Origin of the sequence: Rheinheimera sediminis (assembly GCF_004005375.1) — a bacterium.
Taxonomy (GTDB): domain Bacteria; phylum Pseudomonadota; class Gammaproteobacteria; order Enterobacterales; family Alteromonadaceae; genus Pararheinheimera.
The window spans coordinates 57672-115342 of record NZ_RZUF01000002.1; the positions used below are offsets into that span (position 1 = coordinate 57672).

Sequence of the window (57671 nt, forward strand, 5' to 3'; positions counted from 1 at the left end):
GCTGCTTCGGCGAGTTCAGGTGTCTGAAACACCGAGATCTGATCGCCAGGATGCAAAGCGTACAAATGCGAAGCGTGGCGGTGCTTGCTGCTTTTATCGTCTATGTCCTGCTGCCATTCCTGCAATTGTCCCCAGGAACCAACACGTAATCCCGGATCCAGCTTCGCTAACACCTGCTGGATCCGCTGCTGATTGGCCTGATCACCCAGCAGTTCGGCTACCTTGCTGGTGCTGTGCAACAAATCAAAGACGATTTGCTGCGACATGGCCGCTCCTGCTGTGAACTGACCATGTTCGGGCGAATAGCTGGGGCTCACCAGATAGTTGCCTTGCTGGTTTTTTTGCAGTGCATCCAGCCAGAATTCAGTGGCACCCAGCATCAGCGGGTAAGCGCGCTGTTTTAAAAACTGCAGGTCCTGATTAAACAAATAATGTTCGTAGTAGTGCCGCGCCATCCAGGCAGCAGCCTCGGGTTGCCAGAAAGCAGTGGGCCAGGCTATTAAGCCGGTAAAACCCCAGATATTGGTGTTGAGCAGCAGTGTCCAGCCATCGGCATTAAACAGCGTTTTGGCGCTGCGCTGGCCAGGCGCCACTAAGCTGTCGACAAAGTCGAATAAGGGCGGCAAAGTTTCGGTTAAATTGGTCGACTCAGCCAACCAATAATTCATTTGCAGATTGATATTAACGTGATAGTCCGACATCCAGGGCGCTACATCGTATTTATTCCACACGCCCTGCAGGTTGGCCGGCAAGGAGCCTGGTCTGGATGAGCTGATCAGTAAATAGCGGCCATAGTGAAAATATAAAGCTTCCAGCGCTCTGTCCTGCGCCTTGCTATTGCTGCTGCCGTAACCTTTTAACAAGGCCGGAGTGTCCAGGTTGCCAGCCTGACCTTGCACGTCAAAACTGACTCGGGCAAACAGCTTTTGGTAGTCCTGCAGATGCTGTTCCAGCAGCTGTGGGTAGCTGCTGGTGCTGAGCGCCGACAGCCTTTTGTCAACTTGAGGCAGCGCAGCCTCGCCTCTGTAATCCGGGTAATGCTGGCGATAATTGGTGCTGGCGGCTACCACAAACCAGACTTCATCTGCGGCTGTAATAACCAGACTATGGGCTGTTTGGCGCAAGCTGCCATTGCTGTGCCGAACTTGCAAAGCAGTGGCGTACTGCAGGCCATTATCTTTTAAAGCACCACTTAAGCTGATTCGATTGTCTTGCAGACTCAGCACTTTACTGCGGTTTTCTGCTGTGGTCAGGCTCAGTTCTACATAAATTTTTGCCTTCTGATCGGCGTGCAAGCGGGTCACTATCACCTGATCCGGATAACTGACAAAATAGTCGCGCTGATAGCGCACGCCTTGTTCGATATAACTGACAGTGGCCACAGCCCGCTTTAAGTCCAAAGTGCGCTGATACTCTTTGATATCTTCAGCCTTATGGGCAAAGCGCATTTGTACCGTCGCGAAATTCTGATAACTGCCGTAACCGCTGTAGTCTCTGCCCAGGCTTTTTGCCACAAGCTCCGGCGTCAGTTGTCCCGCTGTGGTTAATTGCTGCTGTACTGCCGCCAGTTGTTTTGGATAGGCGCCGTTGTCGGCGGGTAAACCAAAATCGTAACCTTCTTTGCCTGCTTTACCTTCTTTGCTGCCAGGCCCGCCAGTCCAGAGTGTTTTTTCGGCAAACTGCAGCTCATCTGTCTCAATAGCTCCCATCACATTAGCGCCTAAAGCGCCATTGCCAATGGGCAAAGATTCGCTCTCCCAATCCTGAGCTGGCGTTCTAAAAACTATAGATAAGTCCTGTGCCTGAGTGCAAAGGGGCAGCAAAGTACAAAGCAACAGCAGAGCCAGGATCCAGACATCAGGCTTTAACTTCAATGGCTGCACCAAAGCTGTTAAGGCGCAGTGGTTCATTGGCGACATCTCATTCTCCGCAGGACAAAATCTTTATGTTGTTGAAGCTGCAGCTATGCCACTGGGCACTATGCACCTTGATCCCTGATGAAGGGGGAAACTGGCACTGACTTTGGCAAAGAGCTGGTTCAACCGCCGCTCAGGCGCTCAATAGCCACTTTTTTTAATGAACCAAAGCTGCAATGAGATGTTGCTCAAGATCACGAAAATTGGTCGTGAAGGTCAGTTTTTTCAGTGAGTTAGATATCACAATCTCTTCAGAGATAAAGCCTGAGGCAGATCATTGCGCTATCAGACTAGCAGCGAGTCGCCGGATTAGGTTTTTATAAAATATGATAGAGGTGTTCAGTTTTTTCATTATCTGTGATGTAACCGAATGTCTTTTAGGGTTTTTAATAAGTAACTTATTTTAAATCAGTTACTTATCTTTTATCTTTTGAGTTTTTTATTTCAGACGTTTCGGGTTTTGTGTAACCGGATAGCAGGGGCGATAACCCCAGCCAGACGCGAGCTGACTGGGTGACACAGGAAGGAGTACAGTATCTAGCCTTTTTTATGAATCTCAAATTGAGTTTTACACTGAATTAGCTCCCCACTACTTGGCCATCTTTACGATTGATCACCACCACTGCAGGGCGTGGTGGCATTTTAGTGTCGAAGTCTGGCCAGCGGGTGGATGGGGCTTCAAAGCTGCTGCCTTGAGCCGGATGTTGTACCGAGCAGAAAAAGTGTTTGTCGTCAGGTGTAAAAAACGGACCGCAGATTTCAGAGCCAAGCGGCGCCCTTAAAAAGCGCTTCATTAACGCTCTGGATGCACCGCTGACATCACAAGCCCAAACACCCTCGGCTATATCAAAGTCTTCAGCGCCATCTGAGGTGACCCATAACCTGCCTTTGCTGTCAAAAGCGCAGTTATCAGGGCACGCCAGCCAGCTGTTTACTGCGGTCGCCGGGTGGTAGCTGGTACTTGGATCGTCGCGACGACCCGCCAGTAAAAACATATCCCAAGCAAAACTGGATGAACTGTGATCACCTTTAGGCGGCACCAGTTCAACAATCTGGCCCGCTTTATTTTCAGCGCGCGGATTGGCTGGATTACGCTGTTCTGCTGTGCGATCGGCGTTTTTGGTCAGCATCACGTAAACCGCGCCATTGGCTGGATTGACTTCAACATCTTCCGGCCTGTCCATTGGCGTTGCGCCCAGTAAATCTGCTGCTTTGCGTACATCGATGACCACATCGGCCTGACTGTGAAAACCATTGGCTGCGGTCAATGGGCCTTGGCCAAACACCAGCGGTAACCAGTCTACTGTGCCGTCGGCATCAAAGCGGGCACAATACAAAGTGCCTTGATCTAATAAATCCAGATTGGCGGCTCTGTTGTCGGCTTGATAGCGATTTGTTGAGATGAATTTATACAGGTACTCAAATTTCTGATCATCGCCCATATAGGCCACCACACGGCCATCCTGATTGATATAGACATTGGCACCTTCGTGTTTAAAGCGACCGAGGGCGGTACGTTTTTTTGGCACTGAAGTGGGATCGTAAGGGTCTATTTCGACTATCCAGCCCATATGGAAGCTTTCATTCGGCTCTTGGGCTAAATCCCAGCGAGGGTAGTGTTTAGCCCAGCTTTTTTGCGCTTTTTCCTCCATACCAAAACGTGTCAGGCTGGCCTGTTCTTTGCTCTGGCTAAAATCACCGGCAAACATCGAATCAATGTTTTCTTCCCCCGTCAGCACTGTACCCCAAGGTGTGACGCCACCAGCGCAGTTGCCGTAGGTGCCAAGGGTATGAACGCCATCTTTTGAAATTGCTGTTTTTAAACGGTCACTGCCTGCCGCCGGGCCATTGATCGTCATTGGGGTCAGTGGTGTGATGCGTCTGGTGTAAACGGAGTTTTTTTTCTGTTGCCATTGGCCGTTTTGATAATTAATTTCAACCACAGACAAACCATGGGCGGCAATGTCAGTATCTGTTTGCGCTTTATCCAACGCTGTATCTGCAGGAGAACCTGGCCACATAATTTCCGGTACAGTGTATTCGTGGTTCACCACCAAAAGACCATGGTTTGAATTGGTGCTGCCCAGAGGTAAAGATAAAAAGCCAATAAAGTCGTTATTAAAACCAAACTGTTGCTGCTGTTTTTCTGCTGTTTGTGCAGCTGGATCAAAAGCCGGGCCATTGCTAAATAAAGGCTCGCCCCATTTCAACAACACTTGTGCCTGATAACCTGCCGGTACTTCGAGGTTGGGTGTCATTTGATGGCTTTGTTCGCTGAAGGTTAAGCTCGATTGCACAGCTTGCGTCTGGTTTGGTGTTAAGGCAAAAGCTGGCAGACTGCTGGTCAGTGCTAAAGCGCTGCTGGCTTTTAAAAAATCACGCCGCGACAAAGCGCCTGCCAGTACTTCTGAAAAGTGTTTAGACATGATGAACTCCGGTGACAGTTTGTCCGCTAGAACAAAACTAGCAAAATTGCGGATAGAAAACATGTGATAGTATCACGTTGAATAAGACATAAATGTGACAGCCTCTACTCCTTGGCACTTAGCAGAAAAATATTTTCCGTTTGCTTGTCGGTTTGCTTATGGTTGAATTGTCATCAAGGTGAAGTACTTAGTTATTGAATCACCCAAGGAGCAACAGATGCGTTATTCACTTTTACTCAACTGTTACGAAGCTGAACCAGGAGCTATCGATCCTGAAATGGCAAAGCAATTTATGGCAGCTTTTGATTTATATGCCAAAGATCTGGAAAAAGCCGGAGTGCTGGTCGCAGCAGAGGTGCTGCAACCCTCGGCACATTCCACCACTTTGACCTTACGTCATGGCCATTTACAAATTCAGGATGGGCCTTTTGCTGATACCAAGGAGCAATTGGCAGGCATTTTTGTGATTGATGTGGCCGACATGGATCAGGCACTGAAATGGGCAGAACAATGTCCTGGCGCTCAGTATGGTGTGATGGAAATTCGCCCTGCAGCAACGGCTTACATTGCCGGACAATGGCAGTCCTTCCTTTAATGCCTCATGTCAGTATTGAGCTGATAGCCCGCCACAGCCATGGCAGGCTGTTGGCTCTGCTGCTGAGTAAAAATGCCGACATTATGGCCGCTGAAGATGCGCTGGCTGAGGCCTTTGCTCAGGCTGTCCGCTGTTGGCCAGAGCAGGGCACGCCAACCAAGCCTGAAGCCTGGCTATACAGAGTGGCCAGCAACTGGCTGATCAATCAATACCGCTCAGGACATAGCCACTACACTGAAACCACAGCCGATCTGTCTGAACTTGCTGATGCCGCTATGACCGAGTCAGAGCAGTTATCTACGCCTTTTCCAGACAGGCGCTTAGCACTGCTGTTCGTCTGCGCTCATCCGGCCATAGACCCTGCAGTGCGTACACCCCTGATGTTGCAAACCATATTGGGTTTGAATGCCAGTCGTATAGCTTTGGCGTATTCAGTACCTGAGACCAGCATGACGCAGCGTTTGGTCAGGGCCAAAAGGCGTATCCGCGATTTGCTGATCCCTTTTATTCTGCCGGAAAAACCGCAATTATCTGAACGGCTCTCAGACGTATTGGAAGCCATTTATGGTGCTTACGCTATTGATTGGCTGGAGCCTGGTGAGGACGATTCTGCTGTTTCTTTGGCGGACGAGGCCTTGTATTTAGCAGGTTTAATGACAGAACTGCTGGCGGAGCAAGCTGAAGTATGGGGTTTGCTGTCGCTCTTGTGTTTTTCTATGGCAAGACAGCCCGGTCGTTTGACAAGCACTATGGAATTTGTACCGCTGGATCAACAAAACTGTCGGATGTGGGATCACAAGCTGGTCGCTCAGGCGGAGGGTTTTTTACGTAAAGCTCATAGCCTCGGGCCCATGGGGCGTTTTCAATTGGAAGCCGCTATTCAATCGGCTCATTCTGTGGTGCTGTATCAGCAAAAAGTGGACTGGCAGGTGCTACGAACTTTGTACTTGGGACTGTTGAAGATAGCCCCTTCTTTAGGCGCGAAAGTCGCGTTAGCCGTCAGTATTTATCAGCTTGAAGGCACAAAAGAGGCGTTAATTTATCTGGACTCCATCAAGGATCCGCAGATGGCCTGCTTTCAGCCCTGGTGGGCAACCCAAGCCTTTTTACTCAGCGAAGACGGACAAAAAGAGCAAGCAAAATTGGCTTATGCTCAGGCTATTCAACTGACAAAACAGCCTGGTTTAAGTCAGTATTTACAGGCAAAAGCTGCAGCGCTTGAGCTCTAAAACGGACAAGGGCAGCAGATTTTCATTGCTTGCCCTGTGAATGGATGCTCAAACTCCAGCTCTGACGCATGCAGCAATAGTCGTGAAGCCATAGCCTGAGTATCAAGATTGCCGTATAAATCACAGCCCAGCATAGGGTGGCCGATAAACTGGCTATGAATACGTAGCTGATGAGTGCGACCTGTTTCTGGCGTAAATAGCAATCGGGTTCGGTCTGGATTGCTCAGGCGTTCCAGTACCTGAAAATGGCTGATGGCTTTTTGCCCTTGTTCAAAACAGACTTTTAAGCGGGGAAATAAGGCTTTGTCCTTACTGATAGGCGCTGCAATGATGCCGCTATCTTGTTCTATATGACCTGCCACTATGCTTTGGTAGCCTTTGATCACAGTGCGCTGTTGAAACTGCTGGCTCAACAAGGCGTTGCTGGCTTTATCAAGGGCCAGCAGCATAATGCCTGAAGTACCAAAGTCGAGTCTGTGTATTAAAGTGATTTGCGGATAAATTTGGGCTAAACGATGGTGCACCGAGTCCAGGTTCAGCGGATTTTTGCCGGACAAACTTAATAAACCGCTGGGTTTATTAATCAGCAGAATATGTTCGTCCTGATACAGAGTCTCTATCTGCTGATGACAGGCAGGGGCTATAAAATTATCTATCACTGTCATCTTCAATATCCCTGCTTCATCTGGCGCAGAGTGTACTTGAAATCAAAGCTTGCTGCCTTGCTTTAACTTGGCGAAAATAGCGGTTTTTAGCCAGCAAGGGCTGTTATATGGATTTAGATGAAGCAGAAGATTGGGCCTGGTGTGATGCACAGTTCGCCGCTATTGAAGCTTATGTAAAAACGCAGAATATTCCGCACGGCGTGATTTGCGACTGGCCAGAATGGTATGCCGCACCTTATGTAGGCCTGTGGGCAGTGGAAGATCCGGCTGATCCTGGTTTTGTTGGTCACTGGATTTTAGCTGGCGATACCACTGGCATTCAGCCCCAGCCTGTGGCCTTTGATTTTTTGCCCGCAGAAGATTGTGCTGAACCTCGTGAAGCTCTGGCTGCTTTTGCCAAAAAATGGGCCGCTTTAGCGGCAGCTGCTGCTAAAGGCACAGCCTGGAGCGGCAGCCCGCTATTAACAGGTGAGTTGGCGCAACAAGCAGCGCAGTTAGCACGACAGGCAGAGCTATTAAAGCTCTGGGCCGGTGATGATGATATGTGGGAGCAGGACTAGTGTTTACCGCCCCCTTGCGTTAGGTTAGCCTGCTTGGTTAACGGCATAAGGTACAGCAGTCCAGATTGTTTAACCTGATGGGATGGTCTGCTCCCACCTCGGCATAGATGTGCCATGATTGAATTGCAATCAATCAAAAATTAGCGGCTCAGCTCTTTTCTACCTCTGCGCTGAGCTAAAGCGCTCAGACTATAGCTCTATACCTGCGGCTTTCAGCTGCTGCAATAAAGGCTCCAGCATAGGCTGATACTTCTGCCAGCGGCCGACAGATTTTGTATTGACAGGCTCACGCACCTGAACTTTAGAGGCGGTAGAGACTGGGGCCTGATTCAGCTCGCTCTGTAAACAGGCTTGTTGCCAGTCCAGATCACAAAATTCAAGTAATTCAGCAATCTGTTGCTCTGGGTTTTGCACCAGCGCCTCATAACTTTGCAGTCGAAAATTCGGCAGATTTTGCTGTTGCCAGAATAGAGCCAGTTGGTGGAAAGCGGTATAAAAGTGTGCTGTGTGTTTTAGATTAAAGGCATATCGGTAATAAGGACTGCCGAGGGAAAACAATGCTCTGTAGTTGCCAAGGCAAGTGTCCATCGGGTGACGCATCATGCAGATAATTTTGGCATTGGGCAGAGCACGGCGTATCAAATCGATATAAAAAAAGTTAAACGGCAGTTTGTCGATAAAACGTGGCTTGCCGCCAGTCACCACTCTGCTGCGTTCAAGATAGCGTTCGCCTAAAGCGCTAAAATCCAGCGCATAAGCAGCACTTAAGGTCTCAGGATCCAGCACTTTAGCACTGGGTGTTGCTGTTAATTCTTTGACCGCTACACCAAAATCCTGCAGTTCACCTGCCGATAAGACATCGCTGTGGCTGCTTAAAATACGTTCCACTAAGGTCGTGCCTGAGCGGGGCATACCGAGAATAAAAATGGGCTCGCGGCTTGGACAGCCAGTAACGCTGAGTACAGAACTGACCGCATGCGGAGTGGCTGCAGCAAACAAGCTTAAATCTTCTTCGACCTGATAATTCAGAGTCTGAGCTTTGTGCTGTTTGGCCTGTGCCAGCTCTGCCATAGCGGCCGGATAGTTGTGTATGGCTTCGTATTCTTTGGCCAATGCATGGCCTATATGCAATAAAGCATCAGGCGAATGCAGCTTGGTTTTAACCTGGTGTAACTCATTGATCCTGGCCTGTGGATCTGAGGTCATGGCTAAATCACTGATAGCATAATGAGCCTGATAATAAGTGGGTTCGAGCTGTGAAGCCTGTTCAAAAGCGGCTTTGGCGGAAGGAAAGTCACCAACAAACTTCAATGACACGCCAAGGTTGTAAAAGTAGCTGGCTTTGTTTTGTTGCAATCGAACCGCATGCTGAAAATAGCTTAACGCCAGTTGATGTAAACCCACCCTGCTTAAGGCTACGCCTAAGGTATCTAAAGTTAAAGCCTGTTGAATTTGCTCTGCAGGCAAGGCTTGGGCTATGGCTTTGGCTTGTTCTAAAGCACCTGTCAGGCTATAGCCTTTGGCCAAATGAGCCAGATACTCATCTTTTGCATGCAGGCTGACGGCTTTTTCCATCAGACGAATAGATTTCTGTACCTGACCATATTCCAGATTAATCACACCCAGTAAAAAGTAACTATCCGCATGATCTGGCTGATGTTGCAGCAATTGGGCTAAGCAGGCATGCGCTTCTTTATAGCGGCGTTGCTGCAGCAGTTGCATGGCGTGCTGGTGTTGTTGGCGTAAGGCTGGATCGAGTTGAACAGTCATAGTATTCCGCAAAATATAAGGGCACTGGTTAGTGCCCTTCAAACTAGAGTTTTACCTCAACTGAACTTAGATCTCAAATTGATAGTTAAACTTCATACCGACTGTCATTGGCGTCAAAATAAAATGCCCGTAGTTACGTTGCAGTGCCGGGTCGTTTACATTTCGCTCTGGATAAGTCGCCAAACCAATATCGCCTTTATCACGACGCACTGAAGTAAAGGCATATTTATCAAACAGGTTATCGACATAGAAGGTAACAGACCAACTGTCGTCAGCCAGTTTGGCGGCTACGTTGCTGAGGCTATAGGCTGGCAAGGTTTCACCGTCCGCTCTTAAGCCTACTTTGGAAATCACATCACTTTGGTAGGTTAAACCGTAGGTCAGATCCAACTGTTTGCCATCCAGAATCTCAGTTTCGTAGTTCAGGCCCAAAGAGAACTGATGTTCAGGTGATCCCGGCAGTCTGTCGCCATCTTTACCGTCATAAAAGTCCTGCAATTCAGTACCCTGGTCGTCCACTACCGCAAACAGGAATGGCGCATCGCTGGTCAGTTCTGCCTTGGTGTAAGCGTAGGTAGCATAAGTGCTGATACCATTGGGTAAAATAGCCCGGGTTGAAATTTCCAGTCCTTTTGCATTGGCTGAACCAGCATTAGCAATAATAGGCAACTGACCATTCACAGTAGTGCTTGAGATCTGCGCATCTTCCCAGTCGACGTTAAATAAAGCGGCGTTAAAGTGCAGTTTGTTTTTAAACCAGGTGGTTTTTAAGCCTAACTCATAGTTGGTGGTTGTGTCTGGGTTGAACAATCGCTCGTTTGGTAAAGCACACAGCTGTTGCGTATCGACAGGCAATGGATCCTCACAAAGCGCCACGCCATTGGTGCCACCAATACGAAAGCCTTCACTCACAGTAAAGTAAGCCATCACGTCCGAAGTAAACTTGTAATTCGTATTAAATTTCAGCAAGTTACCGCTATCCTCAGCTTGAACTGCGGATTTTGTAAAGTCTAAAGTAATAGCATCCGATGCGGCACCTTCAAACACAGTGAAATACAAAGGTGTGTCGTAAGCTGATTTAGAGTCTACTTTGTAGTCATAAAAACGAGCGCCCAGAGTAAAAGCCAGCTGTTCTGTCATCTGATAACCCAATTCCCCAAAAATGGCTTTTTCAGTGATAGTAGTGTCATCGACAGAAATATACTCCAAAGCGTCAGGACGTGGGTTACCGCCAGTTTTCCATTCAGTCAGAGCATATTGATCAAAACCAGGGGTAAATTCTCTGCTATAGCCTTCAAATTCAGACTTGTTATAAAAAGCGCCCACAATCCAGTTCCAGTCGCTGTCACCAGTGGAGACTAAGCGCAGTTCCTGAGTGAATACGTCCTGCTCCTGATCTTCACGGGTAAAAGCGGAGAAGGCCGGAAATTCTTCATAGCCGAAATTCAAACGGATCAGTAAGTCGGTTTGATCGCGTTGGCCGTGCTCTTCTGCTTTAGCTAAACCCGTAGCAGAGACCAGCTCGGCAAAACCTAAATCGGCTGTGACTTCCAGGCTTAACAGTGAGTTATCAATATCGTTTGGTTCTTCATAGCGGTAGGCTGATTCATATTTGCCAACCAAGGGTTTCAGCGGATTAGCTGCACCTAAGGCGTCGTAGTGAGTAATACCACGGCCTTCAATTTTTTCGTTCTGAAAGTAGTAATTTAAGGTGCTGTCTAACCAGTCATTTGGTGTCCAGCGCAAAGCTATACGGCCAGTGGTGGTTTGTTCACCATTGGCATCGGCTTTACGGTAGATGTTTGCTGCGACTTCAGCGCTGTCACTCCAATCCGGGTCGGTCAGTGATACCCCTGGTTCACGCACCAGATAGTTGTAATCTATGTAACCAGGGTCGTTCAGATAATTCAGAGAAGCACGTAAGGCTAATGTATCGTTAATCAACGGCAGGTTGACAATAAAACCACCTTGTTTGCCTAAGCTGTCACTTTCTTTCGTCGAGGATAAATCGCCAAAGATGCTGGCGCTGGTGACGTCAGTTTCTGGTTTATTCAGAATATAACGAATAGCGCCGCCCAAAGTACCAGCGCCATACAAAGTGCCCTGAGGGCCAATTAATACTTCAACCCGTTCCACATCAACCAGTTTCAGATCTACAGCAGCAGGCAGTTCACCAATATAAGTAGAGACTGTGCCACCGTCAGAACCCGGGCCTGACGAGTTGGTATTTAAACCACGCACAATAATAGGGGAGGCTTCACGGCCGCCCTGATCCGTAATGGTTAAGCCTGGTACCCAGCGGGCAATATCTGCTAGTTCACTAATGTTTTGCTGTGCTATGACATCATTGTCCAGCGCTGTAATATTCAGAGGTGCTTCCTGCACTGTGCCGCTGCGGCGGGTTGCGGTGACATTAATCACCTCAATTTCTTGCTCTTGCGCTGCTAACTCTTCTGCTTTTACAGCATGGACAGGTGCTGCTAAAACAGAAGCTATGGTCAGCGATAACAGGCTGGGCTTAAACTGCATGGAAATTACCTCTATTGGTCGTATTTTTTAGGTGTTTCATCCGATAAAAGCATATAAAAATTCATAAAACAATAGCTCTCTAAACTGTGTGGTGAATTAATATTCATTAATTAACAAATTAAATTCATTTGATTGTTTTTGTTTAACTTTTGATGCAGCCTTTTAATTTGCAGTGTTGGGCTGTTTATTTCTGTTGATCTGCGTGAGCTGTAAATTAATCGAATTTCATATTTATGCATATTAGTTATGGGTGATTTATTTTTGGTCGATAAGTGAGGTTTTTTCATGCACAGTTTCGTTTTGGATTTTTCTTTTTGTGTGTAGAGCCTTTATCGGCAGATAAGCTGGTTCTGCCGGACTTGACAGTCGGCCTATGCTGTCGGATAACAAGACTTATGTAAGTGCTTTCATGGTAGGTGTATGCAGTTTCTTGCGCGTAAGCTATTCATTGTTTTAGTTGTTGCTACCATGCTGGTTATGGCACCCGCCTCTGCGCAACAGAAACTCGCCTTGTGCCAGGCTAGTGCCAACAGTATCCATCTTCTGGACAAGAAGCTCTATGCCGACAAGGTGCATGGGTTCTGGTTGGGGTTGAGTATAGCGAACTGGACTGGCCTGGTGACCGAGATGGATAAAATTGGTGGCGAGGGGCCGGCAGGGCAGTTTTATACCCGCAAAGACTGGCAAAGCAAAGATCAGCCTAGTATCTGGGGCCAGGGTATTCCCAGCAATTTATCAGACACTATTGATTGGGTAGTGGCTGGTAAAGATGAAGTCTGGGGTTCAGATGATGACAGCGACATTGAATACATTTATCTACAATTGATGTTCGACAGCAAACAGCCACTGCTTAGTGCAGAACAAATCCGTGATGGCTGGCTGGCGCATATTTACAAAGATTCAGAAACTCCATTTAAAACGGCCAACGGTAAAGCTGAAAACTTTTTATGGGTTTCGAATCAGCAAGCTTTTGATTTAATGCAGCACAATATTCTACCGCCCTTTACTGGTATGCCAGCGAATAACCCACACTACGATATGATTGATGCCCAGCTGACCACTGAGTTATTTGGTATTCTTGCACCCTTTCGCCCTGATATAGCCTCACAGCTCGCTTATTTACCTATACGCACCACGGCTTATGCGGAAGCTGCGGATATCGCCAATTTTTATGTGGTGATGCATGCGCTGGCCGCAGGTGTAGATCCTGCCAAAGCCATAGAGCCACAAGTGCTGCGAATTGCTCAGCAAGCCCGCGCTGAGCTGCCATCAAACCAGTATCCGGCCAAGATGTTTGATTTTGTCTGGTCTTTGTATCAGTCCGGAATACCCTGGGAAAAAGCCAGAGACAAGCTGTATCAGCGTTATCAGCTAGAAGCCAAAGATGGCTATGAAATTACCAACAAGAAACTGTATTGCAATGGCTGTTTTGCAGCTGGTATTAACTTTGCTGCCAGTTTGGTTAGCTTGTTTTATGGCGAAGGCGATATGCAGCAGACCATAAAAATAGCGGTATTAGCAGGTTGGGATTCAGATAATCCGGCTGCAACCTGGGGTGGCCTTTATGGTTTTATACTGGGAAAAACCGGGGTGGAACAGGCTTTTGGGCGCAGCTTCTCCGACAAATTTAATATTCACCGTACCCGTAAAGGTTTTGCCAATAACGGCATAGATAACTTTGGGCAGATGGCGTTGAGGGCAACAGCTATTGTCGACCAGGTCGTAGCTCAGCATATGCCAGCAATAACAGCAGCAAAAACAGCTGCTGGTGCAGAGTGTTGGCATATTCCGGCTTTTGTCGCCCCGGCTGTTAGCCCTTTATAACTGAATTGAAAAAGACAGTCTGTAGCTCAGGCTGTCTTTTTATAGAGCAATACCTTCAGTTTTTAAGTGCATCAGCCACAGCCGCTTTTAATGACAAGGTTGCTTTACCTGTCAATTGGCTTAGTTGGCAGCTCTGATCAAACAAATCGCCTCTTGACGCTGCTGTATCTGAGTCTGCCAGAATATGGGCCAAACCATCAGGCAAACCTGCTTGTTGTAACATGACGTAGTAATCTGCTTCCGCCATGTCCTGATAGACCACTGTTGTTCCGGATTGCAGACTAATTTCGGCCGCCAGTTCAGTCAAGGTATAAGCTGTATCACCAGCCAGTTCATACACCAGCCCGGCTTGATCCTCTTTGGTTAACACTGCAGCAGCTGCTGCGGCATAGTCCGCCCTGCTTGCTGAAGCAATTCGCCCTTCCTTAGCACAACCTGCCAATACTCCATATTTGAGCGCGACCGGAATGGCGGCTAAGTAGTTTTCGCTATACCAGCCGTTTCTCAGCAGCGTATAAGGCAAGCCGGAATCCGCCAATAACTGTTCTGTCGCCAGATGTTCAGCGGCCAGAGCCAGGGTGGAGCGGTCGGCGTGCAGCAGGCTGGTGTAAGCCAGTAGTTTTACACCTGCATGTTTGGCGGCTTCAATCACAGCTTTATGTTGAGGTACACGCCAGCCTACTTCGCTGGAGGAAATCAGCAACACTTTGTCCACCCCTTGAAAAGCACTGTGAAGAGAGCTGGGTTGGTCGTAGTCGGCCTGGCGTAGTTGCACGCCTAAGGTTGCTAAATCCTTTGCACTTTCGAGGTTACGCACTGCTGCAATAATCTGTGAAGCGGGCACTGTATTCAGCAGTTGTTGAATAACAAGACGACCGAGCTGACCATTGGCACCTGTAATTGCAATCATCATAATATTTACCTTGTGAGTTAAGTTCGTAGCGCATACTATCAATCACAATTTCATTTAGTAAGTACGCACAAAAAGGTAAGTATCTGATGTCTGCTCCAGAACATGAGTTCAATAGTTCTACCCCCGGATTGGCTTCTTTATTACAGATCCCTGGTATGGTGTTTTCGCCGGATTGTCCTGCCCGCCAGGTGCTACAAACCGTCACCAGTCGCTGGGCTGTGCTGGTTCTGGTCGCTTTGCTGGCTGGTACCCACAGATTCAGCGAGTTAAGACGAAAAATAGGTGGTGTAAGCGAAAAAATGCTGGCGCAGACGCTACAAGCGCTGGAGCAGGATGGTTTTGTATCTCGAAAATCCTTCCCTGTTGTTCCGCCTCATGTCGAATACAGTCTGACACCTATGGGCAAAGAAATCGCTGGGCAAGTCGAGACTTTGACGGATTGGATCAATCAGAATTTGTATCGTATTCTGCAGCACAAGCAGAGGTCGGAATGTGACATAACCGAATAAAGTTCGGTTAAGGTCAGCCTGTAAGTAAACAGGGCTGAATCTGCTGTTTGCGATCTGCAGCCCTGTCTGCTTTTCGGAGTAAAAAGAACTAATGCTGCTTCGACGCGCAGACTGAATCACTGTACTTGCTGATTTGATCCGGATCTCCTACCTTGTGCTCAGTTTGATTGACTCAGTTTAATAGGCGAAGATCCCGCTATGTCCAATCCTTTTGTTTCACAACTTCAGCAGCATAGCCTTTGGTTTGCTGCCTTATCCGTGACTCAACAGCAGCAGCTTGTAGCTCAGGCCAGGCTGGTGCAACTCGGTGCAGGGCAACGATTATTCAGTCGCGGTGATGAGTTTGATGGTATCTATGTGCTGTTATCCGGTGCTTTGCTGATAGCAGGTGTGCATAGTTCTGGCCGTGAGGCCTTGCTGACTATAGTGGAAGCGGGGGATTGGATAGGCGAGATTGCTTTGTTTGACCGCAAAGTCCGCACTCATGATGCGACCGCCAGCTTGGCTTGTCAGTTGTTACATTTGAACAACTCAGCTTTGCAGCTACTAGTGCAGCAAGACCCCTTGTGGTGGCAACGATTTGGTCAGTTGCTTACTGAAAAAATGCGGATGGTGTTTCAGGCGCTGGAAGACATCAGCTTGTTGCCTGCCTCAGTGCGGCTTGCCAGGCGTTTATTGCTGTTATGCCGTTTGCATCAACAGGATGAGCGCTATCTGATCCCAGTGCAGCAGGAGCAGTTGGGGCAGTTAGTGTCCTTGTCACGCCAAACCATTAACCAATTACTGCAACAGCTGGTGGCTGCAGGCGCGCTGCGGACCAGTTATGGTCATATTGAAGTGCTGGATTTAACACTGTTAAAACAAGCCGCACAGCTGGATCCTGACTGAGTTTTTTACACAAGATCCGCACAACAGCAAAATTGTCGGCTGCCCGACAGTGTTCACCGTTGTTTTATCTTAGAGTAGAATTTTTACAAAGGAGAACTCTATGAAAACCTTGTCAGAGCATTTAATTCAATACGCCCATTACCACAGGGATCAGCGCAATATTTATACCCACTTTGTTGGTATTCCGTTTATTGTTATCGCTTTGTTTAGCTTATTGTCTTTTGAAATAGCTGCAGGTTTTACAGCAACTCACTTGTTACTGATAGGCTCTTTGGCATTTTATTTTCGCTTAAGTCTGAGTATGGGGCTGGTGATGCTGCTGTTTAGCGCCAGCTGTTATGCAGCTGCATTACCATTGGTTGCGCTCGAAAGTACGGCAGTCTGGTTGGGGGCGTCAGCCGCAGTCTTTGTATTTGGCTGGGTGCTGCAATTTATCGGGCATTATTTTGAAGGCAAAAAACCTGCTTTTGTTGATGATTTGGTCGGTTTATTGATTGGACCTTTGTTTGTCATGGCGGAGCTGCTGTTTTTGTTAGGTTTTGCTAAATCGCTGCAACAGCAAATTGATCAAAGCGCCGGGCCTGTGCACAAATAATGGCTTTTGTTTATCTCTATGCTGACTGAGCCAATGGGCTTACACTAGCCGTATTAGCTGTAAGATTTTTTTGGGAAGTTGTGATAGTGGATTTAATACCGGGCCGCGCTGATTTGTGGTTTTTACCTTTGGGTGGCACAGGCGAAATTGGCATGAACCTGAATTTATATGGTCATGCCGGTTTCTGGCTGATGGTGGATTGTGGTGTGACTTTTAATAGTCCGTTGCAAGCCGGCAGTCTGCAAAAAGCTGATGTAGTGGCTGCAGATCCAGCTTTTATCGCCAGACAGCCTGAGAATCTGGCTGGTATTGTGATTACTCATGCTCATGAAGATCATATAGGGGCTTTGCCAGCACTTTGGCCGCGTTTTAAATGCCCTGTTTATGCCACAGCTTTTACGGCTGAAATTCTGCGTCGTAAGCTCGCGGAGGTTGGGCTTTTGGATAAAGTGCCGATCATTGAAGTGAAAACCGGCGACACAAAAAATATAGGCCCTTTTGCAGTACAATTTCTCTCTATTACTCATTCCATTCCTGAGCCGCATTGTTTGATGATCCGCACTAACGCCGGGTCTGTGTTTCATACGGCCGACTGGAAAATAGATGCAACACCCATGACGGGTAAAGCCTTTAAACCCCGCGTTTTTCAGCGTTTAGCGCAAGAAAATGTTACAGCTATGGTCTGTGATTCGACCAATGCGCTGCGTGAAGGCTTTTCCGTATCTGAAACCGACTGCTACAACGCCTTATTGCAGGTGATAAGTCAGGCTCAGGCTAGGGTTGTGGTCAGTGGTTTTAGCAGTAATGTCGGGCGTTTAATAGCGCTGGGCCGAGTGGCGAATAAGACAGGCCGCTATATGGCGCTGCTTGGCCGCTCATTACAAAATATGGTGGGTGCCGCCCGCGCAACAGGCCACTGGCCTGATGATATTCATCTGATAGACGCTAATGATTTAGGCTATTTACCTAAAGAAGAGGTGTTAGTCGTAGCGACAGGCAGTCAGGGCGAACCCAAGGCCACGTTAAGCCGTTTGGCCGCTGATATGCAGCGTGAGCTGTCGCTCGAGAGTGGCGATTTAGTTATCTTCAGCTCCATTATTATTCCGGGCAACGAAGGCTTTATCGAAAAGCTGGTGCAGCAATTTCAGCAACGCGATATTCAGACGTTACAAAGTCACAACACGGACCTGCCTATTCATGTTTCTGGCCACCCATGCCGGGGTGAGCTGGAGTTATTGTACAGCTGGGTCAAACCTCAGATTGCGCTGCCTGTGCATGGCGAAGCTGCGCATATAGAGGCCAATGCTGATGTGGCACGACAAAGTCAGGTGCCTATTCAATTGACTGGTCTAAATGGTGATTTGTATGTGCTCGCCCCAGAGCCGCGTATTTATAAACAAGTGGTCAAAACTGGCCGCATCGCCCTGGTAAGGTCCTGATATGCAGCTGCAGTGGCTTGATTCAATGAGTAAAGTCAAAGCAGCGGACTGGAATGCCTTATTTCCCGCTGACTATCCTTTTAGCCGTTATGAGTTTTTACAGGCGCTGGAATTGGGTGGCAGTGTGGGCAGCAGTTCGGCTAGAGACACAGGCTGGCTGGTGCGGCATTTTGTGGTATGGCAAGACGAAAAACTAATCGCCGCTATCCCTGCTTATATCAAATTGCACTCCTATGGCGAATACCTGTTTGATTGGTCTTTTGCAGAGGCCTATCAAAGTTATGGTCTGGACTATTACCCTAAGCTCTTACTGGCTATTCCATTTACACCAGCAGAAGGACCACGTTTAGGTCTGGCTGCCGGGCTGGATAAAACTCAGTTGCTGCAGTGGTTACAGCAGGGTGTGCATCAACTGCAGCAAGCAATACCGCTGAGCCATCTCCAGTGCCTTTATGCCGCGCCGGACGATCGGCAAGCGTTTCGCAACTCAGGTTTTATCGAACGTTTTGACGTGCAGTTTTTATGGTCGAATCAGGGCTTTCAACATTTTGATGATTTCCTTGCTGTGCTGACGGCACGCAAACGTAAACAAATTCGTAAAGAACGATCTGCTGTGACAGAGCAGGGCGTGCAGCTCAGAACTTTAACTGGCGCTGAGTTGGATGCTGCTTTTTGGCAGCAGTTTTACAGTTTTTACTGCGACACCTACCAAAAACGTTCCCGCCATAATGGTTATTTGACTGCGGACACCTTCAAGCGTTGGGGCCAGTCTATGGCAAATCAAATAGTTATATTTGCTGCTTTTGTCGATGAGAAAATGGTGGCTGCTTCATTGTGTTTTCAATCAGAAAGCACCTTATACGGCCGTTATTGGGGCTCTGAACAAGACTTTAACTTCCTGCACTTTGAATGCTGTTATTACAGCGGTATAGACTACTGCATTAAACAGGGGCTGCAGTTTTTTGATGCCGGAGCTCAGGGCGAACACAAGCTGCAACGGGGTTTTGCACCAGTACTGCGGCATGGTTTTTACAGTTTTACGGAAAGAGCACAGCATAAAGCCATCAATGAGGCGATAGCCCGATACTGCTTGCAAGAGCAAAAGGCTATTGAGCAGTATCGGCAAGAGGCAGAACTCAGTCTGCCTTTTGCACATCGCTCCGATTGAGCTTTAGGGATAGCATCAAAATCCGCAGCGCTATTTATTAAAATCAGCAGCGCTATGACGCTCCGGCACTTGCTCTTGAGCTTCACCCCAGTTGCGATTGACCTTGATACCACGTTGTACCGCAGGACGAGCGTCTATCTGCTTAGCCCAGCGCTGCAGATTTGAATAACTTTGCACATCTAAAAATTCAGCCGCATTGTACAAACGGCCTAAAACCAAAGCACCGTACCAGGGCCAAATGGCGATATCGGCAATACTGTATTCATCGCCAGCAACAAAAGCCTGTTTAGCCAGCTGTTGGTCGAGCACGTCGAGCTGACGTTTGGTTTCCATCGCATACCTGTTGATGGGGTATTGATATTTTTCCGGTGCATAGGCATAAAAATGACCAAAACCGCCGCCAACAAAAGGCGCGCTGCCCATTTGCCAGAACAGCCAATTCATCACTTCTGTGCGTTTGGCCGGATCTTTTGGCAAAAAAGCGCCAAATTTCTCAGCCAGATACAACAAGATTGAACCAGATTCAAAGACACGGCTGCCTGTGCTGCGATCAAATAAAGCCGGAATTTTGCTGTTCGGATTCACCTCGATAAAACCGCTGCCAAACTGGTCACCGTCTCTAATGCTGATCAGCCAGGCATCATAGTCTGCCGCTGAATGGCCGGCCTCAAGCAACTCTTCCAGCATCACTGTCACTTTAACCCCATTGGGTGTAGCCATAGAATACAGCTGCAGGTCATGCTCGCCTGTGGGGAGAGATTTGTCATGAGTAGCGCCAGAAACAGGTCTGTTGATACTGGCAAATGCGCCACCGTTTTGACTGTCCCAGGTCCAGACTTTCGGTGGGGTGTAGGTGTGACTCATAGCATCTCCTGTAGGGCAATGATCAATGAAACAGTTCAGGTTGAAGTTTGGATATTGGTTTACTCTTGCTGTATTACAAGGGTTCTGGATGCTGTTTTACTGCTGTTGTGTGTTCTGGCAGACAGATCTGCTGCACTCTAAGGTTCAAACTAACTATCTTTCTGTTTGGTTGGATTTTCCATGAAACCTTTCACACTTATTGTGTCGTCTTTGACCTTGGCTATGCTGAGCCTGAGCCCTTTAACCGGTTGTAGTTCGCCGCGTCAAAGTGTCCAACAAAGCGTTGAGCCTGCTGAGCAAATTGGCAGCGTTCGAACCATTGAAATTATTGCGTTGGACAACAGAAGCACTGGTGGGGGAGCTGTGCTGGGTGCTGTATTAGGTGGTGTTATTGGTAATCAATTTGGTAGTGGTTCAGGCCGGAGCATAGCAACAGGAGTTGGAGTGGTAGGTGGTGCTATGGCCGGTAATCAGGTTGAGAAAAATAATAAAACGGCAGAGGAAATTTATCGTGTGACTGTAGATTATGATAACGGCCGCACTCAACTCTTTGATTATCAGCAGATTGGCGATTTACGCCCTGGTGATCGAGTACGGGTTTCAGGTTCACAAATCTATCAGCTGTAAAGGTCAGAACTTGTTGCATCAAGGCTGCATCTGTACAATCCGGCTTTTTCAGCAGGTTGGGATCAGATGTTTAGCCTTGAAACTTTAGCGCAAACTACAGCGCCATTAAGCCGTATCAATCTCTCTGCTGGCCTGAGTGAATTTCCGGCTGATTTATACCGTTTTTCCGACAGTCTGGAAATTCTGGATTTATCCGGCAATCAACTGTCGGACTTACCTGCGGATTTGCACCGTTTTCAAAAGTTAAAGCGTCTGTTTTTAACCAGTAATAACTTCAGTCATATTCCTGCCGTATTAAGCCTGTGCCCTGCTTTGGTGATGGTGAGTTTTAAAGGCAATCAGCTAACAGAGTTTGCTGAAGGTTCTCTGCCTGAACAGCTGGAATGGTTAATTCTGACAGACAATCAGCTGACACAACTACCGAATGACTTCGGTCGTTATACCAAGCTACGTAAAGTAGCTATGGCTGGCAACCAGTTGTCTTGCTTACCTGATTCAATGCAGCAGTGCCATGATTTGGGTTTATTACGATTATCGCTGAATCAGTTTGAAACTTTTCCCGACTGGTTATTTCAGCTGCCAAAGCTGGCTTGGCTGGCGCTGGGTGCTAATCCTGCTTGTCCTGTGCCTGAAGCTCAAGCTGTTGCTGCCCATAGCGTGCAGCAGTATCAACTCTTGCATAAATTAGGCGAAGGCGCGTCCGGAGTGATTTATCAGGCGCGGTTTGAGCAAGACGCTGAACTGGTGGCTTTAAAGCAATTTAAAGGCTGGGTGACCAGTGATGGCTGTCCCAAAGATGAGATGAATAATTATCTGAATGCTGGTTCGCATCCAAATCTGATTGCTGTGAAAGCTAAGCTCAAAGATAGTGATTTACCTGGCTTAGTGATGGAACTGATACCCGCTTCTTTTTCAGTGTTAGGGCAACCCCCTTCTTTTGAGACCTGCACTCGCGATACTTTTACCCAAGGCCAAAATCTAAGGCTGCAGCAACTGCAGAAGTTAGCGCAACAGGTTTTGGCTGTAATGGCGCATTTGCATCAGCAGCAGATAGCTCATGGGGATTTATATGCTCACAATATGTTGGTGGATAGTGAACAGCGGCTGTACCTGGGCGATTTTGGCGCTGCAACTGCCTTACAGGCTTTGCCGCTGAAGCAGCGACAGCTGTTTTGTGCGTTGGAAGTCAGGGCATTTGGCTATTGGTTACTGGATATGCAGACTTTGTTACCTGCCTCAGAGTCGGCGGAGTTTAATCAAAGATGGGGAGCTTTGCTGACATCATGTCTAGACTCCAATCCGGGCCGCCGTCCCGGATTGGCGCAGCTTGAGACTGAGTTTGCATGCTAAAGCCGAAGTTGTCACTGGATCATTGGATAAGTTCTGGCTACAGTGTAAGGCCGTAAAAGATTTTCGGTTTGAGTAACAAGGAAGAGGTTGAAATCGAAGCTATGGCGTTTAATTTATTGATAGTAGACGACAGTCAGGTGTGTTTAATGCTGACCAAAGGGTATGTGCAGTCCTTCAAACCTGACTGGAACTGTTCGATTGCAAATAACGCTGAGGACGCTATTGCGTTGATTGAACAGCATAACTTTGATGCTTACTCGCTAGACTACAGCCTGCCCGGCCGCAACGGTCTTGAGCTGGCGCGATGGATCCGTAGCCGTGATCAAGAGTGTTTTATTGGTTTGTTAACGTCCAATATTATGAATTATGTAGAGGATCAGGCAGTCAGTGACAAGATTAATTACTACCGAAAACCAGCCACTGCAGATGTGATAAAGCTATTTGTCAGTGATATAGAACGTTATACGCTTTGTACTTGAAGCCACAGTTTTGTTGACCCTTCCTGCTTTTAAGGCAAAGGTGTCGGCTCGGTGTAACTTCAATTACTTACGTATATAAAAGAGCTTATTTTAATAACGTTGTGAAATAAGCTTTGACACAGCCCTGAAAACCTATACACTGGCCTTGCTTTGTTAGTCTGTTCATTATTTATGCACCACAACGAATGTTACTGTTGTTTTAGTACGTCCTGTATTCATAAGTTAAAACATCTCTTACAGCACCACCGCCTGAAACCAGGCATATTAATTTCATTAAATACAGGTATATACCATGTCTAATACAACTACCGGCACAGTAAAATGGTTCAACGAAACTAAAGGTTTCGGTTTCATCGAACAAGCTTCAGGTCCAGACGTTTTCGCTCACTTCAGCGAAATTTCTAGCACGGGTTTCAAAACTCTGCAAGAAGGCCAACGTGTACAGTTCACTGTAACACAAGGTCAAAAAGGCCCACAGGCTGAGAAAATCGTTGTTCTGTAATTTTTAATTACAGTTACCGGGGTTAACAGATTTAATCTGATTCTACCGGTCACAACACAAAAAAAGGCAACTGCAAAGCAGCTGCCTTTTTTTATGTCTATGGAAGGACGGTATGCCGCAACTGCCGGGAGCATTGTTGCGGCGATGTCTATGGAAGGACGGTATGTGGCAATGGCCGGGAGCATTGTTGCGGCGATGTCTATGGAAGGACGGTATGTGGCAATGGCCGGGAGCATTGTTGCGGCGATGTCTATGGAAGGACGGTATGCGGCAATGGCCGGGAGCATTGTTGCGGCGATTTTTTAGAACGCCTGACTCAGTATCGAGCGCTACTCCTGCAGTGCATAGACCTTGGGTAAATAAATTTCCTCACCAGCTTTATGTTTAATTTCTGCGAAATCAAAAAAATTCTGGATAGTGACGCCAAATACTTTTTGCGTATTAAACTGGGGCACTAAAAGTTCAACAAACTCTTCGGCTATATTATGGGCGCAGCGGATCAGCTGCAAATCAGCTTCATCGCCATGCTCGAAATACATTTTTATAAAGCTGTGTAAACCTGCGATACGAAATACAGTTTTCATCGAATTGGGGCGCCAGAACTTAAAATCCATTTGCGGATGATTCGCCAGTTCAAAATCAAATTCTCTTGGCCCTTTCCACGGTAGGCAGTGGATTTCAAATCCATGAGGGGTAAACACTTTGTACACAGACAAACGAGGTTTGTTTGGACAAATGATTTGCCCTGCCGCATCTTCAGAGCCGCCGAGGAACTTCAGGTTCCAGTTGCGCTGATTGGTCAGAATATCGAGTGAGTTATCAAAACCGTATTTCAGCATGCCTTCGGCCATGCCTAAAGAGGTGGCTACCGCATGATAAAAAGCTGGTACATTGCCAAAGGTCAGTTTTAATTTAAGACGGTTAATTTCTCTGAGCCTGTGCTCAATTTTTTCTGTTTCTGGTTTGCTGTCCATATCTACTTCTTTTCCTGCTCCTCGCCCCGGCCAAACACACTGGGCATTGGCAAAGTATGCCGAAAAGAAGTCTAACTGCCAATGGTTAAACGACTAATAGAGAGGAAGTATAGTTTAAGTTTGGGCTGCATGCTGTTTCGATCCGTACACTAACAACACTACTTTATTTTTTGGAATCTTATGACAAACAAATCAGCGAAGTTGCCCAGCCAGCCACTGGCCCGCTTGGGAGGCCTTGCAGCTTTGGCTGGGCGTGTCGCGGGCTCAGTGTTATTTAATGGCGCAAAACAGCTGGTGCAGGGACAGAGTCCCAAAGCCAAAGATTTATTGCTGACTCCGGCCAATCTTCAGCGGGTCAGCGATAAGCTGGCTCAGTTGCGAGGGGCAGCCATGAAGGTAGGGCAACTGCTGTCTATGGACGCCGGAGATATGTTGCCTGCCGAGTTAACCGAACTATTGGCCAGATTGCGCTCTAACGCAAATCCTATGCTGCCAAAAGAGCTTGCGCTGGTATTACGTTCTGAGTTAGGCGAACAATGGCAGCAACACTTTTCGCAATTTACTTTTGCTCCTTTGGCTGCGGCTTCTATTGGGCAGGTTCATCTGGCTCATCATGACGATGGCAGCAAGCTGGCGGTAAAAGTACAGTATCCCGGCGTAGCGCAAAGCATAGACAGCGATGTGGATAATGTAGCTATGCTGTTAAAACTAAGTGGGTTGTTACCTGAAGGGTTGGATTATCAATCTGTATTAAATGAAGCAAAACTACAGTTGCATCAGGAAGCTGACTATCTGAAGGAAGCTGCTTATTTACAGCGTTATCGCCAGCTGTTAGCCGACGATGGCAACTATGTGTTGCCAGAATTATACCCACAGCTTTGCACTTCAAAACTGATGACTATGAGCTTTGTTGAAGGGGTGCCTATTGAATCTTTGCAGCAGCATTCCCAGCTACTGCGTGATCAGGCGATGACGCAACTTTTCGCATTGTTATTTAGAGAGATTTTTGAGTTTAAATTAGTCCAGACCGATCCTAACTTTGCCAATTATCTTTATCAGCCACAGACCTCACAACTGGTGCTGCTGGACTTTGGTGCATGCAGAGATTACCCCGAGGTCATAAGTCGGGGCTACCGTCAGTTACTGTCATCAGCTATTGCCAATGATCTTGTGGGGATGGAAGAGTCAATGCGCCAGATTGGTTTTTTTAGCCAGGATATTTTACCAGAGCAAAAACAGGCCGTACTGGCTTTGGTTCAACTGATCTCTGAACCTGTACAGTCAGACATCCCTTATGCTTTTGGCCAAACAGATTTAGCTCAACGAGTGCGGCAGGCCGGTACAGCATTGAGTTTGCGCCAAAATTACTGGCATACACCCCCTATAGCCGCGGTATTTTTACACCGGAAGATGGCCGGCCTGTATCTGCTGGCTGCTCGGCTTAAAGCGAATGTGAATGTTCGGCAACTACTGAATCCTTATTTGAGTGCATAGAATAGTCTGTTGCTTTTTCCAGTAAAACCCGGGTTGCTGCCGGATCTTGCGCTTTGCCAAACCAGTAGCCCTGACCATACTGGCAACCCGCAGCCAGTAAAAACTCTTTTTGCGCCTGGGTTTCAATTCCTTCTGCGATCAGATCCAGGCCCAATGCATTGGCCATGGCAATAATGGCGCTGGTGATCTGTTTGTCGCTGCCATTTTCTGGTAAAGCTTTGATAAAACTCCGATCAATTTTCAGACTATGGATAGGTAAGTGCCTCAGATAAGATAAAGAGGAATAGCCAGTGCCGAAGTCGTCAATGGCCAATCTGATACCCAAATGTCGTAATTGTTGCAGTGTATGCCGGGTTTGATTTTCGCGCTCTGGGAGCAGGCAACTTTCGGTAATTTCAAGCTCTAGCAGTTTGGGGTCGACTGCTGTTTCTGCCAGGATTTGTCTGAATTGTGCGACAAATAAGGGGTCTGCTAACTCTTTTGCTGAAATATTTACCGCCACAGGCACAGCTAATTCCGCCCAGGACTGTAATTGGTAGCAGACCTGTCGCAGCACTTGCTGGCCCAGTTGCTGAATCAGACCTAAGGTTTCCGCCAGAGCAATAAAATGCTCTGGTGGCACTTGACCCAGTTCTTTGTCGTACCAGCGCACTAAGGCTTCCAGACTCTGTAATTGTCCTGTGCGTAAATCTACCTTCGGCTGGTAATGCACTTCTAACTGCTGTTGCGCCAAAGCTTTTCGCAAGGCTTGTTCCAGCCGCAATGCTTGATGGTGACGTTGGCCTACGCAGCTGCTGTAAAGGCTATATTTATTTCGGCCTGATTCTTTTGCCTGATACATAGCTGCATCAGCAAACTTCAGGAGTTCACTGGCTGTGTTGCCATGCTGAGGATAAATACTGATCCCGACACTGGTGGTTAATACCAGCTCTTTGTGCTGAATGTGGAAAGGTAGTTCAAATTGCGCCACTATGCGCTGGGCCAGCTTTTCGATTTCTGCAACTCCGTTGCATTCGGGCACCAGTACAGTAAATTCGTCTCCGCCCAAACGGGCGACAGATTCACCCGAGCGGCTGGCTTTTTGTAGTCGCATTGCGACCTGTCTTAAAGCTTCATCACCGGCTTGATGACCCAGGGTATCATTGATCCGTTTGAATAAATCCAGATCGAGGAAAAGCACAGCTAACTGATGATGGTGACGTTTGGCATTGGCCAAAGCTTGTTCCAGTCTGTCCTGATACAAACGCCTGTTGGCAAGCCCCGTTAACTCGTCGAAATAAGCCAGCTCGTGAATTTTTTTCTCACGTTTTTTACGTTCTGTAATATCAGAAAAAATTGCAGCATATTGGTTGATAGCGCCATTTTCTCCGCGGACGGCACTGATCGATAGCCACTCAGGATAAATCTCGCCATTTTTACGTTTATTCCAGATTTCACCTTGCCAGTAGCCTTGCTGCTGCAGCCGCTGCCACATCTGCTGGTAAAAATCCTGCTTATGTTCTCCTGAACTTAGCAGGCTGGGTTTCTGACCAACGGCCTCTTCAGCACTGTAACCTGTCAGCTTACAAAAACTAGGGTTGACGGATTGAATGAGCCCCTGTGCATCGGTAATCATCACTGCGTCGTGAGATGCTTCTATCACTTTGTAAGCTAATCGCAGACTGCTTTCTGAAGATCGCAGCGCTTTGTCTCTGGCTAGCAAAGCAGCTTTGAGCTCACTGATATACAAATGTTCCATATTCATCAGTATGTGGTTGTGAGACAACAAACCCGCAGGCTTTCCATGGGGATCGGTGACACCCAAATGACGAAAACCATGCTGGCGCAACAGGCGCACCGCCTGCAGTAAGCTGCTGTGCAAAGGAAGGGTTAGTAAAGGTCGTGTTGCAACTTCAGCCAGCATACAAAGGGTACGGTTAGTGGCAATAAAGTGGACTAAATCTCGTTCCGTTACTATGCCGTATTCTGAGTTTTTGGTCTGATCCAGTTCAAACTTGACGATAGCGGCGTCTCTTTGAGTTTGCTGCATCAGCAACGCTGCTTGCGCTACGGTCAGCTCAGCCTGCAATAACAAGGGCAGTTCCACCAGAATGGAGCTGATATCCCTTAGTATCAAATAATGCTCCAGCGGCTGCTGATGAATAAGGTCCGTTTGTGTCACTATACCAATAGCCTGGCCTGCGGCGTCTGTGACTAATAAACGTCTGATCTGTTGTTGTTTCATCAATGCGGCTGCATCACTGGTACTGCACTGTTCAGGCACAGAAAGTACCGGACGGCTCATGACTGCAGATACTGCTTGCTGTAGTACTCTGTTGTCTGACAGATCCAGTTTTTTGCAGTCCGATTCAGTCCAGATTCCGATGATCGCTGAGTTCTGTTTAATCAGAATACAGCTGATATTGTGTTGCTGCATCAGTTGAGCGGCCTGTTGCACGCTCGTCTGTGGGTTGCAGCTTATCAGATGCTTCTGCAGCACCATAGCCACAGTCTGACCTGATGATAAAGGCGTAAAAGCAGCACTAAGAGGTGAATTCATGTTCAGGACAGTTCCTTGGTCAGCAACAGAGTCCGCTATGCTAAAGCTTGTCTTTGCTTTGGATCTTGATCTGGAACAACAGCAATCCGCTATTGCTGGTTTCAAGCTCGGCACACAACAAATACCCCTCGCATTTTAAGAAATCGATTACCTTATTATATTTTCAATCAAATCAATTGCTTATTGTTTGTTCGTTAATGTTTTAAGAAAAACATTTGGTAAACGTTTACCTTGAGTGTTATAACTGTGCTGTGCACTGCTGAACTTGTTTAAAAATCAGCTTGGCGCATAAAAAAATAACAATTGATTCCGACAGGGGTAGGAAATGACAGGCAAATTCAACTTGACCGTTGTAGCTTTAGCTATGACGCAAATTTTTGCTATGCAGCATGCACAAGCGCAAAGCGAACAAACCGCAGCAGAGGCGAACAAGGCTAAGGCTGAACAGCAGATCGAAACCATTGAAGTGAAAGGTTTTGGTGCCACGCTGAGCAAGTCGTTAATGCAGAAAAAGTTTTCAGAATCAACGGTAGAAATTATCTCTACTGATGATTTAGGTCAATTACCTGACGTGACTATCGCTGACTCATTGGGCCGTTTGCCCGGTGTAGCGGCAGAGCGTGACCGTGGTAATGCCAGCAGTATTTCTATCCGTGGTTTAGGTGCACGTTTAAACGCTGCCACCATGAATGGCCGTGAAATTGTCAGCGCTGAACCCAGCCGTGATGTACGTTACGAGCAGTTCCCTGCTGAGCTGATTAACTCAGTCGAAGTCTACAAAAGCCCGATGGCCAACAACCTCGAAGGGGGTATTGCTGGTCTGGTCAATATGAATTTCATCAGCCCTCTGGCCAAAGACAAGCGCATGATTAACATCAGCGGCCATCTGATGGATTACCAAATGGCCAGTGATTTACCCGGAGCAGATAGCTCTGGTGAAAAAGCCAGTTTTTCTTATGTTGATCAATGGGCTGAAAACTTTGGTGTGGTATTTGGTTTAACTTACCAGGACCAACCTTCAGTACAAAGAGAAACTGCGTTTTACTCCTATAACAAAACGGCATCCGATCAGGGTGATGTCAACGGTGACGGTATTACTGAAGCTGCGCCATGGGGTGGTAAAGCAGGTACTAAGGTGGGCAATACAGAGCGTGTTGGCAGCCTGATGATCCTCGAATGGGAACCTGCTGATACGGTAAATTTAAAGTACGATTTGTTCTACTCCAAGTTTGATATTGAAGAACGTGAAGACCAGTTTTGGTTTGATGGCTGGGGTAACTGGCAAGGCAGCAATAATTGGGGGTACAACAATTCCGCGACAGCGCCTGATATTGTTACCCGTCCTGATGGCTCACAGCAACTTGTAGGCGGTGGCATTTTATGGGGCGCGCATTCGGCCAATAATGCCACCTGGTTTCAGGAAAACAATCTGTTAAGTACAGGCTTAAAAACCACAGTTATGGGGGATGTCTGGACATCAACTTATGACATTGGCTATTCCGAAGCAGGCATTGAATCTCGTTGGGTGAATATTACTTCTGCCTATTCTGGTCCTACGCCGCTGGATATTAGTTGGAGTAATGCCGGTGGTCGTTTAGCTGTCCAAAGCAATGAAGCGATCGGTAATCCGGACTATTACACCATCTCTGGTATGAACGTGGACACAGATCGTGATCTAACCGACCAAATGGTCAGTGTCAGAGCGGATTTTGAACGTAATGTTGACTGGGGTGTATTTGAAACTTTGGTCTTAGGTGGTCGTTACAGCGATCGTGAAAAAAATAATGATGTACAAAGCTGGTGGCAAGCGCCAGTCAATACTGCACTGACAGATTATGGATACAGTTATGTGTTGGGTGGGGGTTTTGTTTCACCTGATCTCTACGGCTTTAAAGACTGGAATGCCACTATGACCCAGGCTTTTGGTGGTATTGACAACCGTAGTCAACATGCGAAATCCGATCAGGATAGAGTCAATAGCTGGTTTGTGGGTGAGACCAACACAGCGGCTTATTTCATGCTGAAAATGTCCGGTGAATTGGGTGACTTACCATACACAGGTAACTTCGGTGTGCGCTATGTCAGAACAGATTCTACGTCCTCTGGTTATCAGTTTAAGGATGGTGCTTATTCACCTATTGCTGTTGACCATGATTACGACGAGATTTTACCTGCGCTGAATATGATCTTTACCTTAAGTGAAGAGGCTCAAGTGCGTTTTGGTTTGTCTCGCGCTATTTCACGTCCGCCATTGGTTGAAATGCGCACAGGCTTCCAACTGGATTCACAAAGCCCGGTCAGAACAGGCTCAGGTGGTAATCCAACATTGGACCCATTTGTCGCTGATCAAATCGATTTAGGTTATGAGTATTATTGGGCAAGCGACAGAGCTATGACCATCTCTACGTTTTTCAAAGATTTAAAAACTCATATAGGCAGCTCGACAGATGTGATGATGGTGGATGGTATTGCCTATGACTTTACTGGTCCTATCAACGGTAGTGGTGGCCAAATTAAAGGACTGGAACTGATGTATCAACAGGCTCTGACCATGTTGCCAGAACCCTTTGATGGTTTAGGTTTCTACGCCAACTACTCACTGACTGACAGTAATGTCACAGAGTTTGTGCCTGAAGATAATCCATTACCATTGGGTGGCTTGTCTAAGCATGTGGGTAACCTGACCTTGTGGTATTACAAAGCGGGTTTTGATGCCAAGGTGTCTTACAACTACCGCAGTGCCAACACTCGTGTCGGTAGCTGGTTTCCAACAGAGATTACCAGAGCTAAAGCTGAGCGTACTGTAGATGCCAGTCTATCTTATGAAGTGACTGAAGCCTTTAAGGTGATGTTGCAAGCACAAAACCTGACCAATGAAGAGGCTGTGACTTACTTTGATAACGACCCAAGCCGTCCGGCTGCTTATCAGGAATGGGGCCGTCGTTTCCTGTTAGGTTTCTCTTACTCTATGTAAGTGGTTTGTTATTCAGCAAAAAACCCGGCCTTTGGGCCGGGTTTTTTGAAGAAACTCATCTTCACGGAAGCCATACAAATGTCCTTATCTCCCAGCCATATTTTGCTGACAGGCGCTTCATCTGGTATAGGCCGGGCTTTGGCTGTTGCTTTAGCGGCTCAAGGCCATAGCTTGAGTTTATGTGGTCGTGATCCGGCCAAACTAGCTCAAACCATAGCTTTATTGCCACAGGACACAACAGTGTTCAGCCAGCATTTTTCAGTCACAGAAGCTTCCGCCATTGATAAGTTTTGCCAACAGGCGAAGCAGCGGTTTGGTGAAGTCGAAGTGTTGATTAATTGTGCTGGAGGCAATAGCAGTCGTAGTGCAGCGATAGAACCGGATTGGTCTGCGCTAGAGCAGATGATGCAGCTGAACTTTTATGCGCCACTGCGTTTTATCCAGCAATTAGTGCCTGCTATGCAACAGCAAGGCAAAGGCATAGTGCTGAATATACTCTCGACTGTCTGTTTATTTTCCAACCCCGGTATTTCCGCTTACAGCGCCAGCAAAGCTGCGCTGGATAGCTACAGCAAAGTGCTGCGTAAAGAGCTAAACGGCACTGGTGTAAAAGTACTGTCTGTGTATCCGGGTGGGGTGGATACCGAATTTCGTGTTGCCAGCAGACCTGATTATTTGTCTGCTGAAGAAGTGGCTGATGTCATTCTGCTGATGCTGGCAAGCTCTGCCAAAGCTCATATTCACGAGCTGGTCGTCAGGCCTGCCATTGAAACTAATTTTTGCTAAGTCCTGTGCTGTAAAACAGGCATATTAAAAGGAATTCTCCAGTGTTGAAGTACTTAATACAATCTCTGGCTGTATTGGCGTTGCTGCTGCAGTTCGCCTGCAGCCCTGTTGCCGAATCGTCTAAGGATGAGCAGTCACCGAAAGTTGCAGTAGCAACAGAGCAGAATTTAAATGCCGACTGGTTGTTTTACAAAAGTCAGTCTGCAGACTTAACGGCTCAGCCAGAAGACTGGCAGCAGGTGAGTTTACCTCATACGCCACAAATTGAACCTTTGCTGGTGAATAACCAATGGCAGGGGTTTGCCTGGTACCAAAAGTCGCTGACCATAGCGCCAGAGTGGCAAAACAAGCAGCTGTTTATCCGCTTTGAAGCGGCGATGAACCATGCGCAAATATGGTTAGGCGATAAACAGATTGGCGAACATCTGGGCGGTTATTTGCCATTTACTATTGATTTAACGCCTTATGTCACAGCAGGTCAAACTTATCAGCTCAAGGTCAAACTGGATAACAGAGACAACGAAGTGACAGGGCCTAAACCTTTGGCTCAGCTTGATTTTAATACCTACGGTGGTTTATACCGCGATGTACGTTTACTGATTAAAAACCCTGTCCATATCACAGACGAAATGCTGGCGAATGAAGTAGCGGGTGGCGGTATTTTTGTCACTTATCCAAAAGTGGATAAAGCAGAATCTGTAGTTGCGGTAAAAACCCAGTTGGCAAACCAGTCAGCAGCAAGCGCAGAACTCGAACTCGTGCAGCAACTCTTTGTCGGTGAGCAGTTAGTGACAGAAGTCAGCTCAGGCCCTATTCAACTGGCCGCTGGGGCTAAACTGGACCAACAGCAACAGCTCACAATCACCAAGCCCAACTTATGGAGCCCTGCCAGTCCGTTTTTATACAGTTTGCACACAGTACTGAAACAAAATGGTGAGGTGATTGAGCGTCAGCAGCAACAGATAGGTATTCGCAGTTTTGCTTTTAACGACAAGCACCAGTTGCTGATCAATGGCGATATCACCTTTTTACGCGGCGTAAACCGTCATCAGGAATACCCTCATGTAGGTTATGCTATATCGCCTCAGGCCGATTATCGGGATGCGGTAAAAATTAAATCAGCTGGTTTTGATTATGTGCGTTTATCACATTACCCGCATTCCAAAGCCTTTATGCAGGCAGCGGACGAGCTGGGATTGGTGCTGATCAACGCTATTTTAGGTTGGCAATATTATCAGCCGACTGAGGCTTTCCGTGCTCAGATTATTCAGACCTGCCGTGATTTAATTCGTCGTGACCGTAACCATGCCAGTGTCTTGGCCTGGGAATGTTCACTGAATGAATCTGCTATGCCGGATGAATTTGTTGCGACTTTGCATAACACAGTCAAACAAGAGTTGCCGGGCGCTTATTCTGCAGGCTGGCAGTATGGGTACGATATGTATTTGCAAGCACGTCAGCACCGTCAGATGCACTATGAAACTCCAACCCAGCCTTACAATGTGTCTGAATACGGCGACTGGGAATACTATGCACAAAATGCGGGTTTGAATCAGGACAGTTGGGCCGATCTAAAAGAAGAAGCCCGCACCAGTCGTCAGTTATTAAGCCACGGTGAAGCGCGTTTGTTGCAACAAGCCCGCAATGTGCAGGAAGCTCATAACGACAACCTGACGACACCAGCCTACGCCGACGGCTACTGGGTAATGTTTGATTACAACAGAGGCTATGCCAATGATCTGGAAGCGTCGGGTGTGATGAGTATTTACCGTTTGCCTAAATACAGTTACTACTTCTACCAGAGTCAGCGTCCGGCTTCAGAGCACTCAGACAAGTATCAGTCTGGCCCTATGGTCTTTATTGCCAGTGAATGGCAACTGGGTTCGAGCGCTCAAGTGCGTGTTTTTAGTAATGCTGAAGAAGTGGAACTGTATTTAAATGGCGCTTTAGTCAGCCGTAATAAGCCATCGGCAGATAAATTTTCTACCCATTTAGCGCATCCACCTTTTGAGTTTGATTTAAAAGAGTTCAAAGCAGGTCAATTAGTAGCAAAAGCTTATATTGCAGGTAAAGAAGTGGCGACTCATCAGGTGAGCACAGCTGATGTTGCCGCCAGCTTAAAGCTGACCATAGATACCAGTGGTGTGGCGCCTGTGGCCGGTGATTTGGTGTTTGTTTATGCAGAGGTACTGGATAAAAACGGCCAGACTGTGCCTTTAAATAACCAAATCATTGAATTTAACACCAGTGGCGATATTGAAATCATTAACCCTGAACCTGCTTTTACTGAACAAGGCAAAGCTGCTGTTTTAGTGAAATTAGGTGCTGAATTTGATAAAGCTAAGCTTGAAGCCAGTTCAAAAGCGCTGGCTATCCAGAGTGAAGCTTTAGTTTTTAACTTCAAGGAATAACAGTATGCGTATTTTAGTCACGGGCGGCGCTGGTTATATCGGCTCTCATACTTGCCTGGAGTTACTCAATTGTGGCCATCAGGTGGTGGTAGTCGACAATCTGAGCAACAGCAGTGTGGAGGCATTAAAGCGGGTCGAACAACTAACAGGCCAAAGTATCCAGTTCTATCAGGCCGATATCCGTGATGAAACAGCGCTTTCTGCTATTTTTGCTGCTGAGAAAGTTGATGCAGTCATTCACTTTGCCGGTTCCAAAGCTGTCGGTGAATCTGTCGCTAAACCACTGTTTTATTACGAAAATAATGTCAGCGCTTCAGGCTTATTGATGCAGGTGATGCTAAAGCACCAGGTAAAAACCTTGGTGTTCAGCTCTTCTGCCACTGTGTACGGCGAACCAGTTTCCTCACCGATACGGGAAGATTTTGCGGTTCACCCTGAAAGTCCTTATGGCCGTTCTAAGTTGATGGTTGAACAGATCATGTCGGACCTGGTGGTGGCTCAACCTGATTTTAGCGCCATAGTGCTGCGTTACTTTAACCCTGTTGGCGCGCATGAATCTGGCTTGATTGGTGAAGATCCAAACGGTATTCCAAATAACCTGATGCCTTTTATTAATCAGGTGGCTATAGGCCGCCGACCGCATTTATCTGTGTTTGGTGATGATTACGACACGCCAGATGGCACGGGCGTGCGGGACTATATCCATGTTTGTGATTTAGCTTCAGGCCATGTCAAAGCCCTGGAAACTTTGCATCAGAGCGCGGGTTTTCATGTGTTTAACTTAGGCACTGGTCAGGGGGTTTCTGTGCTGGAAATGGTCGACGCTTACCGTCGTATTTCAGGTCAGCTGATTGCCTATCAGGTGACTGAGCGTCGTCCGGGTGATATTGGCTGTTATTACGGTGATCCGTCTTTAGCCGCTGAAAAGCTCAACTGGAAAGCGGAGCGGGGTTTGGATCAAATGGTGGCGGATAGCTGGAATTGGCAGAAATTAAACCCGCAGGGTTATCCGAAGAATTAAGAACAAGGTTGGAGTAGTAGATGTCTGAATTTAATGCAAAAGATCATCCGCACCGCAGATACAACCCCTTAACGGGAGATTGGGTGCTGGTGTCGCCACACAGAGCAAAAAGACCATGGCAGGGGCAGATTGAAACCGCAGCTACTGAGCAAAATCCGTCTTATGATCATAGCTGTTTTTTATGTCCAACCAACAGCCGAATTTCCGGTGACCTGAATCCTGACTATAAAAAGCCTTATGTCTTTACCAATGACTTTGCCGCTTTAACCGCAGATACGCCTTTTTATCAGCGCTCAGACGATGATTTATTTGTATTAAAAGCCGAACGTGGTACCAGCAGAGTGATTTGTTATTCACCTGATCACAGTCTGACCATGCCTGAGCTTAGCGTCGCTGAGATTCAGAATATAGTGGAAGAATGGATCCGTCAGTATCAGGATTTATCCAAAACCTATAACTGGGTGCAGGTGTTTGAAAACAAAGGCGCTATTAACGGTTGTTCCAATCCGCACCCTCATGGTCAGGTCTGGGCCAATAGCACAGTGCCGACCCTACCCGCTAAAGCCGACACAGCACAGCGCGAGTATTTAGCTAAACATGGCAAAAATCTGTTATTAAATTATGCAGAGCTTGAGCAACACAGTGGCGAGCGCACTGTGGTTGAAAACGACCACTGGCTGGTTGTAGTGCCATTCTGGGCCAGCTGGCCATTTGAAACCCTAGTGTTGCCAAAAGCTCATGTACGCCGGATGGAAGACTTAACCCCAGAGCAGCAAGCTGCTTTGGCCGATATTCTGCAGCAAATTACCATTCGCTACGACAATCTGTTCCAGTGTTCTTTCCCATATTCCATGGGCTGGCACAGTGCGCCTTATCATAACGAGGCTGGCGCTGATACTGCAGAAAGCATCGAACACTGGCAATTGCATGGCCATTTTTACCCGCCGCTATTACGTTCTGCCACCATCAAAAAGTTTATGGTGGGCTACGAAATGTTGGCTGAAACCCAACGTGATATGACTCCTGAGCAGGCCGCTGAACGCTTAAAACAGCAAAGCCCTGTGCATTACAAACAGCAGAGCAAGGTTTAAAACAGATGGAATTAGTGCAACAAGTACAACAGGCATTTGCCGAACATTATCAGACTCAGGGCGACTTTGTGTTCAGAGCGCCGGGTCGGGTTAATCTGATTGGTGAACACACCGACTACAACGATGGTTTTGTCTTGCCATGCGCTATTAACTACGACACAGTGGTTGTGGCAACACAGCGCAGCGACAACAAAGTTCGTGTGCTGGCGCTGGATTATCAGCAGCAAGTGGATGAATTTGAACTGACGTTTCCGCTGGATAAACACCCAGAATACCAATGGGCAAACTATGTGCGTGGTGTGGCCAATAGCCTGATGCAAAAAGGCTTTACTCTGGTCGGTTGTGATTTAGCCATCAGCGGCAATGTGCCACAAGGTGTAGGTTTAAGCTCTTCAGCTTCCTTAGAAGTTGCCCTGGGCCTGACCTACAGCACCTTAGCTGGTGTTGAACTCTCCAGCCGTGACAATGCACTCAATGGTCAGCATGCAGAAAACCACTTTGTCGGTTGCAACTGCGGCATCATGGATCAGCTGATTTCTGCGCAAGGTAAAGTTGATCATGCCTTGCTGATCGACTGCCGTAGTTTAGACAGCACCCCTGTCTCAGTGCCGACAGATATGGCCGTGATGATTATTAACTCCAATGTAAAACGGGGCCTGGTCGACAGCGAATACAACACTCGTCGTCGTCAGTGTGAAGAAGCGGCGCGCATTTTCGGCGTCAAAGCCTTACGGGATGTCAGCTGGAGTACCTTTGCGGCTAAGCAGAATGAGTTGGACCCAGTAGTAGCTAAGCGCGCCCGCCATGTGATCACTGAAAATGATCGTACCGAGCTGGCAGCTAAAGCTTTAGCTGAGCACGACATTCAATTGTTAAGCCGTTTAATGGCTGAATCTCACTTGTCGATGAAAAACGATTTTGAAATCACTGTACCTGCCATAGATGCGCTGGTGGAAATGATTGGCAAGGCTCTGGGTGAGACTGGTGGTGTCCGGATGACTGGCGGTGGTTTTGGTGGTTGTGTGGTCGCTTTAGTGCCACAGGCCAGAGTCGATGAGATCCGCGCTTTGGTTGAACGCGACTATCCGGTTCAAACCGGTTTAACCGCAGGTATTTTTGTTTGTACCGCCAGTCAGGGCGCAGAGCAGATTTTTGCATGAACCAGACCCCAATAGTTTTAACGAAAGGCACTGGCCTGGATGTGGAGTTGTTGCCTTTTGGGGCGACAATCCGCTCTATTCGCTTGTATGGCCAGGAAATGACGCTGAATTATCCGCAACTGGCAGATTATCAAACAGATCAGTTCTATCTGGGCGCTACCGCAGGCCGTGTTGCCAATCGCATTGCCAATGGCCGTTTTGAACTCAATGGCCAGAGCTATCAGCTCGATTGCAATAATGGTCCCAATCACTTGCATGGGGGCATCACTGGTTTTAATCGCCAGCACTGGCAGGTGCTGAAACAACAGCCTGATTCGGTGCAATTGTATTTGCGCTCTGCCGATGGCGATCAGGGCTATCCTGGCGCTGTGCAGGTCTGGCAGCAGTTGCGGATAATTGACAAACAGCTGGAGCTGACCTTTTTGGCCTTGTCCACGAAAGATACGCTGCTGAATTTAACCAACCACTGTTATTTCAATTTAAACAGCGATGGAAGTTCTATTGAAGATCACCAGTTGCAGCTTACTGCTCAGCATTACTTGCCAACGGATGCCAGCGCAATTCCGACTGGCGAGCGCAGAGGGGTGACTGGGACTGCCTTTGATTTTAGCAAAGCAAAATTAGTCGGGCCTGCACTGCGGCAGAAGGATCCGCAGCTTGCGCTTGCCAGGGGTTTTGACCATTGCTTTATCTGGCAAGGAGCGGAAGCGGCAGAGTTAAAATTGATGGCTGTGTTAAGTTCCAGTCAAAGCGGACGTCAGCTTGAAGTGCTTAGCACTCAGCCTGGCTTACAGCTCTATACCGGGAACTTCCTTACTGCGCCTTTTGCACCACGACAAGGGATCTGTCTGGAAGCTCAAGGCTGGCCTGATGCTATTAATCAACTTGGCTTCCCGAGCACTCAGCTCAAAGCAGGTGAGTTGTATCAGCAACAAATAGTGTATAAATTCAGTTAACTAAAATTTGGTAACCATAACAACAATAGATACTCCGGCTGATTGGCGTTGCAGAACATGATGAACAGTGATGCGGTGACAAGTGCTATGGGTAGAACAGGGTAAGGATTAGTATGACCTTAAGTAATTTAGATTTGACGATCCTCGTCATATATGTGCTGGGGCTGGTAGGACTGGCTTATTTTATTTCCCGGGAAAAAAAGGGACATGATAAAGACACGAATGACTATTTTCTGGCTGGTAATACCTTACCCTGGTGGGCTATTGGTGCATCGCTGATTGCAGCTAACATTTCGGCTGAACAAATTATTGGGATGTCGGGTTCTGGTTATGCCATAGGTATGGCGATAGCGGCTTACGAATGGATGGCAGCTATCACGCTGTTACTGGTAGGTAAGTTCTTCCTGCCAATTTTCCTCAAACGTAAGATTTATACCATGCCGCAGTTCCTGCAGCAGCGTTTTGACAACAGAGTGCGCACCACTATGGCGCTGTTCTGGATGGCGGTTTATGTCTTTGTCAACTTAACCGCAGTCTTATGGTTAGGTGCGTTAGCTATTAATACAGTCACTGGTGTGGATATGACCACCAGTATGCTGATATTAGCTACTTTATCTGTAGCTTATTCCTTGTATGGCGGGCTAAAAGCTGTTGCCTATACCGATATTATTCAGGTGGTATTACTAGTCGGCGGTGGTTTGTTCCTGTCTTTTATGTCGCTGGAACTTTTAGGCGCAGGCAATGGTTTGTGGGCTGGTTTTGACCGTTTACTGACGGAAGTACCGGATAAGTTCGATATGATTCTGGCATCGGACAGCCCACATTATGTCAGCCTGCCTGGTATTTCGGTGCTGATTGGCGGTATGTGGATTATGAACCTGAGCTACTGGGGTTTTAACCAATACATTATTCAGCGTACTTTAGCAGCCAAAGACTTAGCTGAAGCGCAAAAGGGCATTGTATTTGCGGCCTTCCTGAAAGTGTTAATGCCTGTGATAGTGGTATTGCCAGGTATAGCCGCAGTCTTGCTGTTACCGGACTTAAGCAAACCAGATCAGGCTTACCCTCAACTGCTGAGCATGATGCCTTCGGGTATTAAAGGTTTGATTTTTGCCGCTTTAGTGGCAGCTATTTTGTCGAGCCTGGCTTCTATGACCAACAGTGTCGCAACCATTTTCACTATGGATATTTACTCTCAATTTAAGAAAGAACAAAGCCAGCAGCATTACGTCAAAGTAGGCCGTGTTGTGAGTCTGGTGGCTTTAGTGATTGCCGTATTTACTGCGAAGCCATTACTGGGCGAATTTGATCAGGCCTTCCAGTATATTCAGGAATTCACCGGCTTCTTTACTCCAGGCATTGTGGTACTGTTTTTATTAGGTATGTTCTGGGCCCGCACTACAGCCACAGCCGCTTTAGTGGCAGCTATCAGCTCTGCTGTGCTGAGCTGGATTTTCAAAGTGACTTTGCCAGAAATGCCATTTATGGACCGTGTAGGTTTAGTTTTCCTGTGCTGTTTAGCTTTAGCTGTACTGGTGACTTTGTTCCAGCGTCAGGGCAAACATCCACAGGCAGTGGAACTGCGTGATATCAGTTTTGACACCCGACCAAGCTTTAATCTCTATGCAGTGTTGATCACTCTCATTGTGGCGGCCTTTTATATTGCCTGGTGGTAACAATGAAACAGAATCTTCTTTCAAAGGCCCTTTTTAGCACAACAGCAGCAGCGCTTTTTAGCGTCGCTGCCAGTGCAGCTGTAACAGTCAATCCAGTCTCTGTAAAAGATGGTGTATTGCAGTGGCAGGACGGTTCTGAAGTTGCACTTTTTGGTGTGAATTACAGTGTGCCTTTTGCTTATGGTTATCGCTCTGTTGAGCGTCTTGGCTTAGATCATCGCGCTGCCATCGACATGGACGTGGATCATATTGCCCGTTTAGGGCTGGATGCGTATCGCGTGCATTTATGGGACAGATTGCTGGCCGATAAAGAGGGCAATTTACTGGACAATATCCACCTGCAGTTATTCGATTACCTGCTGCTGAGGTTAAAAGAAAAAGGCATCAAGGTGGTGATTACGCCTATCGGCTGGTGGGGCAGTGGTTACCCTGAGCCGGATCCGGTGGAATATGGCTTTTCGACTTTTTACAGCAAAAGCCAGATGAACCAGTCACCAGATGCTATTGCTGCGCAGAAAAACTATCTGACCCAGCTGTTTAAGCACGTCAATCCGCTAACGGGTAAAAGCTATCAGCAAGACGACAATATCATTGCCTTTGAGATCTTTAACGAACCCAAACACGAAATCAAACCAGAACAAAGTGCGGCTTATGTTGAAGACTTAATCAGTACCATTCGTGCAGCTGGTGTCACTAAACCTTTGTTTTACAACACTAGTGAGCAGGGGAACGATCAGTCTTTTGCTAAAGCCCTATGCAATACCAGCATAGATGGTGTGTCTTATCAGTGGTATCCGACAGGCTTGATTAAAGGCAGTACTATTCTGGCCAATATGTTGCCAGCTGTTGCTCACTACACCAATCCTTTTACGGCTATCAGTCAGTGCGCTACTAAAGCCAAAATGATCTACGAGTTTGACGCAGCTGATGTGGCAAGTTCTGTGATGTTCCCGGCTATGGCGCGCAGTTTTCGTGAAGCAGGGTTTCAGTGGGCCACTCAGTTTGCATACGATGCTGCGGCTGTGGCTCATACCAACTCTGAATACAACACTCATCATCTGAACCTGTTGTATACACCTTCTAAAGCTATCAGCTTAAAAATTGCCGCTGAAGTATTCCGTACGCAAAAGCGTGCTGAAAAGGTTGCGGACTATCCGACCAGCAACAGCTTCGGTGCTGTGACTTTGGATTATCAGCAGGATCTGTCGGTGCTGAATACGCCTAGGCAGTTTTTTTATAGCAACAGCACCAAAACGGAGCCAAAAGCTGCAGCTAAGCTGACAGCTATTGCCGGTGTTGGTTCATCCTCTGTAGCGAAATACAGCGGCTCCGGTGCTTATTTCCTCGATAAAGTAGCGGATGGCGTCTGGCGATTGGAAGTCTACCCCGACTTACTGACTTTACAGGATCCTTATCAGAACTCCAGTTTAAGCCGGGAAGTAGGCAGGTTGTACCCTGCAGCTCAGCAATTGAAGCTGAGGCTTGCTGATTTGGGCAATAGCTATCAGCTCACGGGCTTAAATAGTGGTAATACCGCAACTGCATCTGCCGTTGACGGCGAAGTGACAGTGCGCCCCGGTGTGTACTTACTGACCGCCAAAGCAGCCTTGGTACAGCAGTATGCTAATAAAGTAGAGACAGATTTTTATCTGCCCAAACCGCAATCGACAGAGCTGGCTTTAGTGCATCAGAATCAGCGTCAAAGCCAGGTGGGCGACCCGTTTAATTTTGAGGTGGATATAGGCGCTTTAGTGAAGCCTGAAAAAGTCCAGCTGATGTTACGTTATCTTGGGAACAATAAGTTTACCGCTTTTGATATGCAGCAGAGCATTGATGTCAGTGGTCGCTATCAGTTGGCTATACCAAAAGACTGGACTCAGACTGGTCTGCTGGAATATGCCGTCGTGGTTACAGCTAAGGGCAAAAAACAGACTTTCCCTGGAGCAGCTGCAGGCTCACCAGAGGATTGGGATTTTGTCAGCAAAGCACAGTACTGGACTATGGCTTTGAAACCACAAGGCCAGCCTGTAGCCTTGTTTGATGCAACTTTGGATAGACAAAATAGCCTCTATCCAAAAGATGCTACTGTCACTCAACGTGTTGTGGCCGACAGTTCAGGTGCAGGTTTAGCCTTGCAACTGGGGGTGGATTCTTTGGAAACAGCTCAAGCTGCAGCACTACTTAAAACCACTTTGTCTGCTGATAACAGTCTGCTGCAACGCAATTTGAAAGGCTATGACACTGTGGCGCTAAAAATCCGTGCTGTTAAACAGCCGGAACAGCTACGCTTCGCTTTATTGGATAAAGACGGTATAGCCTATGGCACAGAGCTGAAAGTGAGCACTGACTGGCAGTATCTGTTAATTCCTCTGCATAAATTGAAGCAAACCCAAACGCTGATGACCCAGGCTTACCCCATGTTTATGCCGGTCTATGCGCCAAATGTGGAGCAAGGCTTAGGGTTAAAGCTCAATGAGCTGCAGCAGTTACAAGGTATACAGCTGATGTTTAATCAAAGCGCTTACAGCCCAGCTGAAGCCAGGGGCTGGCATGGTGTGGAACTGGCGGAAGTGAGTTTAATCCAAAAGCCTTAATGGTTCGGGCATTCGATTAAATCGTAGACGGGCGGGGATAAACCCCGCCCCTACTGTTATTTTTGCTGATCATCCAAAGTATGGTCGCCTGCTTGGTGTTAATAATGGATGACGAATATCTGAGCTGATTATTTCAACCAGATGAACTGGCGGTGTCAGCACCCGCACTTGCGGTTTTGTGTATATAATCTCTTGCATTTCATCTTCAGCACAGGAGTGCTATGGCAAAGCCACTGCACCAAAGCACAAGGTCTGATACTTCTGCTTCGATAGTAAAATCGACTGCTGTGTCAGGAACACAAAAGCTGGCGCTTGGCGCTGGCTTTTTTGCGATATTTTTTGCCCAGCAAAGTGTCAGTGCATTGGCTATTCCGTTTTATCAGATGACCTTAGGGGTAGACCCATTTTTGCTGGGGCTGGCTCTCACTTTACCTCTGTTGCTTGGCACTTTGTTAGGCCCATGGGTTGGGCATTTATCTGATCATCATCAAAGCCGTTTTGGCCGCAGACGGCCTTTTATTCTGCTGGCAAGCTGGGCTTGTTGTCTGTTTTTTGGTTTGATTTGGATGGTGCCTTCAGGTTGGGGCGAGTTAGCACATCTAATGTATTTTGTGGTTTTTTCTCTGCTGTTTTATATAGCGGCCACTTTTATGTCCGTGCCTATGACCTGTTTATCTTATGAAATGAGCCCGTATTACCATCAGCGTACTGAAATTATGGGCTTTACTACTTATTTTCTGAAGTTGGGGTCTTTGCTTTACCAGTGGTTGTTTCCGTTGGCACAGCTGGCGGTCTTCAGTTCGGTTTTTGTCGGTATACGTTATGTTGGCTGGGGGGTGGCTTTATTTATTTTTGGCCTTTTGGGCACTCTGGCTGCTTGTTACAGCAAAGAAGTGGTGCATCGCTCTGCTGTGACTTTCCCGCCTGTTACTTTAAAGCAAAGCTTAAAAACGCTGAGAACAAACAAGGGCTTACGGGTGTTATTGCTGTTAACTGTGTTGCAGATGGCCGGCGGCGCTTTTACTGCCAGTATGGATTATTACCTGCTGGTGTATTTTATTGCCGACGGTGATATAGCTCAGGGCTCCATTTTTAAAGGCTGGTTGTCTATGGCCTATGCCGCTTTTGGTTTTTTGACTGTGCCGCTTATTGCAGCTTTGTCCTCTCGAATTGATAAAATAAAAGCTCTGCAGCTGATTTATGCTCTGACTGTGGTTGGGGGGCTTTGCAAATGGTTTATTTTTACGCCCCAAGGCTATGGCTGGATTTGGCTGGATGCATTGCTTTGTACCTGGGTCTGGACAGCTATGACCATGTTAATCCCCTCTATGATGGCGGATTTATGTGATGAAGATGAATTAAAGCATGGCCAACGTCGTGAGGGCGCTTTTGTTGCTATTCATAGCTGGGTCACCAGCTTGAGCGCTGCTCTGGCTTTACTGCTGGCTGGGTTTTCGCTGAATTTTATTGGTTTTGATGCTCAACTCTCTGCTGCACAAAACCCGGACAGTATGTTCGCTATGCGGGCTATTTTAGCGCTGGGTACTATGATCTTTGCCCTGTGCTCTTTGCTGATATTGAGAAGTTATCATCTGGATGCGCGAAGTTGTCTGCAGATCAGTTCTGCGCTCCTCGCCAGTAAAAAACAAAATCAGGGTTCCGAGTCCATTTAGTTCGCGGTTGACAAGCACACAATAAAAAAAGAAAAAATTATGGTCACAATTAAAGATGTTGCAAAAGTAGCAGGAGTGTCGATAGCTACAGTGTCCCGGGTGATCCACGATGGTCATCAGGTGGGTGAAGCCTGCCGTGCGCGGGTGAAAAAAGTGATAGCTGAGTTAGGCTACAGACCGAACAGCAATGCCCGAGCTCTGGTCAGTAAAACCACCAATACGCTGGGCGTGGTTACACCAAAACTGTCGATGCCATTTTTTGGTAGCCTGGCCAGCGGGGTCGAAAAAGGTGCACGTGAAAATAACTACAAACTGCTGATGAGTAACTCGTTATACGAGACCAAATCAGAGCAGGAAGCTATAGATTCGCTTCGGGATCACAACTGTCAGGCCATTATTCTGCACAGCGAATATTCAGATGAAAAAACCTTATTGAAACTGGCCAATGAGATTCCAGGGCTGGTGCTGATCAACCGCTATATGCCAGCTATTGCCAACCGCTGTGTCTGGCTGGATAACGTCGCTGGCGCGCGTCAGGCCACAGATTATTTGATCAATAGAGGCCATAAAAACTTTGCAGTGATCACCAGTATTTACCAAAACGGCGACCCGGGTTTTCGCTTGCAGGGTATTAGGGAATCACTAAAACTGGCCGGTTTACACTTAGCCGAAGCAGCTATTGAAGAATCCACCGCCAATATGGAAGGTGGAGAGCAAGCAGTACAGGCTTTATTGAATAAAGGCATTCAATTCACCGCATTGCTGGCTTACAACGACTTAATGGCCATAGGCGCTATTCACGCCTTGTTCGCCGCAGGCCTGCGCGTGCCTGAAGATGTGTCAGTGATAGGTTTTGACGATTTAATCGTCAGCCGCGCCTGCCGCCCTCGTTTAACCACTATGCATTATCCGGTGGAAGAAATGGCCAGTTACGCCACCAAACTGGCGATACAACTCAGCGACACCAGCATAGAACCAGAAAACCGCACTCATTTGTTTATTCCCCAACTGGTTGAAAGAGATTCGGTGGCGGATGCGCCAGAATCTCGCGGCTAAGTTCTGATTGAGCCACAACTAAGCAACAGCTGTCCACTCAGTGCTGTTGCTTAGTGCGTGTTAATACCAACTAAACCGACAATTTACCCCAATCCCCCCAAACACAAATATTTCAATTCAGTAAAATCATCCAGGCCATAACTGGAGCCTTCGCGGCCCAGGCCTGATTCTTTGACACCGCCAAAAGGTGCAGCTGCGTTGGAGATTAAGCCTTCGTTGATACCTATCATGCCGTAGTCCAGTGCTTTGGCGACCCGGAAAATCCGGCCTATATCACGGCTGTAAAAATAGCTGGCAAGGCCTGTTGGCGTGTTATTCGATAGCGTTATGGCTTCCTGCTCAGTGTCAAATACGCTAATACAAAGCACAGGGCCAAAAATTTCAGTTTGGCTGATCTGCATAGTTGGGGTGACGTCTGTCACTATAGTGGGCTGGAAAAACAACGGGCCTAAGTCGGCATCAATAGCGCCGCCTAATAATAGTTCAGCTCCTTGATCCAGCGCCTGATCCAGCAGCCTTGCTATTTTATCGACGGCGGCCTGATTAATCAGTGGCCCTATCTGGCAACCAGCTTCTAAACCAGACGCCAGTTTCAGTGGCGCTGTGGCTTTAATCAGTTGGGCTAAAAAGGCGTCGTATACTGGCCGCTGGACAAAAACTCTGTTAACGCACACACAGGTTTGACCGGCATTACGAAATTTTGCCGCCAGTAACCCCTGCACTGCTGCAGGGAGGTCGGCGTCATCAAACACAATAAAAGGCGCATTGCCGCCCAGCTCCATTGAAACTTTTTTTACCGTAGCAGCACATTGCGCCAGCAAGGTTTTACCTACAGGAGTTGAACCTGTGAAGCTGAATTTCGCCACACGGTTGTCTTTGGTTAGCACCTGGCCTATGGCTTTGGCATCTGTGCCTGTGATGATATTAAAAACACCTGCCGGAATACCGGCGCGGCTGGCGAGTTCAGCTAAAGCCAAAGCAGATAAAGGGGTAAACTCCGAGGGCTTGACCACAAAAGTGCAGCCCGCAGCCAAAGCGGCTGCAGCTTTACGTAAAATCATCGCATTTGGGAAATTCCATGGCGTAATAGCAGCTACTACGCCTATGGCTTGTTTCAGTACCAGAATTTGCTGGCTGGTTTTAGCTGCAGGAATAATATCGCCATTCATACGTTTGGCTTCTTCAGCAAACCAACTGACAAAAGAGGCGCCGTAGCTGATTTCGCCCGCTGCTTCCTCTAAGGGTTTGCCTTGCTCCAGGGTTAAAATACGGGCTAAGTCCTGCTGGTGTTCCAGCATCAACTGATACCAGCGCAGCAGTGTGGCTGAACGTTCAGCTGCAGTCAGGCTGGACCACAAAGGAAAAGCCGCAGTTGCAGCAGCTATAGCCTGGTCTGCTTCTGTGGCTGTCGCTTCGGCAACCAAGGCCAGCAAACTGCCATCGGCAGGATTATGCACTGCAAAATGCCCGCTGCGGCCTGGTTGAAATTGTCCGGCAATATAGCTGCTGTGGTGCACCAAAGCGCTGTCGTTGAGCAGGGCAAAAACACTATTTGTCTGATTCGTCATGGGCTTAACTCAGGTCAGTTTTAACACTGCCAGTGTAGCCTTAATAGAGCTGAACAGGGCAGACTCAAACTGAAATTTGTTTTACTTTGTGCTCAGTCTAGCTACGCCTTCCGTGGTTCTTTTTACCTGTTGTATAGTGCCATCCGGATTAAAATGCAGGTACTCCACAGCAGTATGGCGCTGCCTTTTGTTGCAGCCTGAGTCTGGTGTTTCCAGCCAGCGGTGATAAAACAGCAGCCACTGATTTTTATACTGCACTATCGAATGATGATTGTTGCTGTTGTGCTCCTGTTCCATAAAACTGCCCCTGTAAGTCCAGGGACCCATCGCAGAGCTGGAGGTGTAGTAAGTCAATACTCTGTTATTTTCTGGCATAGTAAAGTAGTACAAGCCATTGCGTTTAAAGACCCAGGGGCCTTCCATTTTGGGTTCAACGCCACCCATATCCATTTTGATAAAGTCACCTTTGGTACCCAGCATATCATCACGCATCTTGATGACATGGTAGTCAAAGTTGGTGCCGTGAAAATACAAGTAGGCCTGACCATCGTCGTCAATAAACAACGCAGGGTCGTTAGCGTAAGGGCTTCGCCACAGCGGTGCTCCTATGGCGTCTTTAAAAGGGCCTGCAGGGGAGTCGCTCACTGCTATGCCTATCCCCATCCATTTGGTACTTTTCTCCGGATTTGCCCTGTCTTTTATGCCTGTGCCTGCCGGAAACACCAGGTAATATTTGCCATTTTTATAGGCGGCATCAGGTGCCCAGGCGTAGTTGTCTGCCCAGCTGAGCTGCTCCACCGACAAAACAGCACCATGATCCGTCCACTGGGTTAAATCCGCTGAGGAAAACACATGCCAGTCTTTCATATGAAAATCAGCCTGACATTCTTCATCATGAGAGGTGTAAAGATACAAGCGGCCATCAGGCCAGACGTGAGCAGAGGGATCGGCGGTGCGGATAGCACTGCCAAAATCCAGAGGGTTTTCTGCCTGTACGCATGCAGCGGCACAAGCCAGCGCTGCAACCAAGCTATTGAGCTTCAACATGGGGTTTACCTTCATTTTGGATAAGCCCCTTAAGGTGAAGGAAAAGCCATGGGGAGCGCCAGTGTTTCGGCTTTTAGTCAGGTTTTTTTCCGTATATGAACCAGCTGTCCGGTTCAGGCTAACCTGTCTATCTTCAGTTGCAAAAATCGTTGTTCAGCCAGCTGAGTGGTTTTGCTCAGGGCTTGTTGATAATACAACCTGGCTTGTTGCTTCAGCCCAAGTTTGAGGTGCAGATCAGCTAAAGCGGCGTCGAGCAAATGATACTGCGCCAGTTCGCCGCTTTGTTCCAGAGCCTGCAGTAACGGCAATGCGACAGCTGGTCCTTGCGCCATGCTAATTGCCACAGCTCTGTTGAGCAGCACCACGGGTGATGGTTCAAAGCGGTATAACAAATCATACAAAGCAATAATTTGTGGCCAGTCTGTCTCTGCAGCCGAGCGGCTTTCGGCGTGCAAAGCAGCGATAGCGGCTTGCAGGCCATAAGGCCCAATACGGCGGCCTGATAACGAACGCTCCACCAGTTGCACGCCCTGTTGAATTAAGCTGTTGTCCCATAAGCTTCTGTCCTGATCCGGCAGTAAAATCAGCTCGCCTTCTGCCGTAGTTCTGGCATGACGTCGTGATTGCTGCAATAGCAGCAACGCCAATAAGCCCATAGTTTCAGCCTCTGGTTGCAACTCCAGCAGCAAAAAACCAAGACGTATCGCCTGAGCACAAAGCTCCTGACACAACAACTGTTCGCCGGAACTTTGGCTGTACCCCTCGTTAAACAGCAGATATACCACTTTCAGCACTGTATCCAGTCGTTCAGGTAATTGCTCTGGGGTAGGAATTTCGTAAGGGATGGCGGCGTCACGGATTTTATTTTTTGCCCGCACTATACGCTGGGCTACAGTGACGGTGCTGGTTAAAAAAGCTTTGGCAATTTGTTCTGTCGTCAGGCCACAAATTTCGCGTAAGGTCAGCGCTATTTGTGCTTCGGTGGATAAAGCCGGGTGGCAGCAGGTAAAGATCAGCCGTAGTTCATCGTCTTGCCAGAGTTGATCTTGTGTTATATCACTGCTGGCTTCATCTTCGTTCTGTTGTTCAGCAAGCCACTCTTGCTGATGCTGGCGCTGAGTCCGCTGTTGGCGGATTTTATCTATGGCTTTAAAGCGTCCTGTGGACACCAGCCAGGCTCTGGGTTGGGCTGGTAAGCCATCCACAGGCCATTGTTGCAAAGCACAGGTAAAAGCTTCCTGCAGTGCGTCCTCTGCCAGTTCAAAATCACCCAGTAGCCGGATCAGGGTGGCCAGCACCCTGCGGCTTTCCTTATGATACAAGGCCGAAATAGTTTCGGCTGTCACTACGCTATTCAACAGCTTACGAGCTTTGCATGCTGGCGAAGTCCGAGGCGATCTGCTGAATATCTTCAGGAAAATCATCCATTTCCTGAATTTGCCGCACTTCAATCACTTCGTTATCCGCAGCAGGGCATAAACTGGCCCATTGAATGGCTTCGGCTTTGGAATTTACTTTAATCATCCAGTATCCGCCCAGCACTTCTTTGGTTTCAGCAAAAGGCCAGTCTGTGACCAGTGGTTTGCCACCACTGAAGCTGACGCGGGCACCCATAGCAGGTGGATGCAAGCCTTCACAGCTGATTAAAATGCCTGAGTCCTGCAGTTTTCTGTTGTACTCCATCATGGCTTCTACAGCTGCTGCTTCTGGCATCACGCCTGGTACGGCGCTTTCATAGCCTTTTGGGATCATCAGTAGCATAAATCTCATGTCACACCTCCAGTTGTCTGACAGGACGTACTTCAACAGAGCCAACCCTTGCCGCCGGAATGCCGGCCGCAAGCTGTATCGCTTCGTTTAAATCTTTGGCTTCCACCAGATAAAAACCTGCCAGTTGTTCTTTGGTCTCAGCAAAAGGGCCATCAGTTAACAAGGTTTTACCAGCGCGCACCCGGACTGTGGTGGCTGTGTCTATAGGTTGCAGCGCCTCGGCGGCCAGCATTCGGCCGCTCTGTTGCACTGCAGCAGCATAGGCAAAACACTCTATGTCTTTTGGGCTCTCTGGCAAGGAGTGCAGCAGTTTTTCATCGCTGTAGACTAAGCATAAGTATTTCATCGCAACTTTCCTTATTAGAGCCCTGGTTAAGCCTCTGGCGTCAGTTCAAACAACACTGCACCAGATACCATATCAAAAGGTACAGAAAAATGGTCATGAATAATACGCCATTGGCCTTGCTGTTGTTGCCAGCCTTGGGTCAATCGCATCCAGCAACCCTGAATTTCGCCTTTTTCATTGCTGCCAGCGCAATAGACCAGGGCATGGCTAAAACCGAGCGCATCGTTTTGCTTTATGGTCAGATCCCGAAGCTCAAAGGTGGAATGGCCACCAGGACAGAATTCCAGGCACTGTTGCCAGTGAGTCTGATAGGCCGCCTTGCCGCTAAACTGCAGTTGAGCGACGGCGTCAAAGGCAATAAGGTCGTTGGCATAAAACGCCATAATTTGTGTCATGTCCCGGCTCGCTACTGCGTGAGCCCACTGGGTAATTAACTGCTGTATGGACTGCGTCATCACTTTTCTCCTTGGGTTAATGTCGCTAGTAGTCGATACGGCTTGCCGCATTTCGACAGGCTGCAGAAAAAAATGCAGGTTATTTGCTCTGATGGCTGAAAAAACACGTACAAAATCCACACTTAACAGCAAATGCTGCTACAAGGATCTGTACTCAGGTCGTCAATCAGAGACTTTATGCCACAACGTCAAAGTTATACCAGTGTAGCTCTAGAACAGGCTGCGCGGCCGCTGTTGCTATTAGTGCAGCATTTAACCGGCTTGGATACCGCCTTCTTAACACGGATTGATTGGCGTGCTCTAACCCAGCAGGTCGTTCTGGTGGAAGGGCAATTGACAGTGCCTTTGCATGAAGGCGCTGTTGTCGATTGGTCTGATTCTATGTGCCGCTTGTTATTTGATGCAAAGTTGCAGCAGTCTGATGTTATTCCTGAATTATTTCCTGACTCAGATGGCGCGGCTTTAGGCATGCAGAGCTTTTTTGCTGTGCCGGTATTATCCGGAGGCAAAACTATAGGCACTTTGTGTGGTGCCAGTCGGGAGCGGTTGGTGATCTCAGAGCATTTGTTTAGCAGTTTAAAACTGATTGCCGATGCTTTGGCTTATCAGATGGCTTTGGACCAGCAAATGCAACTGCAACAAAAAAAGGTCAAGGTAGCGGAAAAGACCATAGACAAGCTGTACCGTCAGGCGCAGCAAATGGAAAATCTGGCCCATACCGACGAACTGACAGGCTTGGATAATCGCAGGTCCTTTCAAAGCAGATTTGAACAGTACCAGCTGCAAGCCGTCAGCCGTGGCTCAGCTTTAGCTTTAATGATGATTGATATCGATGAGTTTAAGCAGCTCAATGATCAACATGGTCATGAAACTGGTGATCTGGCACTGCAGCATTTGGGACGGGCCCTGACAGCTGTCGCACGCCAAAGTGATATCGCCTGTCGTTTAGGCGGGGATGAATTTGTGCTGGCGGCTGCAGATACAGATGCTGCAGGTTTAACTCATTTGGCCATTCGGCTGCAGCAGCAGTTTAAGCAGCAGATGCGAGAGTCAGGTCTGGATAGTAGCTTAAGCATAGGCATAGCCAGCACAGCAGAAAGTGCCGTGGATCAACTACTACAAAGAGCTGATCAGGCGTTATACAAAGCCAAAGAGCTAGGCCGTGACAGAGTGGAGTTGGCTGGTTAAGGCGCCGCTGTAGCAGGGCCGTAGTGATGCTGACGAAACCAGTTGAGCATAGCCTGACGTTCCTGCTCTTTGTAATCAGTCAGCAGATGATCAGCCTCTGCAAATTCTATCAGTCGTACCGGCCTTTTGAGTTCAGTCAGTTTAGCTGCGAGCAGTCTGGAGTTATCTGGATGCACTCTTTGATCCTTCCCACCGTATATCAACAAAATAGGCAAAGTCGCGGGTAGCTGTTCGGCCCAATAGATCACAGAACGTTGTTCCAATTCACGCACTTTATGTTGATCGTAGTCGGGAATAAGGCTGCGGAAAATTAACTCCATTTCTGGTTTTCGCGGCAGCTCTGTAACTAAATTTGTTGGGGCGCCGGTAATGGCCATAGCGCGGATATCGTCACGTTGGTGCGCTGTCAGGTAGCTCATCATGCCGCCTCTGCTGATGCCATACAAAAAGATATTGTTTGCATCTGCTGCAGGTAATTTTTTCGCCAGCTCTATCAATTGATGAATATCGCGCACGTCGGCGCCACCAAACTGATCTTTGCCGTAAGTCTGCTGATCCTGAGGTACCGAACCGCGGTACTGACTGGCCAATACAATAAAACCTTGTTGAGCCAAGGGGCTTAACTGGCGTAAGACAGAGACATAATCCAATCGGCCTAACGCCGAATTACCGCCTCTGTTGTAGATAATAACAGGCCATTTTTGCTTGCCTTTGGCTTTGGGTTGTAAGCCCCATGCCTGTACTAAAATGGTGTCTGAATGGTATTCCAGTTGGGCGCATTCCAACTCTTGAGTCTGGTCAAATTGTTGTTTAGGCAATAGCCATGGGGCTAGCCAATACTCAGCTTTGTACCAGGGCTGGTGCTGGCGCATATCTTTAACCAGGTGGTGAAAATCAGGATAAAGCTCAAGACAGGACTGTTGTTTGGCAAAACCTGGCCAGCTGTTCGCCAGGGCATAGCCTGGGTAAACAAACAGCAGCACTAACCAAAACAGTTTCATAGTCAATCCTCTGAACATTCGCTGCTTCAGTGTAACGCTTTGGCGGGTTAATTTGTGCTTGGGATTGTAACAAAAGTTAATTCGGGTCAGAGTAAAATAAAGCTTCAGTGCTTAATTTTACTCTGACCCGAATTATTAAGACTGTGGCCAGTCCCATGAGCCAACATGCAGTTGGCCTTGCCAGTCTTCAATCAATAGCCAGACTTTATCGCCTGCTTTAGGTTGGGCTGAGGCTTTGGCATGCACATGTTGGGCAAAGGAACTGCCGTGCAGAATGCTTAGATCAGCTTGGGCAAAATCTTCGATCGCAGGTTGTTCTGCCGCTATTGCCATATAGGCCTGACGGATATTGGCTACACAACCTTCGCAAAATTGCAGGCTGAAGTCTTTCACCCAATCGCCATGGTGCTGATAAGGCGCATCGAGCGTTAATGGCGTAGGAGTGACTTCAAAAGCACCGACTTTTTGTGTTGGCCATGCAGGCGGGAAAACCGGACTCATGGATTGATACAAAAACCAGAAGGGCAATACCAGGATCAGGCCATTGAGTTTAAATTTATTCCGTTGCCACCAGTTATCTGAACGCTGTGCCATCAGGAGTTCACCTCTGAAGTTGTATAAGTTGTCGCTGTCTCGGTGCGGGCTGCTTTGATGGTGCGGCTGCCCCAAATCATAAAGCCAGTGATGGACATACCAGATAACAACAAGCCAAATAGGAACCAGATGATTTTGGTCCAGATACCGCCTATAGTGCCGTAATGCAGCGGATCAGCAATATGACTAATGACTTCAAGACCGCCCATTTTATCTGGCGTATGCACATCAGTGACTTCACCTGTCCACGGATTGACCAGTACTGAATACGAGTACTGATCAAAAAATACCGAATCACCTGAACCTGAAATACGGTATAAATCGCGGTTATGCTCCGGCATCATAATATAAGCAGGTTGCAGCTCTGGCAGAGTCTGTTTGGCGATCACCAGCGCATCTTCCAGTGAGTATGGCGGTGTCTGTTTTTGTCCGGCAGCTGGTACTTCGGCGGCCGTCAGAATCTTGGGTTCGTGATAAAACTCAATATCGTTGTGCCATAAAATCGCCTGCAGCAGATACCACAAGCCGGTTAAGCTCATCACGACTAAAAACCAGATGGACCAGACGCCAGCCAGACGGTGCAGGTCGGTCAGCAGCGTTTTACGGCCTTGGTTCAGGCGCAACTTCGGCTGAGTAAAGGCTCTCCAGAAGTTTTTATAAATCACCAAGCCTGTGATCAAAGACACGAGCATTAGAATGGCCATACCGCTGACCAGGTAATAGCCTAGGCTGTAACTACTCTGCCACGGGAACAATAACCAGCCGTGCAGAGAACGCATGAATCCGATAAAGGTCAGGCCATAGTTCAGTTCTTGCACCTGCCCTGTATACTGATTGACGTAGGCTATACCAAAAGGCGCTTTGGCGGTGGAGAATATAATGGCATTCACCAGATAAGGTTCCATCACCATCACACTGCCAATTTCAGCATCCGGCACTTCAGCTTTGACCGCCGCAATCAGTTCAGTTGCAGGCTTCACCGGCAGGTTTTGTGGGTTTTCTGCTCTGGAATTAGGGTTGGTTAACCAGGTCAGTTCATGACTAAATACCGCTATGGTGCCCGTTAAACACACAGCACAAAAAATAAGCCAAACCGGTAAACCTACCCAGCCATGTAATAAAAACCAAAAGCGTTGTTTGAGTTTAAACACCTGATACTCAGCCTTTTTCGCCAGCTATAAAATTGGCCCAATAGTAATGCGGATAAGAATGGTTATCAATAGATGTGCGGTGACTGGCGGGGATCACAAGAGCAGAAAAAAGGGCGCCGCAGGGAAATGGGACTAAGCGGCGCCCAAAGGTTAATACAGAAGTCAGAGCTGATGCTCCGACTTGTATGCCTTACTTATTGGTCAATGCCAGTTGCTGGGTGCCTTGCTCCAGCTCTATTCCACCGGCAAATGCGCGGTAGATTGCCACTAAACGCTGGAAGCTTTGGGTGGACAATACAGCTTGCTGATCGCGGGCTGCTAACCACTCACGTTCGGCGTCCAGTAAATCCAGAAACTCAATAGTGCCGGCCTCGTATTGAGCACGGGTTAATTGCACCGCCTGTTCAGTCGCTGCCACTTGTTGCTGTGAACTTAATTGCTGTTCACGGCTGGTTCTGTAGCCCTGCAGTGAGGTCTGCATTTGCGCCAGTGCATCAAAGACGGTTTGCTGGAAGCGGGCAAAGGCCATTTGCTGTTCTGCTTCAGCACCACGAATGCGGGACTGAATAGAGCTCAGCTCCGTGGCTTGCCAGCGTAAGCTTGGCGCTATGCTCCAGGCTTCGTTTTGCGAACCCAGGCTCAGGCCTGGGCTGGCAATAAAACCTAAGAAGCCACTGACAGACACTTCAGGGTACAACTCTGCTGTGGCCACCCCTATATCTGCAGTGCTGGCTGCCAGTTCACGTTCGGCAACAGCTACGTCAGTTCTGAACTTTAAGTAGTTGTGTTGATTGGCAAAAGACAAAGGTTTGCTCAGCTCTGGCAAAGCTTCGGCTTTAATGGCAACCGCAAACTGCTCAGCAGGTTGTGCGACTAAAGCCGCCAGGGTGGCGTTCGCCTGAGCTTTAGCAAACTGGAATTGTGGCAAGGTGCTTTGCAACTGATAAATCTGCGCATCGATTCGACTGATTTCCAGATCGGAAGCTACTCCGGCATCACGGCGCGCCAGAATAATCTGCTTGGTGCGACGCAAATTGCCAAGGTTTTGCTCGGCTACAGTGAGGCGCAATTCAGCACCACGGTAGTCGCCATAGCTGGCGGCTACCTGAGCTAACAATTGCACTTTTGCTTCCTGCCAGGCTAGTTCAGCCCCTTGTGCTCTGGCATCAGCGGCTTCTGCGGCGCGGCGCAGCTTGCCAAATAAATCCAAGTCCCAGCTTAAGCTGCCACCCGCATTGGCCTGGCGTTGAATTTGACCGGCATTTTGCGCAGCGCTGTCTGGGTTCTGATTGTTTTGCTGACTGGCTGTGATATCCATACGAGGCCAGCCGTCATTGTCGCTGTCTTCAAAGGCGGCATAAGCACGTTTTACGTTGGCTTCTGCCGCAGCTAAGGTCTGGTTATTCAGCAAGGCTTTTGCTATCAGTTGATCAAGCACTGGGTCATTAAACTGCTGCCACCAGTGTTGGGCTTTATCTGCTGCTTTATATTCCGCAGGCAGTTGCAGCTGGTTGGCTGCCAAAGGCGCTGCGTAGCTTGGGCCTACCGAAGCACAACCAAACAACAGCGATGCCAGTGCCAGACTGATAGCTGTTAAGCGAAGAGTTTTACGCATGATGAGTGTCCTCAGTTACAGTAGCGCTCACAGTGGCAGAGCCTTGCACCAGTTGGCGATCACGGCGTTTGGCCAGAGCGTAATAAAACAGCGGTGTTAAAATCAGACCGAAGATAGTGACACCAATCATACCGGCGAATACCGCTACACCCATGGCCTGACGCATTTCTGCACCCGCACCTGTTGAAAGCACCATAGGTACCACACCCATAATAAAGGCGATGGAGGTCATTAAAATCGGACGCAAACGTAAGCGCGCAGCTTCCAGAATGGCATCCATAGTGTTCATACCATGGTCCTGCAACTCTTTGGCAAATTCGACTATTAAGATGGCGTTTTTGGTCGCAAGCCCCACCAGCACTATCAACCCTATCTGAGTGAAGATGTTGTTATCACCGCCATAGATCCAGACACCCGTCATGGCCGATAACAAGGTCATAGGCACAATCAGGATAATAGCCAGAGGTAAGGTTAAGCTTTCGTACTGAGCGGCCAGCACCATAAACACCAGCAGTATCACCAGCGGGAATACCAGCAGTTCAGCGTTCCCAGCCAGAATTTGCTGATAAGTCAGTTCTGTCCACTCGTAGGTCATGCCTTGAGGTAAAGTTTCAGCCAGAATTTTTTCAATTGCAGCCTGAGCTTCACCTGTACTATAGCCGGGAGCTGGGCCACCGTTGATTTCAGCTGTGGTGTAACCGTTGTAATGCATCACACGATCAGGGCCAGCTGAATGATTGACGGTAATGAATGAACCCAGCGGGATCATTTCACCGGCATTATTGCGCACTTTCAGCTGACGGATTTGTTCAGGGTCCTGACGGAATTGCTCGTCCGCCTGTACATTGACCTGATAAGTCCGGCCAAACTGGTTAAAGTCGTTAACATAAGCCGAGCCCATATAGACTTGCAGCGTCTGGAATATCTCATCCAGATTGACACCTTGTTGTTTGGCTTTGGTACGGTCTATGTCTAAATCCAACTGCGGTACGTTCACCTGATAACTTGAGAACACACCAGCGAGTTCAGGCGTTGCCCAGGCTTTTTGCATCACTTGCATGCTGACAGCAGCCAGTTCTTCATAGCCGAGGTTGGCTCTGTCCTGAATTTGCAGACGGAAACCACCTATGGTGCCTAAACCTTGAACTGGTGGCGGCGGGAATATGGCGATAAAGGCGTCCTGAATGCCGGCAAATTTCTGGTTCAGTGCAGCAGCTATGGCATTGCCTGATAATTCAGCTGAACCACGTTCGCTAAAATCATCCAGACCGACAAAGACTATGCCTGCGCTTGGGCTATTGGTAAAACCATTGATCGACAAGCCAGGGAAGGAAATCGAGTTCGCCACACCAGGATGTTCTGCCGCAATACGGGACATTTCTTTAATCACTGCTTCAGTTCTGTCTAAAGAAGAAGCGTCCGGTAACTGAGCAAAAGCCACTAAGTACTGTTTATCCTGACCTGGCACATAACCTGTAGGGGTTTGCTGGAACTGCACTGCAGTTAAGCCCACTAAGCCAATGTACAGAATACCTATAATGCCGCCAAAGCGAATTACTTTGCGCACCATCAGGCCATAACCTTTGGAGGCTTTGTTAAACAAGCGGTTAAAAGGATCAAATAACCAGCTGCCAAAGGCTTTGTTCAGGCCACGGGTTAAGGCATCAGGCTTAGAGCCGTGAG

46 protein-coding genes (2 of these 46 cut by a window edge) are annotated in these 57671 nt (G+C 47.8%); 26 read left to right on the forward strand and 20 right to left on the reverse strand.

The features are described from left to right. Together EMM73_RS01395 and EMM73_RS01400 are read right to left on the reverse strand one after the other, a co-directional pair. Window positions 1-1919, reverse strand: the 5' portion of a protein-coding gene (locus tag EMM73_RS01395) for a glycoside hydrolase family 95 protein (RefSeq protein ID WP_127684676.1). The gene continues 520 nt to the left of window position 1, outside the view; only the first 1919 of its 2439 coding nucleotides appear in the window; its start codon is at window positions 1917-1919; its stop codon lies off the left edge, out of view. A 575-nt stretch (window positions 1920-2494) separates the two neighbouring features. Continuing rightward, window positions 2495-4342, reverse strand: coding sequence for a PhoX family protein (locus EMM73_RS01400; RefSeq protein ID WP_222422568.1), 1848 nt, complete (start codon window positions 4340-4342; stop codon window positions 2495-2497). A 217-nt stretch (window positions 4343-4559) separates the two neighbouring features. Here EMM73_RS01400 and EMM73_RS01405 point away from each other — a divergent pair, with 217 nt between their 5' ends. Both EMM73_RS01405 and EMM73_RS01410 read left to right on the forward strand, forming a co-directional pair. Then, on the forward strand, window positions 4560-4937 hold the full coding sequence (locus EMM73_RS01405; RefSeq protein WP_127684678.1) for a YciI family protein: 378 nt from the start codon (window positions 4560-4562) through the stop codon (window positions 4935-4937). Beyond that, window positions 4919-6166: an RNA polymerase sigma factor gene (locus EMM73_RS01410; protein WP_186435088.1), complete on the forward strand. Its 1248-nt coding sequence runs from the start codon at window positions 4919-4921 to the stop codon at window positions 6164-6166. The genes EMM73_RS01405 and EMM73_RS01410 overlap by 19 nt, the downstream gene beginning before the upstream one ends. Here EMM73_RS01410 and EMM73_RS01415 read toward each other — a convergent pair. Further along, window positions 6163-6831, reverse strand: a complete 669-nt coding sequence (locus EMM73_RS01415; RefSeq protein ID WP_127684680.1) for an RluA family pseudouridine synthase — start codon at window positions 6829-6831, stop codon at window positions 6163-6165. The genes EMM73_RS01410 and EMM73_RS01415 overlap by 4 nt on opposite strands. A 107-nt stretch (window positions 6832-6938) precedes the next feature. Here EMM73_RS01415 and EMM73_RS01420 point away from each other — a divergent pair, with 107 nt between their 5' ends. After that, complete coding sequence (locus EMM73_RS01420) at window positions 6939-7391, forward strand: DUF4826 family protein (RefSeq protein WP_127684681.1); 453 nt, start codon at window positions 6939-6941, stop codon at window positions 7389-7391. A 189-nt stretch (window positions 7392-7580) separates the two neighbouring features. Here EMM73_RS01420 and EMM73_RS01425 read toward each other — a convergent pair whose 3' ends face one another. Then, on the reverse strand, window positions 7581-9161 hold the full coding sequence (locus EMM73_RS01425) for a tetratricopeptide repeat-containing sulfotransferase family protein (protein WP_127684682.1): 1581 nt from the start codon (window positions 9159-9161) through the stop codon (window positions 7581-7583). Window positions 9162-9227: 66 nt separating this feature from the next. After that, window positions 9228-11690 (reverse strand): TonB-dependent receptor, encoded by a 2463-nt coding sequence (locus EMM73_RS01430; protein WP_127684683.1) that lies wholly within the window; start codon window positions 11688-11690, stop codon window positions 9228-9230. 420 nt (window positions 11691-12110) lie between these two features. On the opposite strand from EMM73_RS01430, the gene EMM73_RS01435 reads away from it, so the two are divergent. Continuing rightward, window positions 12111-13514 (forward strand): ADP-ribosylglycohydrolase family protein, encoded by a 1404-nt coding sequence (locus EMM73_RS01435; RefSeq protein ID WP_127684684.1) that lies wholly within the window; start codon window positions 12111-12113, stop codon window positions 13512-13514. Between the two features lie 55 nt (window positions 13515-13569). On the opposite strand, the gene EMM73_RS01440 is transcribed toward EMM73_RS01435, so the two are convergent. Further along, a complete protein-coding gene (locus tag EMM73_RS01440) occupies window positions 13570-14427 on the reverse strand; it encodes an SDR family oxidoreductase (protein WP_315851031.1) in 858 nt (285 codons plus the stop codon). Between the two features lie 86 nt (window positions 14428-14513). Between EMM73_RS01440 and EMM73_RS01445 the strand changes: the two genes are divergently transcribed. From EMM73_RS01445 to EMM73_RS01465, 5 genes are all read left to right on the forward strand, one after another. Next, the gene (locus tag EMM73_RS01445) at window positions 14514-14936 is read left to right on the forward strand and encodes a winged helix-turn-helix transcriptional regulator (protein WP_127684685.1); all 423 of its coding nucleotides are present in this window, start codon (window positions 14514-14516) and stop codon (window positions 14934-14936) included. A 198-nt stretch (window positions 14937-15134) separates the two neighbouring features. Continuing rightward, window positions 15135-15824, forward strand: a complete 690-nt coding sequence (locus EMM73_RS01450; RefSeq protein WP_127684686.1) for a Crp/Fnr family transcriptional regulator — start codon at window positions 15135-15137, stop codon at window positions 15822-15824. A 100-nt stretch (window positions 15825-15924) separates the two neighbouring features. After that, entirely contained in the window at window positions 15925-16419 is a 495-nt protein-coding gene (locus EMM73_RS01455; protein ID WP_127684687.1) for an Mpo1 family 2-hydroxy fatty acid dioxygenase, read from the forward strand. An 86-nt stretch (window positions 16420-16505) separates the two neighbouring features. After that, complete coding sequence (locus EMM73_RS01460) at window positions 16506-17858, forward strand: ribonuclease J (protein ID WP_186435089.1); 1353 nt, start codon at window positions 16506-16508, stop codon at window positions 17856-17858. Window position 17859: 1 nt separating this feature from the next. After that, entirely contained in the window at window positions 17860-19026 is a 1167-nt protein-coding gene (locus tag EMM73_RS01465; protein ID WP_127684688.1) for a GNAT family N-acetyltransferase, read from the forward strand. A 30-nt stretch (window positions 19027-19056) separates the two neighbouring features. Here the strand turns inward: EMM73_RS01465 and yghU are convergent, their stop codons facing one another. Continuing rightward, on the reverse strand, window positions 19057-19890 hold the full coding sequence (yghU, locus tag EMM73_RS01470; RefSeq protein WP_127684689.1) for a glutathione-dependent disulfide-bond oxidoreductase: 834 nt from the start codon (window positions 19888-19890) through the stop codon (window positions 19057-19059). A 180-nt stretch (window positions 19891-20070) separates the two neighbouring features. On the opposite strand from yghU, the gene EMM73_RS01475 reads away from it, so the two are divergent. The 4 genes from EMM73_RS01475 (at window position 20071) to EMM73_RS01490 (ending at window position 22848) form a co-directional block, all read left to right on the forward strand. Continuing rightward, on the forward strand, window positions 20071-20517 hold the full coding sequence (locus tag EMM73_RS01475; protein ID WP_127684690.1) for an outer membrane lipoprotein: 447 nt from the start codon (window positions 20071-20073) through the stop codon (window positions 20515-20517). A gap of 66 nt (window positions 20518-20583) precedes the next feature. Further along, window positions 20584-21867: a leucine-rich repeat-containing protein kinase family protein gene (locus tag EMM73_RS01480; RefSeq protein WP_127684691.1), complete on the forward strand. Its 1284-nt coding sequence runs from the start codon at window positions 20584-20586 to the stop codon at window positions 21865-21867. 68 nt (window positions 21868-21935) lie between these two features. Then, window positions 21936-22346 (forward strand): response regulator, encoded by a 411-nt coding sequence (locus tag EMM73_RS01485; protein ID WP_127684692.1) that lies wholly within the window; start codon window positions 21936-21938, stop codon window positions 22344-22346. Between the two features lie 292 nt (window positions 22347-22638). Continuing rightward, complete coding sequence (locus tag EMM73_RS01490; protein ID WP_008897616.1) at window positions 22639-22848, forward strand: cold-shock protein; 210 nt, start codon at window positions 22639-22641, stop codon at window positions 22846-22848. Between the two features lie 329 nt (window positions 22849-23177). Here the strand turns inward: EMM73_RS01490 and EMM73_RS01495 are convergent, their stop codons facing one another. After that, window positions 23178-23822, reverse strand: coding sequence for a hypothetical protein (locus EMM73_RS01495; protein WP_127684693.1), 645 nt, complete (start codon window positions 23820-23822; stop codon window positions 23178-23180). Window positions 23823-24002: 180 nt separating this feature from the next. Between EMM73_RS01495 and EMM73_RS01500 the strand changes: the two genes are divergently transcribed. Further along, window positions 24003-25316, forward strand: a complete 1314-nt coding sequence (locus EMM73_RS01500) for an ABC1 kinase family protein (protein ID WP_127684694.1) — start codon at window positions 24003-24005, stop codon at window positions 25314-25316. On the opposite strand, the gene EMM73_RS01505 is transcribed toward EMM73_RS01500, so the two are convergent. Further along, complete coding sequence (locus EMM73_RS01505; RefSeq protein ID WP_127684695.1) at window positions 25264-27855, reverse strand: EAL domain-containing protein; 2592 nt, start codon at window positions 27853-27855, stop codon at window positions 25264-25266. The two genes, EMM73_RS01500 and EMM73_RS01505, sit on opposite strands and share 53 nt — an antisense overlap. A gap of 325 nt (window positions 27856-28180) precedes the next feature. Here EMM73_RS01505 and EMM73_RS01510 point away from each other — a divergent pair, with 325 nt between their 5' ends. From EMM73_RS01510 to EMM73_RS01560, 11 genes are all read left to right on the forward strand, one after another. Continuing rightward, window positions 28181-30829, forward strand: coding sequence for a TonB-dependent receptor (locus tag EMM73_RS01510; RefSeq protein ID WP_127684696.1), 2649 nt, complete (start codon window positions 28181-28183; stop codon window positions 30827-30829). Window positions 30830-30907: 78 nt separating this feature from the next. Beyond that, complete coding sequence (locus EMM73_RS01515; RefSeq protein WP_127684697.1) at window positions 30908-31615, forward strand: SDR family NAD(P)-dependent oxidoreductase; 708 nt, start codon at window positions 30908-30910, stop codon at window positions 31613-31615. A gap of 41 nt (window positions 31616-31656) precedes the next feature. Continuing rightward, on the forward strand, window positions 31657-34026 hold the full coding sequence (locus tag EMM73_RS01520; RefSeq protein WP_127684698.1) for a glycoside hydrolase family 2 protein: 2370 nt from the start codon (window positions 31657-31659) through the stop codon (window positions 34024-34026). Between the two features lie 4 nt (window positions 34027-34030). Beyond that, window positions 34031-35047 (forward strand): UDP-glucose 4-epimerase GalE, encoded by a 1017-nt coding sequence (galE, locus tag EMM73_RS01525; protein ID WP_127684699.1) that lies wholly within the window; start codon window positions 34031-34033, stop codon window positions 35045-35047. Window positions 35048-35067: 20 nt separating this feature from the next. Further along, window positions 35068-36138 carry a UDP-glucose--hexose-1-phosphate uridylyltransferase gene (locus EMM73_RS01530; RefSeq protein WP_127684700.1) on the forward strand — a complete coding sequence of 357 codons (1071 nt, stop codon included), beginning with the start codon at window positions 35068-35070 and terminating at the stop codon, window positions 36136-36138. A 5-nt stretch (window positions 36139-36143) separates the two neighbouring features. Further along, window positions 36144-37298 carry a galactokinase gene (gene galK, locus EMM73_RS01535; protein WP_127684701.1) on the forward strand — a complete coding sequence of 385 codons (1155 nt, stop codon included), beginning with the start codon at window positions 36144-36146 and terminating at the stop codon, window positions 37296-37298. Continuing rightward, the gene (locus EMM73_RS01540) at window positions 37295-38254 is read left to right on the forward strand and encodes an aldose epimerase family protein (RefSeq protein WP_127684702.1); all 960 of its coding nucleotides are present in this window, start codon (window positions 37295-37297) and stop codon (window positions 38252-38254) included. The genes galK and EMM73_RS01540 overlap by 4 nt, the downstream gene beginning before the upstream one ends. A gap of 113 nt (window positions 38255-38367) precedes the next feature. Then, window positions 38368-39930 (forward strand): sodium/sugar symporter, encoded by a 1563-nt coding sequence (locus EMM73_RS01545; RefSeq protein ID WP_127684703.1) that lies wholly within the window; start codon window positions 38368-38370, stop codon window positions 39928-39930. Between the two features lie 2 nt (window positions 39931-39932). Then, entirely contained in the window at window positions 39933-42524 is a 2592-nt protein-coding gene (locus EMM73_RS01550) for a cellulase family glycosylhydrolase (protein ID WP_127684704.1), read from the forward strand. A 221-nt stretch (window positions 42525-42745) separates the two neighbouring features. Beyond that, window positions 42746-44197, forward strand: coding sequence for an MFS transporter (locus tag EMM73_RS01555; protein ID WP_127684705.1), 1452 nt, complete (start codon window positions 42746-42748; stop codon window positions 44195-44197). Window positions 44198-44236: 39 nt separating this feature from the next. Further along, window positions 44237-45253: a LacI family DNA-binding transcriptional regulator gene (locus EMM73_RS01560; RefSeq protein ID WP_127684706.1), complete on the forward strand. Its 1017-nt coding sequence runs from the start codon at window positions 44237-44239 to the stop codon at window positions 45251-45253. A gap of 83 nt (window positions 45254-45336) precedes the next feature. Here the strand turns inward: EMM73_RS01560 and EMM73_RS01565 are convergent, their stop codons facing one another. The 6 genes from EMM73_RS01565 to EMM73_RS01590 form a co-directional block, all read right to left on the reverse strand. Further along, complete coding sequence (locus EMM73_RS01565) at window positions 45337-46821, reverse strand: NAD-dependent succinate-semialdehyde dehydrogenase (protein WP_127684707.1); 1485 nt, start codon at window positions 46819-46821, stop codon at window positions 45337-45339. Window positions 46822-46902: 81 nt separating this feature from the next. Further along, window positions 46903-47868 carry a family 43 glycosylhydrolase gene (locus tag EMM73_RS01570; protein ID WP_127684708.1) on the reverse strand — a complete coding sequence of 322 codons (966 nt, stop codon included), beginning with the start codon at window positions 47866-47868 and terminating at the stop codon, window positions 46903-46905. Window positions 47869-47981: 113 nt separating this feature from the next. Further along, the gene (locus tag EMM73_RS01575; protein ID WP_127684709.1) at window positions 47982-49226 is read right to left on the reverse strand and encodes an RNA polymerase sigma factor; all 1245 of its coding nucleotides are present in this window, start codon (window positions 49224-49226) and stop codon (window positions 47982-47984) included. A gap of 4 nt (window positions 49227-49230) precedes the next feature. Beyond that, window positions 49231-49638 (reverse strand): YciI family protein, encoded by a 408-nt coding sequence (locus tag EMM73_RS01580; RefSeq protein ID WP_127684710.1) that lies wholly within the window; start codon window positions 49636-49638, stop codon window positions 49231-49233. 1 nt (window position 49639) lies between these two features. Beyond that, window positions 49640-49984: a YciI family protein gene (locus EMM73_RS01585; protein WP_127684711.1), complete on the reverse strand. Its 345-nt coding sequence runs from the start codon at window positions 49982-49984 to the stop codon at window positions 49640-49642. Between the two features lie 26 nt (window positions 49985-50010). Then, window positions 50011-50439, reverse strand: a complete 429-nt coding sequence (locus EMM73_RS01590) for a YybH family protein (protein ID WP_127684712.1) — start codon at window positions 50437-50439, stop codon at window positions 50011-50013. Window positions 50440-50616: 177 nt separating this feature from the next. On the opposite strand from EMM73_RS01590, the gene EMM73_RS01595 reads away from it, so the two are divergent. Next, window positions 50617-51627, forward strand: a complete 1011-nt coding sequence (locus EMM73_RS01595) for a GGDEF domain-containing protein (protein ID WP_186435091.1) — start codon at window positions 50617-50619, stop codon at window positions 51625-51627. Here the strand turns inward: EMM73_RS01595 and EMM73_RS01600 are convergent. The 5 genes from EMM73_RS01600 to EMM73_RS01620 all read right to left on the reverse strand — a co-directional run. Further along, window positions 51624-52628: an alpha/beta hydrolase family protein gene (locus tag EMM73_RS01600; RefSeq protein ID WP_186435092.1), complete on the reverse strand. Its 1005-nt coding sequence runs from the start codon at window positions 52626-52628 to the stop codon at window positions 51624-51626. The two genes, EMM73_RS01595 and EMM73_RS01600, sit on opposite strands and share 4 nt — an antisense overlap. Window positions 52629-52763: 135 nt before the next feature. Beyond that, window positions 52764-53222: a hypothetical protein gene (locus EMM73_RS01605; RefSeq protein WP_127684715.1), complete on the reverse strand. Its 459-nt coding sequence runs from the start codon at window positions 53220-53222 to the stop codon at window positions 52764-52766. Continuing rightward, entirely contained in the window at window positions 53222-54373 is a 1152-nt protein-coding gene (locus EMM73_RS01610) for a PepSY-associated TM helix domain-containing protein (RefSeq protein WP_127684716.1), read from the reverse strand. Before EMM73_RS01610 ends, EMM73_RS01605 begins: the two co-directional genes overlap by 1 nt. A 190-nt stretch (window positions 54374-54563) precedes the next feature. Beyond that, window positions 54564-55988, reverse strand: a complete 1425-nt coding sequence (locus tag EMM73_RS01615; protein WP_127684717.1) for an efflux transporter outer membrane subunit — start codon at window positions 55986-55988, stop codon at window positions 54564-54566. Then, window positions 55981-57671: the 3' portion of an efflux RND transporter permease subunit gene (locus EMM73_RS01620; RefSeq protein WP_127684718.1), read on the reverse strand. Its footprint extends 1495 nt past the window's final position; 1691 of the gene's 3186 nt are visible here — the last part of the coding sequence; its start codon lies beyond the right edge, outside the window; it ends in the stop codon at window positions 55981-55983. Before EMM73_RS01620 ends, EMM73_RS01615 begins: the two co-directional genes overlap by 8 nt.

Coding starts and splice junctions, on each gene's coding strand:
- EMM73_RS01400 (WP_222422568.1), bottom strand. CDS start 4,342: ATGTCTAAACACTTTTCAGAAGTACTGGCAGGCGCTTTGTCGCGGCGT.
- EMM73_RS01405 (WP_127684678.1), top strand. CDS start 4,560: ATGCGTTATTCACTTTTACTCAACTGTTACGAAGCTGAACCAGGAGCT.
- EMM73_RS01410 (WP_186435088.1), top strand. CDS start 4,919: ATGGCAGTCCTTCCTTTAATGCCTCATGTCAGTATTGAGCTGATAGCC.
- EMM73_RS01415 (WP_127684680.1), bottom strand. CDS start 6,831: ATGACAGTGATAGATAATTTTATAGCCCCTGCCTGTCATCAGCAGATA.
- EMM73_RS01420 (WP_127684681.1), top strand. CDS start 6,939: ATGGATTTAGATGAAGCAGAAGATTGGGCCTGGTGTGATGCACAGTTC.
- EMM73_RS01425 (WP_127684682.1), bottom strand. CDS start 9,161: ATGACTGTTCAACTCGATCCAGCCTTACGCCAACAACACCAGCACGCC.
- EMM73_RS01430 (WP_127684683.1), bottom strand. CDS start 11,690: ATGCAGTTTAAGCCCAGCCTGTTATCGCTGACCATAGCTTCTGTTTTA.
- EMM73_RS01435 (WP_127684684.1), top strand. CDS start 12,111: ATGCAGTTTCTTGCGCGTAAGCTATTCATTGTTTTAGTTGTTGCTACC.
- EMM73_RS01440 (WP_315851031.1), bottom strand. CDS start 14,427: ATGATGATTGCAATTACAGGTGCCAATGGTCAGCTCGGTCGTCTTGTT.
- EMM73_RS01445 (WP_127684685.1), top strand. CDS start 14,514: ATGTCTGCTCCAGAACATGAGTTCAATAGTTCTACCCCCGGATTGGCT.
- EMM73_RS01450 (WP_127684686.1), top strand. CDS start 15,135: ATGTCCAATCCTTTTGTTTCACAACTTCAGCAGCATAGCCTTTGGTTT.
- EMM73_RS01455 (WP_127684687.1), top strand. CDS start 15,925: ATGAAAACCTTGTCAGAGCATTTAATTCAATACGCCCATTACCACAGG.
- EMM73_RS01465 (WP_127684688.1), top strand. CDS start 17,860: ATGCAGCTGCAGTGGCTTGATTCAATGAGTAAAGTCAAAGCAGCGGAC.
- yghU (WP_127684689.1), bottom strand. CDS start 19,890: ATGAGTCACACCTACACCCCACCGAAAGTCTGGACCTGGGACAGTCAA.
- EMM73_RS01475 (WP_127684690.1), top strand. CDS start 20,071: ATGAAACCTTTCACACTTATTGTGTCGTCTTTGACCTTGGCTATGCTG.
- EMM73_RS01480 (WP_127684691.1), top strand. CDS start 20,584: ATGTTTAGCCTTGAAACTTTAGCGCAAACTACAGCGCCATTAAGCCGT.
- EMM73_RS01490 (WP_008897616.1), top strand. CDS start 22,639: ATGTCTAATACAACTACCGGCACAGTAAAATGGTTCAACGAAACTAAA.
- EMM73_RS01495 (WP_127684693.1), bottom strand. CDS start 23,822: ATGGACAGCAAACCAGAAACAGAAAAAATTGAGCACAGGCTCAGAGAA.
- EMM73_RS01500 (WP_127684694.1), top strand. CDS start 24,003: ATGACAAACAAATCAGCGAAGTTGCCCAGCCAGCCACTGGCCCGCTTG.
- EMM73_RS01505 (WP_127684695.1), bottom strand. CDS start 27,855: ATGAATTCACCTCTTAGTGCTGCTTTTACGCCTTTATCATCAGGTCAG.
- EMM73_RS01510 (WP_127684696.1), top strand. CDS start 28,181: ATGACAGGCAAATTCAACTTGACCGTTGTAGCTTTAGCTATGACGCAA.
- EMM73_RS01515 (WP_127684697.1), top strand. CDS start 30,908: ATGTCCTTATCTCCCAGCCATATTTTGCTGACAGGCGCTTCATCTGGT.
- galE (WP_127684699.1), top strand. CDS start 34,031: ATGCGTATTTTAGTCACGGGCGGCGCTGGTTATATCGGCTCTCATACT.
- EMM73_RS01530 (WP_127684700.1), top strand. CDS start 35,068: ATGTCTGAATTTAATGCAAAAGATCATCCGCACCGCAGATACAACCCC.
- galK (WP_127684701.1), top strand. CDS start 36,144: ATGGAATTAGTGCAACAAGTACAACAGGCATTTGCCGAACATTATCAG.
- EMM73_RS01540 (WP_127684702.1), top strand. CDS start 37,295: ATGAACCAGACCCCAATAGTTTTAACGAAAGGCACTGGCCTGGATGTG.
- EMM73_RS01545 (WP_127684703.1), top strand. CDS start 38,368: ATGACCTTAAGTAATTTAGATTTGACGATCCTCGTCATATATGTGCTG.
- EMM73_RS01550 (WP_127684704.1), top strand. CDS start 39,933: ATGAAACAGAATCTTCTTTCAAAGGCCCTTTTTAGCACAACAGCAGCA.
- EMM73_RS01555 (WP_127684705.1), top strand. CDS start 42,746: ATGGCAAAGCCACTGCACCAAAGCACAAGGTCTGATACTTCTGCTTCG.
- EMM73_RS01560 (WP_127684706.1), top strand. CDS start 44,237: ATGGTCACAATTAAAGATGTTGCAAAAGTAGCAGGAGTGTCGATAGCT.
- EMM73_RS01565 (WP_127684707.1), bottom strand. CDS start 46,821: ATGACGAATCAGACAAATAGTGTTTTTGCCCTGCTCAACGACAGCGCT.
- EMM73_RS01570 (WP_127684708.1), bottom strand. CDS start 47,868: ATGTTGAAGCTCAATAGCTTGGTTGCAGCGCTGGCTTGTGCCGCTGCA.
- EMM73_RS01580 (WP_127684710.1), bottom strand. CDS start 49,638: ATGAGATTTATGCTACTGATGATCCCAAAAGGCTATGAAAGCGCCGTA.
- EMM73_RS01585 (WP_127684711.1), bottom strand. CDS start 49,984: ATGAAATACTTATGCTTAGTCTACAGCGATGAAAAACTGCTGCACTCC.
- EMM73_RS01590 (WP_127684712.1), bottom strand. CDS start 50,439: ATGACGCAGTCCATACAGCAGTTAATTACCCAGTGGGCTCACGCAGTA.
- EMM73_RS01595 (WP_186435091.1), top strand. CDS start 50,617: ATGCCACAACGTCAAAGTTATACCAGTGTAGCTCTAGAACAGGCTGCG.
- EMM73_RS01600 (WP_186435092.1), bottom strand. CDS start 52,628: ATGAAACTGTTTTGGTTAGTGCTGCTGTTTGTTTACCCAGGCTATGCC.
- EMM73_RS01605 (WP_127684715.1), bottom strand. CDS start 53,222: ATGGCACAGCGTTCAGATAACTGGTGGCAACGGAATAAATTTAAACTC.
- EMM73_RS01615 (WP_127684717.1), bottom strand. CDS start 55,988: ATGCGTAAAACTCTTCGCTTAACAGCTATCAGTCTGGCACTGGCATCG.